Raw genomic sequence first — 55,541 nt, 5'->3', positions numbered from 1 at the left:
CGTCCAGCGCCGTGAAGCCGCCCGCTTCGAACGACCTGATGGCGCGCGTGTTGGTCACGTCCGGTTCCAGCACGACGCGCGTGCAGTGCGGATCGGCCTCGAACAACGCGTCGGTGAGGCGGGGGAGCAGGGAGCGCACGAGGCCGCGGTCGGTCATCGAGAGATCGCCGACCGCGACGTTCAGGCCGATGTCGTGCGGCCGCGCCTGGTAGCCGGACGCCACCGGGTGCCGGGCCGCGCGGTAGACCTCGGCGAAGATGACGGGGCGGCCGTGCCAGCTGATCAGCAACGGCCGCACGTCGTCGCCCGCGAGCTGCGCCCGCAGGGTCTGCTCCCACAGCGCCAGCGGGAAGGCCTGGCGCCGGAACGCCGCCACGTGCGGCGCCGAGTTCCAGCGGTGGACCAGGTGCAGGTCGTAGCCGTCCGGACGGGCCGGGCGCGCACCCCAGGGCATCCGCAGCACGGGCACCGGGGGAGGCCCGGCGGTGACCTGGGGCCGGTAGGAGTCCAGGTGCGTCACCGGGTTCACGGGGCCTCCTGCACGGTCGAACTTAGGGTTGCCTAACTCCACGCGGTGCAGGGCCGGGTGTCAAGCCCTGTGTGACGGGTATTTCACAGGCTGTGACAACCGGCGTCAATGAGCTGTCCCGATACGTTCTCGTGAATGCGATGGACCGGCGTGAAGCGAGACCGGTGGCGATCGCGGACGGCGAGAGCGTGATCGACGCGGTCGTACGCCCCGAAGTGCCCTCGGTCGTCCCGATCGGAAACGGCGAGGGCGTGCAGGCCACGCCCGCCGGTGAGGCGGTTCCGCGGGTTGTTGAAGATCAACAAATGATGCCCCCCATGTGGGTGTCGGACCCACCCGGTAATCTCACCCGCAACCAAGCCCGCACGCCTGTTCACCAGGAGGATCTGTGTCGCCAGGGTGGCTCGCCGCCGGTGCAGCCGTTTTGCTCGCGCTCGTGGTGCTGTTCGTGGGGATCAAGGCGGCGCGGTTCTTCGACGAGGCGACCAAAGCGATGCGGAAGGCGCAGGAGAACACGGACCCGTTGTTCACCGAGGCCAACACGACGCTGACGCACGTCAACACGCAGCTCGAACGCGTCGACGGCATCACCGCCAACGCGCGCGCCGTCACGGGCAACGTCTCGGCGCTCACCAGCCTGTTCACCGCCACGCTCGGCGGTCCGCTGGTCAAGGCCGCCGCGCTGTCCTACGGCGTGAGCAAGGCCGTCAAGGCGCGCCGCACGGCTGCCGAGCAGCCCAACAAGCACGCCAAGCGCCGTCCCAGGCGAGGTGCGAAGTGAGCCGCCTCTTCTGGTTCGGGCTGGGCGCCGCGGCCGGTCTCTTCGTCGCGAAGAAGGCCGCCGAGGTGACAAAGCAGGCGACCCCTGCCGGCATCGGCGCCAACGTGGGCGAAGGCCTGCGGGAACTCGCCGGCGCCCTCGGTTCCTTCGGGGCCGAGGTGCGCGCGGGAATGGCCGAACGGGAACAGGAGTTGCAGGACACCGTGGAACGTCAGACGGGATTCACGCCGGGGCGTCGAGCGCCCAGGGCGAACGGGAAGCACTAGTCACCGTTCGCCAGACAGCCGTGCCCTGACCTTCCCCAGCAACGAGCAAGGAACTTCCCGTGCAGACCCACGAGATCATCAAGCGCTTCCGCGAGCACTTCGAGAACGCCGGCCACAAGTACGTCCCCAGCGCCTCGCTGCTGCTCGACGACCCGAACCTGCTGTTCGTCAACGCCGGCATGGTGCCGTTCAAGCCGTACTTCCTCGGCGAGGCCCCGCCGCCCGCCCCGCGGATGACGAGCATCCAGAAGTGCGTGCGCACGCCCGACATCGACGAGGTCGGCAAGACCACGCGCCACCTGACGTTCTTCCAGATGGCCGGCAACTTCTCGCTCGGCGACTACTTCAAGGAAGACGCCATCCGGCTCGCCTGGGAGCTGATCACCAAGTCCCAGGACGAGGGCGGCTACGGCTTCGACCCGGAGCGCATCTGGGTCACCGTCTACGAGACCGACGACGAGGCCATCGAGCTGTGGCAGAAGGTCGCCGGCATGCCGCTGGAGCGCATCCAGCGCCGCGGCATCGAGGACAACTTCTGGTCCATGGGCGTCCCGGGCCCGTGCGGCCCGTGCTCGGAGATCTACTACGACCGCGGCCCCGCCTACGGCAAGGAGGGCGGCCCGGTCGTCGACGAGGACAGGTACCTGGAGATCTGGAACCTCGTCTTCATGCAGAACATCCGCGGCGAGGGTGGTGCCAAGAAGGACTACCCGGTCATCGGTGAGCTGCCGTCGAAGAACATCGACACCGGCATGGGCGTCGAGCGCGTCGCCTACCTGCTGCAGGGTGTCGACAACGTCTACGAGACCGACCTGGTCCGCGCCGTCATCAACAAGGCCGAGGAGCTCTCCGGCCGCAAGTACGGCGCCAACGAGACCGACGACGTCCGCTTCCGCGTCATCGCCGACCACGCCCGCAGCGGTGTGCTGCTGGTCGGCGACGGCGTCACGCCCGGCAACGAGGCCCGCGGCTACGTGCTGCGCCGCCTGCTGCGCCGCATCATCCGCAGCAGCCGCCTGCTCGGCGTGACCGAGCCGGTGCTGCAGACGTTCGCCGAGGTCGTCCGCGACTCGATGGGTGAGGCCTACCCCGAGCTGGTCACCGGGTTCGCCCGGATCCAGCAGGTGCTCAAGGCCGAGGAGGACACGTTCCTGCGCACGCTCGACGCCGGTTCGCGGATCTTCGAGGGTGCCGCCGCCGAGGTGAAGTCCGACGGCCGCGCCACGCTGCCCGGTGACAAGGCCTTCCAGCTGCACGACACCTACGGCTTCCCGATCGACCTGACGCTGGAGATGGCCTCCGAGGCCGGCCTGTCCGTGGACGAGGACGGGTTCCGCAAGCTGATGGCCGAGCAGCGCGCCCGCGCCAAGGCCGACGCCGCCGGCAAGAAGACCGGTCACGGCGACCAGTCGGTCTACCGCGAGCTGCTGGAGCAGGGCCCGACCGAGTTCACCGGCTACACCGAGCTGAGCTCCGAGGCCACGCTGCGCGGCATCGTGCTGAACGGCCAGCGGGTCAAGAGCGCCAAGGAAGGCGACATCGTCGAGGTCGTCCTCGACCGCACGCCGCTCTACGCCGAGTCCGGCGGCCAGGAGTCCGACGCCGGCACCATCGTCACGGCCAACGCCGAGCTGGAAGTGCTCGACGTGCAGAAGGTCGCCCGCAAGCTGTGGGTGCACCAGGTCCGCGTCACCTCCGGCGAGATCAGCGAGGGCGAGCACGTCGAGGCCCGCGTCGACCCGGAGTGGCGCACCGGTGCCCGCCAGGGCCACTCGGGCACGCACGTCGTGCACGCCGCCCTGCGCCACGTGCTCGGCCCGTCGGCCCTGCAGAGCGGTTCGTACAACAAGCCCGGCTACCTGCGGCTCGACTTCGCCTGGACCGGTGGCCTGTCCGCCGAGGCCCGCAGCGAGATCGAGGAGGTCTCGAACCTCGCCGTGCGCCGCGACCTGCCGGTCAGCGTCGTCTACACCGACATGGCCGGTGCCCAGGAGCTGGGCGCCGTCGCCCTGTTCGGCGAGACCTACGACGAGACCGTCCGCGTCATCGAGATCGGTGGCGAGTGGTCCCGCGAGCTCTGCGGTGGCACGCACGTCGAGCACTCTTCGCAGATCGGCGCCATCACGCTGCTCGGCGAGTCGTCCGTGGGTTCCGGTGTGCGCCGCCTGGAGGCCTACGTCGGCATCGAGGCCATGCGGTTCCTGGCCAAGGAACGCGCCATCGTGCAGAACCTCTCGGACATGCTCAAGGTCGGTTCCGAGGGCCTGCCGGAGCGGATCGAGTCGCTGGTCGAGCGCCTGAAGGTCGCCGAGAAGGAGCTGGAGAAGGTCCGCGCCGCCGAGTTGCTCGGCAACGCCGGCGCCCTGGCCGACAAGGCCCTGGACATCCGCGGCCTGTCGCTGGTGGCCCTGGGTCTCGAGGGCGTGTCGGGCAACGACCTGCGCACCCTCGGTGGCGAGGTCCGCAACCGCCTGGGCGCCAAGCCCGGTGTGGTGGCCCTGTTCTCGATCGACGGCGACAAGGTCAGCTTCGTGGTGGCCACCACGGCCGCCGCCCGCGACCTGGGCCTCGCCGCCGGCAAGCTCGTCCCGGTGTTCGGCCCGGCCATCGCCGCCCGCGGTGGCGGCAAGCCGGACCTGGCCCAGGGTGGCGGCACCAACCCGGCCGGTGTCACCGAGGCCATCACGGCCCTGACCAACGAACTGGACAAGGTGCTTGAGCAGCGCTGATGTTCCTGGTGTCGACGATCCGGGCCTCGGTCGGAGGCTCGGCGTCGACGTCGGATCGGTTCGCGTGGGGGTTTCCCTGAGCGATCCGAGTCCGTTCCTCGCCACCCCGCTCGTCACCCTGAAACGCGACGAGAAGGGCGGCGCGGACCTCACGGAACTCGTACGCCTCGTCGCCGAACATGACGTGGTCGAGGTCGTGGTCGGTCTGCCGAAGACGCTGGCAGGAAGGCACGGCCCCGCAGCCGAGGCGGCGACGGCGTACGCTGCCGCCTTGGCCGGGCGCATCGCCCCGGTGCCGGTGCGGCTCTCCGACGAACGCCTGACGACGGTCGTGGTGAGCCGGGTGCTGGCACAGCGCGGTGTGAAGGGCAAGAAACAGCGAGCCGTGGTCGACCAGGCCGCTGCTGTCGAGATCCTGCAATCTTGGCTGGACGCACGGGCACGTTCGGTGTCCGCCCGAAAGGACGAGGCGTGAGCGGCGACGATCTCGGGTTGTTCACCGACCCCGACGTGGACGAGCGAAGGCCGGTCAGAAAGCGCGACCGCGAGCGGGACAACGCGCGCGCCAAGGCCAAGAAGCGCAAGAAGACGGTCCTGTGGCTGGTCGTCGCGATGGTGCTCGCCGTCGGCATGGGTGGTGCGTACTACGGCTACCGGGAACTGCGCGGCATCGGGTCGTTCGAGGACTTCGCGGGCACCGGTGAGGCCGACACGATCGTCGAGGTCGGTGACGGCGACGTGGTCAGCAAGATCGCGTCGACGCTGTACGAGAACGGCGTCACCGCCTCCGCGCGCGCTTTCATCGAGGCCAGCAAGACCGACGCCCGCGTGACGTCGATCCAGCCCGGCTTCTACCTGATGAAGACGAAGATGTCGGGCCAGAGCGCCGTGGCCAAGATGATCGACCCGAAGACCCGCGTGCCGGCCGTGCAGATCATCGGCGGCCTCAAGCTCACCGACATCCAGGCCAACGGCCAGACCGTCGCGGGCATCTACTCCAAGCTCGCCGCCGCGAGCTGCACGGAGAAGGACGGCCAGAAGGTCTGCCTGACCGCCGACGAGATCAAGGCCGCCGCCGAGCAGACCGACCCGGTCGCCCTGGGCGTGCCGGACTGGGCGCTCGCCGACGTGAAGGCCGCCGAACCGCAGTTCCGCCTCGAAGGCCTGATCATGCGCGGCGTGTACCAGGTCAAGCCGGGAGTGAGCGCGGTCGAGCTGCTGCGCAGCGTCATCGTCTCCTCGGCCCAGAAGCTCCAGGGCGCCGGCATCCCCGGCGGCACCATGAACACCGGCTTCCGGCCGTACGAGGTGCTCATCATCGCCTCGCTGATCGAGAAGGAAGCGATCGAGGCGGACTTCAGCAAGGTCTCGCAGGTCATCTACAACCGGATGGCCGAGAACATGGAGCTGCAGTTCGACTCGACCATCAACTACCGCAACAACCAGCCGCACATCCGCACGTCCGACGCGGACCGCAACGCGGACCAGCCGTACAACACCTACAACCGCAAGGGCCTGACGCCGACCCCCATCGGCTCGCCCTCGCAGCAGGCCGTCGCGGCCGCGATCAAGCCCGACGGCGGCGACGCGGGCAACAAGATCATGTACTTCGTGAAGTGCAACAAGAACGGCACTTCGTGCTTCTCGAACACCTACCCGGAGCACCAGGCCAAGGACGAGAAGGCACGGCAGGAGGGCGTCTACTAGTGGTGCTGCGGAAGGCGGCGGTGATCGGCAAGCCGATCGAGCACTCGCTCTCACCCGTCCTGCACAACGCCGCGTACGCCGCACTGGGCCTCGACTGGGACTACACCCGCCTGGAGTGCGCCGAGGCGGACGTGCCCGACCTGGTGTCCGGGCTGGGCCCGGAGTGGGTCGGCCTGTCCTGCACCATGCCCACGAAACGGGCCGCGCTGGCGTTCGCGTCCGTCGTGACCCCGCGCGCCTCGGCCGTGGGCGCGGCGAACACGCTGGTGCGCAACGGTTCCGAGTGGCACGCCGACTGCACCGACGTCGACGGCGTCGTGGGTGCCTTGCGGGAGAAGGGTTTCTCCGAGGGCACGAACGGCGTGGTGCTCGGTGCGGGCGGCACGGCCACCGCCGCGCTGGCCGGCCTCGCGGACCTGGGCGTCAAGACGGTTTCCCTGGTGGTGCGCGATCCTTCGCGCGCGGGCGAGGCCCTGGAGACCGCGTCCCGCGTCGGCGTCGAGGTCGAGGTGCTCGAACTGTCCTCAGTGGACCTCCCGCTGCTGTGCGGCGCGGCGGACGTCGTGGTGTCCACCGTGCCCGCCGAGGCCACCGTCCCGCTGGCCGCCGCGCTGGCCCGCGCGCCGTACGTGCTGGACGTGATCTACCACCCGTGGCCGACCCCGGTCGCCGCGGCCGTGCAGGAGTCCGGCGCGAGGCTCGCGACGGGCCTGGACATGTTGCTGCACCAGGCTTTCGGGCAGGTGGAGCAGTTCACCGGCAAGCCCGCGCCGCAGGACGTGATGCGGCGTGCGCTGGCCGCCGCACTGGCCGCCCGGTCGTAACTTTCGGCCTGATCCCGCGCCGTTCGATACCGGCACGCGCCAGTCCTGTGGTTGTCTGCGCGTGACTCGTTTGACCGCGGACGATGTGCCACTCGCCCGCGGTCATCGCATGCCGGTGTTCTGCGGGAGAACCGGCGGGTGGGGCGCACGGGTGTGCCGGCCGAGGGCTCCGCTCGGGCGCGTGGGCCTACCGGCTTCGGCACCACGGCCGCCGGTGCGCCCCTCCACTTTCCTACGATGCCCGCATGGAGTTCCCCGGGCTCGGCACCCTGACCGAAGACGACTACGACGGTCTGGTCAGCGCACCCGTCCACGTCCCCGTGCTGGGCGGCTCCCTGCGCTTCCACGTAGACGGTTACCAGGACGACCCGGCGCCGCACGAGTTCCACGCCGCCGTCAGGGCTTTCCTGGCCCTCGACCACCGGGCCCTGGAGGCGGCCTCGGCCGCGGTCTTCGACTACTACCGGCACATGGGCGAGGTCTTCGGTGACGGGCTGGACGACTTCCCGCGCATCGCCGGGCCGGACCAGGTCTGGGACCACGTCACGCTCGTCGGCCACGAGGTGACGGTGAGCCGGGGCGGCGAGGGTGAGCCGGTGTTCGTGTCGGTCGAGGCCGAGTGCGCGTGGGAGGTCGAGCACGGCCTGCAGGTGGTGTTCCGCGAAGGCGTCGGGATCACCAAGGTCGGCCCGTACGACGGCCACCTCACCAACGACGAAGACGTGCTGTACGAACGCTTCTAGGGGCAGTTCTCGTCGGTGAACTCCACGCCCTCGACCCTCGCGCGGGCCGCCAGGGCGGTGCACTCGATCTGGAGGATCGCCCACTTGGACGTCGGCTGCACGCCCGGCGGCAACGCGATCCGGCCGAGCACGATCTGCGCCTTCTCGTCCGTCACCGGCACTTCGCTCAGCAGGCCGAGCTTCTTCTCCTCCTCGTCGGGGCCCGCCAGCAGCAGGTTCATCGAGGTCGTGATGTCGACCTTGCCCGTGTAGGAACGGGTCCGGCGCACCAGGCCGTCCCCTTCCGGCTTCACCAGGTAGATCGTCAACGTGTGCGACGAGACCGTCGGCCCGTCGCCGCCGGTCAGCACGGGGGTCGGGCGGATGCCGCACGACGTGAGCGTCACGAGGGCAAGCGCAATCGGAAGACCGCTCCGCCACCGGGGGCGTTGGCCGCCTCGATGGAGCCGCCGTGCAGGCGTGCGTTCTCCCATGCGATCGCCAATCCCAGCCCGCTGCCCTCGGAACGGGAGCGGGCCGTGTCTGCCTTGTAGAAGCGGTCGAAGATGTGGGGGAGGGCGTCGGCGGGGATGCCGGGGCCGTGGTCGGCCACCTCGACGACACCGGGCCGCACGGTCACCCGCACCGGCACGCCGCCGTGCTTCAGCGCGTTGCCGACGAGGTTCGCCACGATGACGTCGAGCCGGCGGCGGTCCACCCGCACCACCACGCCCTCGGGCAGCGACGCCTCGACCGAGCCGGTCCAGCCGCGCGCGGCCAGGGTGTCGCGGACGGCGGTGCCGAGGTCCCAGTCGTCCAGTTCGAGGAGGTTGCGGCCCTCGTCGAAGCGGGAGATCTCCATCAGGTCGTTGACCAGGCGGGTGAGCTTGCGGGTCTCGGCGGAGACCAGGCGGGCCGCCACGGCGGTGTCCGGCGGCAGCGTGCCGGCGTCCTCGTCCAGCACCCCGGTCACGGCGTTCATGGCCGTCAGCGGGGTGCGGAGTTCGTGCGACACGTCCGCCACGAACCGGCGGGAGGCGGCCTGCGAGGCCTCCAGCTGCTCCGCGGCGGCGTTGAACGTGCGGGCGAGGTCCGCGAGCTCGTCCGACCCCCGCACGTCCACACGGGTGTCCAGGCGGCCGGAACCGAGGGCGCGGGCGGCGGCGCCGAGCCTGCGGACCGGCCGCAGCACGCCCCGCGCGGTGAACAGCGCGAGACCCAGCGCCAGGGGCACCACGAGGCTCACGCCGACCCACGCGGCGGTCGAGAAGCTGTTGATGGCGGTCTGCGTGGCGGTCAGCTCGGTGACCGCCCACACCTCGACGCCGGTGGGCGTGCCGTCGGCGCGCAGCAACGGGATGCCGACCACGACGTACGGGTTGATCATGTCGGTGCGCCGCTGCCAGAGGATCGTCCTGCTGGACTCGAGCATCTCGCGCATCTCGGCGGGGACGAACGACGGATCGGGCCCGTTGCCCGACCGCATCCCCTCGAACGTCACGACCGACGACCCGCGCAGGAACGCCGCGAAGTCGTCCAGGTCCCGCTGCGACGGAGGCACGGTCAGCCGCTGCGCGTACTCGCGGACGTTCTGCACCAGCGGGTTCATGAAGCTGTCCTGCGCGTCCTCCAGCAGCAACGTGCGGGCCGTCGCGTAGGAGGCGCCCGCCGCGCCGACCGCGCCCAGGACCGTCAGCAGCAGGAACGCCGCCATCAGCCGCGGGCGCAGGCCGCGCAGCAACGACCTCATCGCACGCTCATCGCGGGCCGAAGCGGTAACCGAAGCCGCGCACGGTGTGCACGTACCCCGGTTCGCCGGGCACGTCCTCGATCTTCGCGCGCAACCGCTGCACGCACGCGTCGACCAGCCGCGAGTCGCCCAGGTAGTCGTGCTCCCACACCGCTTCGAGGATCTGCTGGCGGGTCAGCACGCGGCCGGGGGTGCGGGACAGTTCGAGCAGCAGCTTCAGCTCGGTCGGGGTCAGCGCGACCTTCACGTCGTTCTTGAGCACCTGAAGTCCTGCCCGATCGATCAGCAGCGACCCGTGCCGTTCGACCGACGACGGCTCGGAGACCGTCCGCCGCAGCACCGCCCGGATGCGGGCCTCCAGCACGCGCGGTTCGACGGGCTTGACCACGTAGTCGTCCGCACCCGCCTCCAGGCCCGCCACCACGTCGAAGTCGTCGCCGCGAGCGGTCAGCATGATGATCGGCACCTCGGCGTGCGACCGCATCCGGCGGCACGTCTCGAAGCCGTCGATGCCCGGCAGCATGATGTCGAGGACCACGATGTCGGGGCGGGACTCGCGCAGTCGCTCGACGCCTTCCTCACCTGTCGGCGCCGCGCGGACCTCGTGCCCCTGCCGGCGCAACGCCAGTCCGAGTCCTTCACGCACCGAGGGGTCGTCCTCCACCAGCAAGACCATCGCCACGAGATCCATTATCGGCGGGAGAACGCGGGGTCGCCCGTTCTGTAGCGGAACCATGACATGGTGTGGACGTTCTCATGGACCGGCTCGCGGAATCTCGAACGCATGGCCGGAAGCTTGGTGGGATTCCTCTTCACATACTTCGCGCTGGTGTGGACGTCGTTCGGGCAGAAGGCGGAGAACGCCGCGTTGCCCGAGTTGTCGTTGCAACGCTCGTGGGCGTCCGACGTGGACATGGCGATCGTCGTCGCCGCCGTGCTCGTCATCGTGTTCGCGCGCAAGAAGTCGCTCATGCCGTTGCTGCTGCTCGGCGGTTCGGTGCTGGGGGCGCAGGTGCTGAAGCTGCACGTGCTGGTGCGGCCGCCGATGGACGACGAGGCGGTGCTGGTGCACAACAGCTTCCCGAGTGGACACACGACGGCCGCGGTGGCGTCGGTGATCGCGGTGACGATGGCCGTGCCGCGCCGGTTCGCGCTGTTCGTGGCGGTGCCCGGGGCGATCGGCGCGGGAGCGGTGGCGGCGGAGACGGTGTCGCTCGGCTGGCACCGGTTCAGCGACACGCTCGGCGCGGCGCTGCTGGTCTCGACCTTCGCGTTCCTGCTGCTGCGCAGGTGGACCGCGGGACTGGTCGTGCCGCCCGCGCTGGCGGCCGGCGGGGTGTGGCTGATGGTGAGCTACCCGCAGGCCACGCCGTCGACTCTCGCCGGCGTCGTGACCGCGGGTGTGGTGCTGCACTTCGGGTGGGCCGTGAGTGGTCCCGTCCGTCGGGGCGGGCAGGACCACTCACGACCGGGATCACCCGTCGTGGTCGGTGGCGATCAGTTCGGCGATGGCGTCGAGAGCAGCGTCCGCTCCGTCCCCCTCGGCGCTGAGCACCACCTCGTCACCGTGCATCGCGCCCAGGGTCATGAGTCCCAGGACACTCGCCGCTTCCACGGCTTCGCCGCCGTCCTTGCGGATGGTGACCGTCACCGGTTGGTCGGCGGCGGCCTTCGCCAGCAGTGCGGCAGGCCGGGCGTGCAGTCCGACCTTGCTGGCCACGGTGACCCGTCGCTCGGCCATGATGGTTCCTCCCGGTAGAGCTGGTTGAGCTGAGCTGACTACTGCCTGTCGTGCCTGGCGGGCTTCTCGGTCACGGCCGTGTCGGCCGCACCCGAGGCACCCACGACGCTCTCGTCGGCCTCCGGCGACTCGTCGTCCTCGCGGCCCGGCGTCTTCAGGTTCCACTTGGTGATGACCCAGCGGAACACGAAGTAGTAGATCGCCGCGTACACGAGACCGATCGGGATGATGAGCAGCGGCCGCGTAGCGATGTTGAAGTTGAGCAGGTAGTCGATCACACCGGCCGAGAAGCCGAAACCGTCGTGCACGCCCAGGGCGTTCGTGATGGCGAGCGACGTACCGGTCAGGATCGCGTGGATGACGTACAGCGGCCACGCGACGAACATGAACGCGAACTCGAGCGGCTCGGTGACACCCGTGATGAACGAGGTGAGGGCCGCGGAGCCCATGATGCCGGCGATGATCTTCTTCTGCGACGGCTTGGCGGTGTGGATGATCGCCAGGGCGGCCGCGGGGAGCGCGAACATGAAGATCGGGAAGAAGCCGGACATGAACGTGCCCGCGGTCGGGTCACCGGCGAAGAAGCGCGGGATGTCACCGGTCTTGGTGGCACCGTCGACCTGGTACTCGCCGAAGACCTGCCACATGAACGTGTTCGGGATGTGGTGCAGACCCAGCGGGATCAGGAGGCGGTTGATCACGCCGTAGATGCCGGCACCGACGATCGTGCTGCCCGCGACGGCCTCGCCGACGGCGGTCAGGCCCTTGTCGAACCACGGGTAGATGAGACCCATGACCACGGCGACCGGGATCATGACACCCGCGACGATGATCGGCACGAAGCGGCGGCCACCGAAGAACGCGAGGTACGGGGGCAGCTTGATGCGGTGGTACTTCTGCCACAGCACGGCGGAGATCAGGCCCACCACGATGCCGGTCAGCACCGAGTAGTTGATCTGCTCCTGCTTGGTCGGGTCCTCGGCGAGCGGCAGGACCATGGGCGACATGGCCTTGAAGACGGCCTGCGTCACCACGAAACCGACCACGGCCGACAGCGCGGTCGAACCGTCGCCCCTGCGGGCGAAGCCGATCGCCACACCCACCGCGAACAGCAGCGGCAGGTTGCTGAACAGGGCGTCACCCGCGCCACCGATGACGGCGGCGACCTTGTTCCAGCCCAGACCGTCCTTGCCGAGCAGGTCGGGCTGGCCGAGACGCAGGAGAAGTGCGGCGGCGGGCAGTGAGGCGATCGGCAGCATGAGGCTGCGGCCGAACCGCTGCATACCGGCCAGGCCCTTGAACCCGCGACCGCCTGTCGCCTCTGGGGCGCTGGCGCTCATGTGGTACCTCCCTTGGCGGAGTGAGGAGCGGAACCCGGGACGGTCCGGTCCAGTTGCATGGTCACCTGGTAGAGATCGCCCCGGTACCAGGAAGTCACGTCTTCGCAGGGCTGCCCGTTGGCACTGGCGACCCTCCTGAACACGAGGAGCGGGCTGCCCTTGCGGACGTCGAGCGCCTTCGCGGTCTCCGCGTCGGCGGTCTCGGCCCACACGGTCTGCCGCGCGTGGTCGAGCTGGATTCCGTACCGGGTCGCGATGATCTCGTAGAGCGATCCGGTCAGGTCGCAACGGTCGAGCTCGGGAAGCATGTGCGGGCTGTACCAGCCGGCCTCGAGCGCCAACGGTGCCCCGTCGGCCTTGCGCAGCCGCACGACGCGGTACGCGTACTCGTCCGGCTCCAGCCCCAGCGACGCCTTGGAGCCCGGCGCCGCCTGGCCGGCGCTGATCACCTCGGTGCTCGGCTCGACCCCGCGAGCCTTCATGTCCGAGGTGAACGAGGCCAGGAAGAGCTGCAGGTCGTAGCGCCTCTTGGCGGTGAACGTCCCGCGACCCTTGGCCCGCGTGAGCAGGCCGTCGGCGACCAGCTGGCCGACCGCGGCCCGCACGGTGATGCGAGAGACCCCGTACCGCTCGGCCAGGTCGCGCTCCGACGGGATCGGGGAGCCGGGAGCGAGCTCCTGTTCGGCCAGCCGCCGCAGGATCTCGCGCAGCTGCGCGTGCTTGGGCTTGGGCCCCTCCACGATCTCGTTCACTCGCTCACCTCCTCGCTAGTGGTACTTTCCGGTCTAGACCAGTTGGTGCGGGAGAATGCTCCGCGCACCGAGCGGGTGTCAACCGCTGTTACGGGAACGAGAGGTACGAACGTGGCTGACGAGAAGGCGCAGAAGATCCTCGCCGCGCTGGGCGGGCGCGACAACGTCATCGAGATCGAGCCCTGCATCACCCGTCTGCGGTGCGAACTCGAGGACGGGGCGATCGTGGACGAGAAGGCCCTGAAGGCGTTGGGAGCACACGGAGTCATGCGTTCCGGCAACGTCGTCCAGGTCGTCGTCGGCCCCGAGGCGGACACCATCGCGTCGGACATCGAGGACCTCCTGTGAGCGTCCGCGTCGGCAGCCCCGTGGCCGGCCGGGTGGTCGCGCTCTCCGAGGTCCCGGACCAGGTGTTCGCCGAGGCGATGGTGGGCCCCGGCGTCGCCGTCGAGCCCGCCCGCGTGAAGGCCGACGTCGTCTCCCCGCTCGACGGCACGATCGTCACGCTGCACCCGCACGCGTTCGTGGTCGCCGGTGCGGACGGCGCTGCCGTCCTGGTCCACCTGGGCATCGACACCGTGAAGCGCAAGGGCGAGGGCTTCGAGGTGCACGTCGTCAAGGGTGAGCAGGTCCAGGCCGGTCAGAAGATCGTGACGTGGGACCCGGCCGAGGTCGAGGCGGCCGGGTACGCGCCGATCTGCCCGGTCATCGCGCTGGACGCGACGGCGGAGGCGCTCGGCGACCTCGCCCTGGGCGTCGACGTGACGGCGAACGACGCGCTGTTCGACTGGTCTCGCTGAGCATTTCCCGCGGCTGCCTCCACCGGCTTCACGGCCGGCGAAGGCAGCCGTTTGCTTTCCCGTCCGGGGTGGACTGCGAACAGGACGTGCGGTACGGTTCGAAATGTGACGGCCTGGGGAGGCCAATGCACACTGGGGGAAATAAACGCGTTCATCGATCCGATTCTTCGGTGCCGCTTTGTTTTCGGCCGCATCGCGGCCATGCAGTCCCGCAGGGGGCGGGTTCTGCGCATCACGCGTGAGTTCGGTCGCCGCACGTCCTCGAACTCATCGCGTTGTGCGCTCGATTGCTCGTGGGTCCTTTCCGGCCGCTCAGGTGTCTTCGCAATTCATGGACAATCCGAGAGCAACGGAGGATGCAACCGTGACTTCGCAACGGCAGGCGTTTCTGGCCGACCTCGAGGCGGAGCTGACCGCTCCCGCCGTGAACCGCCAGGCAGACGGCGGCACTGCGGCTACCGGCGGGCTGGGTCGCAGGATCCGCCACCTCGCCGCCACCGTGCTGGCGAGCGCTTCTTTCTTCGCGTTGTCGGCCGGTGCGGCCAGCGCGTCCCAGAACGGTTCCGCGGTAGTCGCCGCCGACTGCTTCCAGCCTGATTTCAAGGACTACACGCACACCAAGCGCTGCGGTGGGCTGGACATCCAGAGGTTCACCTACCTGTACCGCTATTCACCCAACCAGGTCGTCGTCTGCTACGTCTTCGACCACCACTCGTTCACGTGCAACACCTGGTACTACATCGGCCGCAAGGAAGCCTGCGGCTGAGCGTGAGAAAGGACGCGGGTGTCGCCGTGTGTGCGGCACCCGCGTTCAACTGCGGAACGAGATCAGGCTTTCGACGGGGGACGTGAATGCGTGACGAGAACGCGCCGTGGGTGCGGCAGGTCCTGCCGCCGCTCACCGGGCTGAGCCACACCGGGCGGCGGGTGAGCGGCAGGACGAGCGTCGTGGTCCTGGCGAAGGACGAGGAACGCTGCGTTGCGCGCTGCCTGGACAGCGTCCTGGCCGGCGGGTTCGACGAGGTGCTGGTGGTCGACACCGGGTCGGTGGACGGCACGCCGGATGTCGTGCAGGCCTACGCGGACCTGGGCGTCCGGCTCGTGCGGGTGCCGTGGCCCGGCTCGTTCGCGCAGGTGCGCAACCTCGCGGTCGAGGCCGTCGGCACGGGCTGGGTCGTCTTCCTCGACGCCGACGAGTGGATGACCGAGCGGACCGCTCGCGAACTGCGCGACTGCCTCGACTCGGTGGCCGACCTCGAGGGGTTGCCGGGGCTCGTGTTCGCGCCGCGCGTCTTCGACGTCGACCGCGAGGTGTTCGAGGACACGATCCCGCGCGTGCTCAGGGCGGAGGGCCACGTCCGGTTCAGGGGAGCGGTGCACGAGTACCCCGTGGTGCGCGGTGACCGCGACGAACCGGTCGGGGTCGTCGGGCTCGACCTCGTCTTCCACCACGACGGCTACCGCCGGGACGTGGTCGAGGCCAAGGGGAAGAGGCAGCGCAACCTCGCGTTGCTCAGAGCCGCGCGCGCCGCCGATCCGGCCAACCCCCGATGGCTGTACTTCCTGGTCCGCGACGGTCTGCCCGTGCTCAGCCGGGACGAGGTCGCCGGCCTGTGCGACGCGCTGCGCGCTCTCGTGGGCCGTGACACCGGGACGGGGGACCTCCTCGACGCGACCGACTACCTCAGGCTCGCGCTCGTCTTCTCGTGCCAGGGGTTCGCGGCCGCCCGGGACTGGGGCGCCGTCCTGCTGTTCTGCGACGGGCTGGGTCCGGTGGACGCGCTGTACTTCCGTTCGATGGCCGAGGTGGCCGGTGGCGTGGTGACCAGGGAGGACCTGGTGCACGCCGTGCGGACGCGGCAGGACAGCGCGCTGGTGTCCGACAGCGCCGTCGATCCCTCCGGACGGCACGTGGACGCGTTGATCTGCGCGTTGCTGGGGAGGGTGCGCAGTGAGGAGGAAGCGGAGCGGTACCGCGAGCTCTGCGATCCCTGGGACGACGTCTTCTTCGAGAGGTCGGTGCTGCGCGTGCGATGAGCCGTGTTCCCCGGTGTCGTGAACGGACCGTTCACGACAGCGCGGAATTTGGCCCGAGCCGTGCCGGGCAGGACCGTGGTGCCATGACCACGGTCCTGCCCGCGTTCACGCCGGGCGCGCTCCTCAGAGGCGCGCTCGTGGCTTCGCTGTGGACGGTCGCCTCCGTCCTCGGCGCACCACCCGCGTCGTTCGTGCTGGCCTGGTTCGGCGTCGTGCTCGCGGCGGTCGACCTGCGGCACCACCGCCTGCCGGACGCCCTCACCCTCCCGCTGGCCGCCGCCCTGCTGCTCCTGCAGTCCCACCGGCTGGGAGGAGCGCTGCTGACGGCGGCGGTTTTCGGTGGCGCGCATCTCGCCGTCAGGCGTCTGAAGCCGGCCTGCATGGGCGGCGGCGACGTGAAGCTGACCTTCGGCCTCGGCGCCGCGCTCTCGCTGCCGCAGCTCCTACCTGCGGCGATCCTGTCGAGCGCGGTCACCCTCGCCCTCGCCGCGCTCAAGCGCACCCGCGCCGTGCCCCACGGTCCGGGCTTGCTGGCCGCCACCTGGGCGTTGACGACGCTGTGAAAGGATTGTGAACGTGCTGCGCTGGATCACCGCTGGAGAATCACACGGCCCCGCCCTCGTCGCCGTCCTGGAGGGCATGCCCGCCGGGGTGGAGGTGACCACCGAGGACCTCGTCGCCCAGCTGGGGCGCCGCAGGCTCGGGTTCGGTCGCTCGCCCCGCATGGGTTTCGAGCAGGACGAGGTCGAGATCCTCGGCGGCGTCCGCCACGGCAGGACGCAGGGCGGTCCGGTCGCGGTGACGATCGGCAACTCCGAGTGGCCCAAGTGGCAGACGGTCATGTCGCCGGACCCGGTCGACCCGAGCCTGCTCAAGCCGACCGGCCGCAACGAGGCCCTCACCCGCCCGCGGCCCGGTCACGCGGACCTGCCGGGCATGCAGAAGTTCGGCTTCGACGAGGCCCGCCCGGTGCTGGAGCGCGCTTCAGCCAGGGAGACCGCCGCCCGCACCGCGCTCGGCACGGTCGCGCGCCAGTTCCTGCAGCAGTTGCTCGGCGTGCAGATCGTCAGCCACGTCGTGTCCATCGGCAAGGCCGAGACGCCCGAGGACGCGGCCCTGCCGACGCCGGACGACCTGGCCGCCATCGACTCCTCCCCGGTGCGGTGCTTCGACCAGCGCGGTACGGACGCCATGGTCGCCGAGGTCGAGGCCGTCAAGGAGGCCGGGGACACGGTCGGCGGCGTCATCGAGGTGCTCGCCTACGGCCTGCCGCCGGGTCTCGGCTCGCACGTGCACTGGGACCGCCGCCTCGACGCCCGCCTCGCCGCCGCGCTCATGGGCGTGCAGGCGATGAAGGGCGTGGAGATCGGCGACGGGTTCACGTCGGCGAAGCGCTGGGGTTCGCAGGCGCACGACGAGATCGACCGCGGCAGCGGCCCGGTCGGCGTCACCCGTCGCTCGAACCGCGCCGGTGGCCTCGAGGGTGGCATCACCAACGGCGAGATCCTCCGCGCCCGCGTGGCCATGAAGCCCATCTCGACCGTCCCGCGTGCACTGTCCACTGTGGATGTCCGGACCGGCGAGCCCGCCGTCGCGATCCACCAGCGCTCGGACGTCTGCGCCGTGCCGCGCGCCGGTGTCGTGCTGGAGTCCGTGGTGGCGCTGGTGCTCGCCGAGGCGGCGCTGGAGAAGTTCGGCGGCGACTCGCTCGACGAGACGCGCCGCAACGCCCACGCGTACCTCAAGGCCCTGGAAGCCCGCTGGGAGGGCATGTGAGCCCGCGCTTCGTCGTGGTCGGCCCGCCCGGCGCGGGCAAGACCACGGTCAGCGAGCTGCTCGCCGCCCGCCTGGACGTCCCGTTCCGCGACGTGGACGCCGACATCGTCGAGCTGGCCGGCAAACCGATCTCGGACATCTTCCTCGACGACGGCGAGCCCGCCTTCCGCGCCATGGAAGAGGAAGCGGTCGCCAAGGCACTCGTCGAGCACGAGGGCGTGCTGGCCCTGGGCGGGGGAGCGGTGCTGTCCGCGACGACCCGCGAACGCCTGGGCGAGCACACCGTGGTGTTCCTGAACGTGGGCATGGCCGAGGGCGTGCGCCGCACCGGGCTCGCGTCCAACCGCCCGCTGCTGACCGGCGTGAACCCGCGCGCCACGTTCAAGGCGCTGCTCGATGCGCGCCTGCCGCTGTACCGCGAGGTCGCGACGATCGAGGTGCTGACCGACGCCCTCGACCCGCAGCAGGTGACCGACGCGGTGATCAAGGGAGCTGAAGCATGACCGAGCCCGTGCGCATCCGGGTCGCCGCGGAGAAGCCCTACGACGTGGTGATCGGCCGCGGCCTGCTCGGCGACATCGTCGAGTTCCTCAGCGGCGCCGCGAAGATCGCGATCATCCACCAGCCCACGCTCGCCGAGACGGCGAAGGTGCTGGTCGACGAGCTCAAGGCCGTGGGTGCCGACGCGCACCGCGTCGAGGTCCCCGACGCCGAGGACGGCAAGGACCTCGCCGTCGCGGGCTTCTGCTGGGACGTCCTGGGCAAGATCGGCCTCGCCCGCACCGACGTCGTCGTGGGCCTGGGCGGCGGCGCCGTCACCGACCTCGCGGGCTTCGTCGCGTCCACCTGGATGCGCGGCGTGCGGCTGGTCAACATCCCGACGACGCTGCTCGGCATGGTCGACGCGGCCGTCGGCGGCAAGACCGGCATCAACACCGACGCGGGCAAGAACCTCGTCGGCACGTTCTACGAGCCGGACGCCATCTTCGTCGACCTCGCCACGCTGGAGACGTTGCCGCGCAACGAACTCGTCGCCGGCATGGCCGAGATCGTCAAGGGCGGCTTCATCGCCGACCCGGTCATCCTCGACCTGATCGAGGCCGACCCCGCCGCCGCCCTCGACCCGGCCGGCGAGGTGCTCGCCGACCTGGTCCGCCGCAAGATCCAGATCAAGGCCGACGTCGTCACGAACGACCTGCGCGAGTCGTCCCTGCGCGAGATCCTCAACTACGGCCACACCCTCGGCCACGCCATCGAACGCCGCGAGCGCTACCGCTGGCGTCATGGCGCCGCCATCAGCGTGGGCCTGGTCTTCGCCGCCGAACTGGCCCGCCTCGCGGGCCGCCTCGACGACGAGACCGCCGACCGCCACAAGCGCGTCCTCGAACTCCTCGGCCTGCCGACCACCTACGACCCGGACGCCCTGCCGCAGCTCATGGAGGGCATGAAGGTCGACAAGAAGAACAAGGCGGGCGTGCTCCGCTTCGTCGTCCTCGACGGCCTCGCGAAGCCCGGCCGCCTCGAAGGCCCGGACCCGGCCCTGATCGCCGCCGCGTACGGCGCCGTCGCCGCCGAGCCCAAGTCGTCGGGCGGGACGGTGCTGCTGTGAAGGTCCTGGTCCTCAACGGCCCCAACCTGAACCGCCTGGGCACCCGCGAGCCGCTCATCTACGGCAGCACCACCCACGCCGACCTGGTGGACATGTGCGTCGCCGAGGGCAAGGACCTCGGCCTCGACGTCGAGGTCCGCCAGACCAACCACGAGGGCGAGATGGTCGGCTGGCTGCACGAGGCAGCCGACGCGGGCACCCCGGTGGTCCTCAACGGCGCGGCCTGGACGCACTACTCGATCGCCCTGCGCGACGCGTGCTCCCAGCTCACCGCACCCCTGGTCGAGGTGCACATCTCGAACATCCACCAGCGCGAGGAGTTCCGGCACCACAGCGTGGTCTCGGCGGTCGCGGTCGGCGTGATCGCGGGCCTGGGCGTCGAGGGCTACCTCCTCGCCCTGCGCTGGCTGGCCCTCAAGCAGGAGTAGCGCGCACCGGGTGGCGCATCCAGAGGTTCGTCTCCTCGTAGACGCCCTGGTCGCGCTCCCGGTCGATCCGCAGCAGGTCCAGTCCACCGGCGACGACGTACCGCCCGCTCCGCGGGAACGCCGTCGAGGTCCACCGCTCCCACTCGGCGACGGTCCCGGTCACCACCATCGACCGGGGCGCGGGCGCGAGGATCGTGGCCCCGAGCCGCTGGTGGGTGCGGATCCACGGGTCGAGGTGCAGGCCGTCCTCCCGCGCCCACCGCTGGAAGTCCTCCATGGACGTCCGCGGGTAGGTCGCCTTCGAGGTCGGCCGCACCGGCACGATCACCCGCGAGAGCCCGTCCTCCGCCGCCCGCTCGCGCAACCCGGTGAGCACCCGCCCGGCCAGCCCGCCTCCGGTCCGGTCGGTCCGCACGGTCGCCGCGACCACGCACAACGTGTCCGGCGCGAGTCCGGCCTCGTGCTCCCGGACCGCCGCGGCCAACGCCCCGTCGTACCCGCCGTCAGGCAACCCCGGCACCGAACCGTCCCAGCGCAACGCCACGGCCGTCGCGCGCGCCAGCACCGAGTCGTCGTCATCGAGCAGAAGCACGTCGTAGCGCGGGAAGTACTCGGCCACGGCGGCGCGGCAGTCGCGCGGTACCTGGCCGCGCAGCACGAACGGCGGCCACCCGTCCCGCAACGCGGCCTGCGCGGGCCCCTGCAGATCGGGCCGCGAGCCGTTCGAGACGATCTCCACCAACCCGATCGTAGGAGGCCGCCGCATGCTGCACCACGTCGAACTCTGGGTCCCGGACCTCGCCCGCGCCGAAGCCACGTTCGGGTGGATCCTCACCGAGCTCGGCTGGACCGAGCACCAGCGCTGGGACGCCGGCGTCAGCTGGAAACAGGCCGAGACCTACGTCGTCGTCGAGCAGTCCCCGGCCATGACCGGTCCGCACGACCGCATGAAGGCAGGCTTCAACCACCTCGCCCTGCACGCGGGCACCCGGGCGGACGTCGACCGCCTGGTGGCGAAATCCGAGGCCAACGGCTGGAAGCTCATGTTCGCGGACAGGCATCCTCACGCGGGAGGACCGGACCACTACGCCGCGTTCATGGAGAACGAGGACGGGTTCGAAATCGAGCTCGTAGGGGCCTGACCGTGTAAAGATTCGAAACGTGCCGAGACTGCTGATCGCCGCGTTCGCCCTGCTCCTGGCCGGGTGCGCGGCCGCTCCGGAGCCCGCGCCCGTCAGCAGCGACACGACGACCCAGCCCGGCCGGCCGCTGTCGGACGCGCAACTGCAGGGGCAGTGGTGGACGTGGGCCGCGTCGAGCACGGAGAAGCGCAACCCCGTCGTCGACGACAGCGGCCAGTGGTGCGCGGAGGACCAGCCGAAGGACGTGTGGTTCTTCGCGGGCACGTTCGGCGGCCCGGTGAACCGCCGCTGCCAGGTACCGGCGGGCAGGCCGCTCGCGGGCCCGGCGGTCAACACCTACACGAACTGCGACACGTTCTTCACCACGGCCAAGGGGTCGGTGACGCTCGACGGCCAGCTGGTCGAGCTGCGCCGGATCGACCCGGCCCCGATCACCTTCGACGCCGTGCGGGACAACGTGCTGGGCGCCCCGACCGGCAAGGTCGACGCCACGGCGTGCGGGCTGTGGGCGTGGATCCCGCCGCTCAGCCCCGGCGAGCACGAACTGCGGGTGCAGGGCGAGTTCGGCACCTTCAAGACGTCCGCGCGCTACGTCCTCACGGTCAGCGGCTCGGACTAGGCGTACTCGGCCATCAGGTTGGTCGCAGCCGGCTGGTGGGTGGGTGCCGCGCGAACCTGCTGCCCGGCGAAGCTCACCGGGTGGCGCGTGGCCACGCTGCTGCGGACGGGCCGCGGCAGGACCTGCCACGACGCACTAGCCGCGCGCTGATTCCTTCTTCGCGGGGAACCCGCCCAGCAGCATCCCCAGGCCGGCGGGCGCGAGCACCAGCAACGCCGTGAACGCCGCGCCGCCCGTCAGCGCCACCCACAGCGCCTCCTGCCCGGTCTGGTCGACCAGCAGCGCCGACCCGATCACGCCCAGAGCCCCCGCGAACGGACCGGCGATCAACGCCGCGACGAACCACTGCATGCCGCGCTCGTCCAGTTCGCGCAGCGCGTCGACCGCGCCCCACAGCACGGCGGCGACGATGAGCAGCCCCAGCGCGATCGGCCGGACCGACGAGGCCTCCGGGCTGCGCACGCCCACGGCCGCGACGCCGGTCTGCACGGCTCCGTGCAGGAGCCCCATCCACAACGCACGGACGAACCAAGGACGCATGCGGACAGCTTAGGTCTGGTCGTACCCTGCGAGGCATGTCGTCGTACGCCGCACGCCGAACCGCCCTGCGCCGGGAGCTCCAGGCCGCGAACCTGGACGCGCTGCTCGTCACGAACCTGCTGAACGTCCGGTACCTCACCGGGTTCACCGGATCGAACGCCGCCGTGCTGGTCGGCGCGGACGGCGACGACGTGTTCTGCACCGACGGCCGCTACCTCACGCAGTCGGAGAAGCAGGTGCCGGACCTGGAACGCCTGATCGACCGCCCCTGCGACACCACGCTCGCGGCCAGGGCGAAGGGCAGGCTCGGGTTCGAGAGCCACCACGTCACCGTCGACGGCTTGGACGAGCTCCAAGCCGCGGCGGCCAAGGCCGAGCTGCACAAGGCGGGTGGCCTGGTCGAGAAGCTGCGGCTGGTCAAGGACGAGGTCGAGATCGAGGCGCTGAGGATGGCGTGCGCGGCGGCGGACCGCGCGCTCGCGGCGTTGATCGGGCACGGCGGCCTGCGCGCGGGCCGCACCGAACGCGAGGTCGCGCGCGAGCTGGAGAGCCGCATGCTCGACCACGGCGCGGCGGGCCCGTCGTTCTCCTCCATCGTGGCGTTCGGCCCGAACTCGGCCGTCCCGCACCACTCGCCGACGGACCGGACGTTGCACGCGGGCGACTTCATCAAGCTCGACTTCGGCGCGCTGGTCGACGGCTACCACTCCGACATGACCCGCACGCTCGTGCTCGGCAAGCCCGCCGACTGGCAGCGCGACCTGTACGACCTGGTCGCGCGCTCGCAGGCGGCCGGGCGGGCCGCGCTCGCGCCGGGCGTGCGGGTGAGCGACGTCGACCACGCGTCGCGCGAGGTGATCGAGAAGGCCGGGCACGGGAACGAGTTCCTGCACGGCCTCGGCCACGGGGTCGGCCTGGAGATCCACGAGGCACCGGCGTTGTCGAAGGTGGGTGCCGGTACACTTTCGGCCGGTATGGCGGTCACCGTCGAGCCCGGCGTCTACTTGTCGGGGCGGGGCGGGGTCCGCATCGAGGACACCCTCGTGGTCCGCGCAAGCGGTCCGGAGCTCCTCACCCTGACCACGAAAGAACTCGTGGTCGTCTGACACCCCCGTCCTACACAGGAGAAATCCCACCGTGGCCACCACGAACGACCTGAAGAACGGCCTGGTGCTGAACCTCGACGGCCAGCTCTGGACCGTCACCGCGTTCCAGCACGTCAAGCCCGGCAAGGGTGGCGCCTTCGTGCGCACGACCCTCAAGCACGTGCTGACCGGGAAGGTCGTCGACAAGACCTTCAACGCGGGCACCAAGGTCGAGACCGCCACCGTGGACAAGCGCGGCATGTCGTTCCTCTACAAGGACGGCTCCGACTTCATCTTCATGGACGGCGACACCTACGACCAGATCCCGGTTCCGGCGGACACCGTTGGCGACGCCGCCAACTACATGCTGGAGAACCAGGAGGCCGTCGTGGCCGTCCACGAGGGCGTGCCGCTGTTCATCGAGCTCCCGACCTCGGTCGAGCTCGTCATCCAGCACACCGACCCTGGCCTGCAGGGCGACCGCTCCACCGGCGGCACCAAGCCCGCCACGCTCGAGACCGGCGCCGAGATCCAGGTCCCGCTGTTCGTCACGACCGGCGAGAAGATCAAGGTCGACACCCGCGACGGCCGCTACCTCGGCCGCATCAGCGACAAGTCCTGATGGGTGCTCGGAGCAAGGCCCGCAAGCGCGCGGTCGACTTCCTCTACGAAGCCGACCTGCTGGGCACCGACCCGGTGACGCTGCTGGCCGAACGAGTCGGGTCCCCGGACGTGCCGCCGGTGAACGACTACACCGTCTCCCTGGTCGAGGGCGTCACCGCGCACCGCGCGCGGATCGACGACCTGATCTCGGAACACGCCGAGGGCTGGACGCTGCAGCGCATGCCGGCGGTCGACCGCGCGGTCCTGCGCATCGGCCTGTACGAGCTGCTTTGGGCGGCCGACGTGCCGGACGCCGTGGCGATCGACGAGGCCGTGGAACTCGCGAAGGGCCTGTCCACGGACGACTCGCCGCGGTTCGTCAACGGCGTGCTCGGCCGGATCGCGGTCATCGCGGACCAGCTGCGCGCCGTCCTGTAGTTCTCCGATCCGCCCGACGGCCGCCTGCCCCTTCCCGGGGCGGGCGGCCGTCGCGCGTTCAGCTCCGCGCCCAGCCGCGCCGTTCCCCCTCGTCGATGAGCTGCAGCGCCGCCTCCCACAGCCGCGCCGAGCCGTCCCCGATCACGGCCTTGCGCGCCCGCACGTCGGCCGCCGTCACGCCGGGCGTCCGCCACGTCCCCCCGCGCGCCATCCAGTTGAGCAGCAACGGTTGCAGCCGGTCCACGGCCTTCGCGAACCGCGCCTCGGGCGTCTTCCGCGCCTCGAACTCGTCCCACAACGCCCGCAGCGCCGCACCCGCGTCGTCCGGCAGGATCCCGAACAGCCGGTCCGCCGCGGCCTCCTCGCGTTCCTGCTGGCTCTCGGCCAGTGCCGTGTCGTAGATGGGCGTGTCCCCGGCGTAGATCTCGATCAGGTCGTGCACCACGACGAGCTTGATCGTGTGCCCGACGTCGATCGGTTCGTCGGCGTACTCGGCGAGCGTCATGACCATCAGCGCGAGGTGCCACGAGTGCTCGGCGTCGTTCTCGCGCCGGTCGGCGGCCGCGAGGGGGGAGGCGCGCAACACGGTCTTGAGGCGGTCCACCTCGATCAGGAACGTGAGGTGCTCGCGCAGCCGGGAGTCCACAACGGACGGCAACGGGTTCTGGTCACTGAGAAGTCCTGCGTCGGCAGTGGTCACCCTGACAGGATGCCAAAGGTGTTCACCGAACAGTTCGAGCAGGAACGGCCGCGCCCGCGGTCGATCGCCCACCGCGTGCTCAGCTCGTTCGCGTCTGCCTGAACATGCTCCGCGACCGCCGCGAGCACGCCTGCAACATGCCCGACCCGGTGATCGAGAAGAGCGAGGAACCCGAGCAGCGGGCCGTCACGAGCGACCAGGTCGGGCTCGCGATGTGACAAGACCCCGGCCACCACCCGGCAGCCGGCGAGCAGGGCGAGAAAACGTGTCCAGGAACGCCCTCGGCCCGATGCCGATCCGGCCACGCAACGCGAGGTCGTCGGCGCGTTCCTCAAGGCTTCCCGCGAAGGTGACCTGGAGGGGGCTGGTCGCCGTGCTGCACCCGGACGTGCTGCTGCGCGCGGGCGCCCTCGAGGTCATCGGCGGGCGGAACGTCGCCGGTCGTGCCAGCCTGTTCCGCGGGTACGCGGCCAGGGCGGAGATCGAGTTCGTCCTCGTGGGCGGCGAGATCGGCTTCGTCACCCGGATCGGGGGAGAGCCGTTCTCGATCATGGCGTTCACGGTGCGCGACGGGCTGATCGCCGCGATCCACGTGATCCAGGACCGGCAGCAGCTGGCGTCGGTTGTTCCGTGAGCAATACCACTGCCGTCGCTGGTCACATCGACCGCCCGCGAGGTGTCTGGTCAGATGGGCGCTCGACGGTGAAGGGGACCGACGTGATCGGGGAGTGGGACCAGGAGAACAGGCTCGCGTACCGCATGCTGGGCCGGTTCGCCGAGGCGGCGGACGCGGTGCGGCAAGCACGGCGCAAGATCGAGAAGACCGGAGAGCCGAGCTGGCTGCACACCGTCGTCGCGCGGGTGAGTCTCACGATGCTGCGGGCGCGGGCGAAGAACGGCTTCGAGATGCCGGATCCGGTGGTGAGCACGGGACCGAACCACGAACCCGGCCTCGGCGTGCTGACCGCGCTCGACGCGCTGACCCCCGATGAACGCGTCGCGTACGTGCTGCACGACATGTTCGAGGAACCGTTCGAGCAGGTGGCGCCGCTGATCGGCCGCACGCCGCTCGGTGCGTTGCAGGTCGAGGCGCGGGCGCGCAAGAGAGTCGAGAACCGGCCCGTGTCCGACGTGGGCCTGGCGGAGCAACGCGAGGTCGTCGACGCGTTCCTGGCCGGCAAGGACGTGCTGGACCCGGACGTCACGCTGCGCTCGGAGGAGATCTGGCTGCGCGGTGCGGGCATGGTCGGGCCGAAGGCGGCGGTGCTGCAGACGGCGCCGTGCGTGGAACGCGCGGTGGTCGGCGGCGAGGCGGGTCTCGTGTCCACCGTGGAGGGCCAGCCGGTCGCGCTCGTGGCGTTCACCGTGCGCGAGCGGAAGATCGCGGCGATCCACGCGATCACGGACCGGGAGCACGTCCGCCGACTGTTCTCGCCCGAATGACCCGGTGAACGCACGAGGCTCCCACGAACGTCCTCAGGGCGACTGGCAGGACGTCGGGGGAGCCTCGCGTGGCGGTTCGAGGAAGCTCAGTCTTCCTTCGCGGGACGCGCCTCGGGAGGAAGCACACCCCAGTCGATGAGCTGCTCGGTGAGCTCGCCCGGCGTCATGTCGTAGATGATCGCGAGCGAACGCAGGTCCTCGGTGCGGATGGAGAGGACCTTGCCGTTGTAGTCACCGCGCTGCGACTGGATGGTCGCTGCGTAGCGGGCCAGCGGGCCGACCTTCTCGACCGGCAGCTGCTGGAGCCGTTCGAGGTTGATCACGATCTTGGTGGCCGGCTCGGCACCGGACGGCACGCGGCCCTCCGGCAGGAGCTCGGCGACGGGAACCCCGTAGAAGTCGGCCAGCTCGGCCAGCTTCTGCACGGTCACCGCGCGGTCACCGCGCTCGTAGGAGCCGACGACCACGGCCTTCCAGCGACCGCCGGACTTCTGCTCGACGCCGTGCAGGGACAGACCCTGCTGCTGGCGGATAGCGCGGAGCTTGGCCCCCAGCGCCTTGGCGTAGTCGCCCATGTGGCGGTTCTCCGTTCATTCGCCCCGTCAGCAGTACACGCTGGCTGCGGGGAGGCTTAGATCGATACGCAGAGTAATGATTACTCGCCGTGGTCGGCAGGTCAAGCTGATCTCAAGGAGAGACGCGCGCCACGCCTGGCCTACCACTCGGATGGTTGACCGTCCGTAGGTGATACGGTGCAGGTCAGCCTAGCTATTACTAGGTGTCCGACGTCCTTTAAGGACCCGTCCAGTGAGGCGGGGAAGGAGGTCCAGCCGTGGCGTCACGTCAACGTGGCGCGACGGATCCGGCCGGGGATCGCGAGATTCTCTCGGCCGGTGACGTCGCGCGCACTGTCGCCCGAATGGCCCATCAGATCATCGAGAAGACCGCTCTCGATGCACCCAGCGCACCCGACGTCGTCTTGATGGGTATTCCCAGCCGGGGAGCCCCCCTCGCACGGCGCCTTGCCGCTAAGATCGCCGAATTTTCCGGCCGGACGGTGCACGAGGGCACGCTCGACATCACCCTCTACCGCGACGACCTCCGCCGAGGCCCCACCAGGCCGTTGGAGGCGACGAAGCTGCCCGAGGGCGGCATCGACGACAAGCTGGTCGTGCTCGTGGACGACGTGCTGTTCTCCGGTCGCACGATCCGCGCCGCCCTCGACGCCCTGCGCGACCACGGCCGGCCCCGAGCCGTCCAGCTCGCCGTGCTCGTCGACCGCGGTCACCGCGAGCTGCCGATCCGCGCGGACTACGTGGGCAAGAACCTGCCGACGTCGAAGAACGAGGACGTCGTCGTGAACCTCGAGGAGTTCGACGGCCGCGACGGAGTGGTGCTGAAGTGAAGCACCTGCTCTCCACCGACGGCCTCGGCCGCGACCAGGCGGTCGCGATCCTCGACACGGCGGACCGGCTGAAGCAGGCGCTGCTCGGCCGCGAGGTCCGCAAGCTGCCGACGTTGCGCGGCCGCACCGTGATCACGATGTTCTACGAGAACAGCACCCGCACCCGCGTGAGCTTCGAGATCGCCGGCAAGTGGATGTCCGCCGACGTGATCAACGTCAGCAGCTCCGGTTCCAGCGTCAGCAAGGGCGAGTCGTTGCGCGACACCGCCCTGACGTTGCAGGCCGCGGGCGCCGACTGCGTCATCGTGCGGCACCCGGCGTCCGGTGCCGCCCACCGGCTCGCGGGCTGGCTCAAGCACACCAGCACGTCCGTGGTGAACGCGGGCGACGGCATGCACGAGCACCCCACCCAGGCGTTGCTCGACGCCGCCACGCTGCGCGACCGCCTCGGCAGCCTCGACGGCCGCCGCGTCGCGATCGTCGGTGACGTCCTGCACAGCCGGGTCGCCCGGTCGAACGTGCACCTGCTGACCACGCTCGGTGCCGAGGTCACGCTCGTCGCCCCGCCCACGCTGCTGCCCACGGGCGTGGAGAACTGGCCGGTCACGGTCTCGCACGAGATCGACTCCGAACTCGCCTCGCAGGACGCGGTGATGCTGCTGCGCGTGCAGGCCGAGCGGATGACCGGCGGGTTCTTCCCGAGCTCGCGCGAGTACTCGATCGCGTACGGCCTCAACGAGCGCCGCCTGAAGCTGCTGCCCGAGCACGCCGTCGTGCTGCACCCCGGCCCGATGCTGCGCGGCATGGAGATCGCCTCCGTCGTCGCCGACAGCCCGCAGGCCGCCATCACCGGGCAGGTCCGCAACGGTGTCCACGTGCGCATGGCCGTGCTGTACCACCTGCTTGCCCACGAGGAGGAAACCGCGTGAAACCCTTGCTGCTCAAGGGCGTACGTCCCTATGGCGAGGGCGAACCGATCGATCTGCTGATCCGCGACGGCGTGATCGCAGAAGGTACGGACGACAACGCCGAAGTGGTCGAAGGCAACGGCGCGGTGCTGCTGCCGGGCTTCGTCGACCTGCACACCCACCTGCGTGAACCGGGCCGCGAGGACACCGAGACCATCGAGACGGGGTCGCGCGCGGCCGCTCTCGGCGGGTACACGGCCGTGTTCGCGATGGCCAACACCGACCCGGTCGCCGACAACGCCGTCATCGTCGAGCACGTGGCCCGCCGCGGCCAGGAGGTCGGCCTGGTCGACGTCCACCCGGTCGGCGCCGTCACGGTCGGCCTGAAGGGCGAGAAGCTCGCCGAGCTCGGCACGATGGCCAAGTCCAAGGCGAACGTCCGCGTCTTCTCCGACGACGGCCACTGCGTGCACGACCCGTTGATCATGCGCCGCGCCCTGGAGTACTCGAAGGCGCTCGGTGCCGTCATCGCCCAGCACGCCGAGGAGCCGAGGCTCACGGTCGGTGCTCAGGCGCACGAGGGCGAGAACGCCTCGCGTCTCGGCCTGCAGGGCTGGCCCGCCGCCGCCGAGGAGTCGATCGTCGCCCGCGACTGCATCCTCGCGCAGCAGGTCGACGCGAAGCTGCACGTCTGCCACGTCAGCACCACCGGCACGGCGGACGTCCTGAAGTGGGCCAAGGCCCGCGGCACCAAGGTGAGCGCCGAGGTCACCCCGCACCACCTGATCCTGACCGACGACCGGCTCGAGACCTACGACCCGGTCAACAAGGTCAACCCGCCGCTGCGCACGCAGACCGACGTGGACGCGCTGCGCCAGGCCCTGGCCGACGGCACGATCGACTGCGTCGCGACCGACCACGCCCCGCACGCCGTGCAGGACAAGGACTGCGAGTGGTCGGCGGCCCGTCCGGGCATGCTCGGCCTGCAGACCGCGCTGGGCATCGTCGTCGAGACCATGGTCAGGACGGGGCTGCTGGACTGGCGCGGCGTCGCGCGGGTCATGAGCGAGAAGCCCGCCGAGATCGCCGGGCTGACCGACCAGGGCCGTCCGATCGCGGTCGGCGAGCCCGCGAACCTCGTGCTGGTCGACCCGGACGCCTCCTGGACCGTGACCGGCGCCGAGCTCGCGAGCATCGCGGGCAACACCCCGTTCGAGGGCATGGAGCTGCCTGCCGCGGTGACGGCCACCATCTTGCGTGGCCGGGTGACCGCCCTGGCGGGAAGGATTGCGGAATGACCCGGATCCTCCTGTCCCTGGCGGTCTTCGTCTTCTTCGCGCTGTGCGTCTACGGCATGTGGCACGGCTGGAAGCGGCGTCAGCGCAAGCAGGCCGACCTGCCGGCGTTCCCCTCGACGCCGCAGCAGCTCGGTGCCGCGCGCCTCGAGACCACCGGCGTCTACATCGGAACGACGAACGCGGGCAACTGGCAGGACCGCATCCAGGTCGGCGACATCGGCCACCGCGCCGAGGCGACGCTCAGCCTGGTGCCGGAGGGCATCGCGATCGAACGGACCGGCGCCTCGCCGCTGTTCATCCCGGCCGAGTCCATCCGGGACGCCCGGACGGACCGGGGCCTCGCCGGCAAGGTCATGTTCAGCGAAGAGGGCTTGTTGGTGGTGCAGTGGGAAAACGATGGCCACCTGTTCGACACTGGCTTTCGCGGTGACGACAAAGACGTTTACGACGAATGGGTAGCTGCTCTAGTGGGAGGCAAGGCGTGACGAACGCGGCATTGGTGCTGGAAGACGGACGTGTCTTCCGCGGTGAGGCGTACGGAGCGACCGGCGTCTCGCTCGGCGAGGTCGTGTTCTCCACGGCCATGACCGGGTACCAGGAAACCCTGACCGACCCCTCCTACCACCGCCAGATCGTGGTGCAGACCGCGCCGCAGATCGGCAACACCGGCTGGAACGACGAGGACGACGAGTCGTCGAAGATCTGGGTGGCGGGCTACGTCGTCCGCGACCCCGCGCGCACGCCGTCGAACTGGCGCTCCAAGCGGGGCCTCGACGAGGAGCTCGCGAACCAGGGCGTCGTCGGCATCGCGGGCCTCGACACCCGCACGCTGACCCGCCACATCCGCGAGCAGGGCGCGATGCGCGCCGGCGTGTTCTCCGGCTCCGACCTGACCGACGACGCGTCGATGGTCGAGCAGGTCAAGGCGTCCGCGCAGATGGTCGGCGCGAACCTCGCGGTCGACGTGACGACCTCCAAGCCGTACGTCGTCGAGGCCGTCGGCGAGAAGAAGTACACCGTCGCGGCGCTGGACCTGGGCATCAAGTCCAACACCCCGCGGATGATGGCGGCGCGCGGCATCGAGGTGCACGTCCTGCCGCTGACCAGCACCTTCGAGGACATCCTGAAGGTCAGCCCCGACGGTCTGTTCCTGTCGAACGGCCCTGGTGACCCGGCCACGCAGGACCACGCCATCGAGCTGACCCGCGAGGCCCTCGGCCGCAAGCTGCCGCTGTTCGGCATCTGCTTCGGCAACCAGATCCTGGGCCGCGCGGTCGGCCGCGGGACGTACAAGATGCGCTACGGCCACCGCGGCATCAACATCCCGGTCATCGACGTGACCACCGGCAAGGTCGCCATCACCTCGCAGAACCACGGGTTCGCGCTGGAAGGGACGCCGGGGGAGGAGTTCTCCTCGGAGTTCGGCCGCGCCGTGCTGTCGCACTACTGCCCCAACGACGGCACCGTCGAGGGCGTCCGGCTGCTCGACGCGCCGGCGTTCTCCGTGCAGTACCACCCCGAGGCCGCGGCCGGTCCGCACGACGCCGCGCCCCTGTTCGACGACTTCGTGACCATGATGAATGAGGCCCGCTGATGCCGAAGAGGACTGATCTCAAGCACATCCTGGTCATCGGCTCCGGCCCGATCGTCATCGGCCAGGCCTGCGAGTTCGACTACTCCGGCACCCAGGCGTGCCGGGTGCTGCGGGAGGAGGGCATCAGGGTCAGCCTGGTGAACTCCAACCCGGCGACCATCATGACCGACCCCGAGTTCGCCGACGCCACCTACATCGAGCCGATCACGGCCGAGTTCGTGGAGAAGGTCATCGCGCAGGAACGCCCGGACGCGATCCTGGCGACCCTCGGTGGCCAGACGGCGCTGAACACGGCCATCGCGCTGCACGAGCGCGGGGTGCTGGAGAAGTACGACGTCGAGCTGATCGGCGCGAACATCGACGCCATCCAGCGCGGTGAGGACCGGCAGATCTTCAAGGACCTGGTCCGCCGCATCGGCTCGGACGTCCCGCGTTCGGCCGTCTGCAAGACGATGGACGAGGTCCGCGCGACCGTCGCCGAGCTCGGCCTGCCGGTCGTCATCCGGCCGTCGTTCACCATGGGCGGCCTGGGTTCCGGCATGGCGTACACGCACGAGGAGCTGGAGCGCCTGGCCGCGATCGGTCTCGAGGAGTCCCCGGTCACCGAGGTGCTCATCGAGGAGAGCGTGCTCGGGTGGAAGGAGTACGAGCTCGAGCTGATGCGCGACCGCAACGACAACGTCGTCGTCATCTGCTCGATCGAGAACATCGACCCGATGGGCGTGCACACCGGTGACTCGGTGACCGTGGCGCCGGCGATGACGCTGACCGACCGCGAGTACCAGCACATGCGCGACGTCGGCATCCAGGTCATCCGCGAGGTCGGCGTCGACACCGGTGGCTGCAACATCCAGTTCGCGATCCACCCGGACAACGGCCGCATGGTCGTCATCGAGATGAACCCGCGCGTGTCGCGGTCGTCGGCGCTGGCGTCCAAGGCGACGGGCTTCCCGATCGCCAAGATCGCCGCGAAGCTCGCGATCGGCTACACCCTCGACGAGATCACCAACGACATCACGGGGGAGACCCCGGCGTCGTTCGAGCCCACGCTCGACTACGTCGTCGTGAAGGCGCCGCGGTTCGCGTTCGAGAAGTTCCCCGGTGCGGACCCCACGCTGACGACGACCATGAAGTCGGTCGGCGAGGCCATGTCCATCGGCCGCAACTTCGTCGAGGCGCTGGGCAAGGCACTGCGTTCGCTGGAAACGAAATCGGTCGGTTTCTGGACTCAGCCCGACCCGGAGGGCACTACCCTGGAGTCCGTCCTGGCCCAGCTCGAACGGGGTCACGACGGGCGTCTGTACACGGTCGAGCGCGCCCTTCGGCTCGGAGCGTCCATTGAGGACGTCTACAACGCGTCGAAGATCGACCCGTGGTTCATCGAGCAGATCGCCTGGCTCGGCACGCTGCGCACGGAGCTGCTGGAAGCCCCCGTGCTCGACGAACCGTTGCTGCGCAAGGCGAAGCGCGCCGGTCTCTCCGACCGGCAGATCTCCGTCCTCCGCCCGGAGCTGGCCGGCGAGGACGGCGTGCGCGCCCTGCGGCACCGCCTCGGCGTGCGTCCGGTCTACAAGACGGTCGACACGTGCGCGGCGGAGTTCAAGTCGGAGACGCCGTACCACTACTCCGCCTACGAGCTCGACCCCGCGGCCGAGACCGAGGTGGCGGAGCAGCGCGAGAAGCCCAAGGTGCTGATCCTCGGCTCCGGGCCGAACCGCATCGGCCAGGGCATCGAGTTCGACTACTCGTGCGTGCACGCGGCCATGGCGTTGCGGGCGGCCGGGTACGAGACCGTGATGGTGAACTGCAACCCGGAGACGGTGTCGACGGACTACGACACCTCCGACCGCCTGTATTTCGAGCCGCTGACGTTCGAGGACGTGCTGGAGGTCGTGCACTCCGAGCAGCGTTCGGGCACGGTCGCGGGGGTGATCGTGCAGCTGGGCGGCCAGACGCCGCTCGGTCTCGCGAAGCGCCTGTCGGACGCCGGTGTGCCGGTCGTGGGCACCACGCCCGAGGCGATCCACCTCGCCGAGGACCGCGGCCAGTTCGGCAAGGTGCTGACCGAGGCCGGTCTGCCCGCGCCGAAGTTCGGCACGGCCACGTCGTTCGGCGAGGCGAAGGAGATCGCGGACGAGATCGGCTACCCGGTCCTCGTGCGCCCCTCCTACGTGCTCGGCGGGCGCGGCATGGAGATCGTGTACGACGAGGAGTCGCTGTCGGGCTACATCGCCCGCGCAACCGAGGTGACGCCCGAGCACCCGGTGCTGGTCGACCGGTTCCTCGACGACGCCATCGAGATCGACGTGGACGCGTTGTGCGACGGCACCGAGGTGTTCATCGGCGGCGTCATGGAGCACATCGAGGAAGCCGGTGTGCACTCCGGCGACTCGTCGTGCGCGCTGCCGCCGATCACGCTGGGCGCCTCGGACATCGAGAACGTCCGCCGCTCCACGGAGGCCATCGCGCGCGGCATCGGCGTGAAGGGGCTCCTGAACGTCCAGTACGCGCTCAAGGACGACGTGCTGTACGTCCTGGAGGCGAACCCGCGTGCGTCGCGCACGGTGCCGTTCGTGTCCAAGGCGACCGCGGTGTCGATGGCGAAGGCCGCGTCGCGCGTCATGCTCGGCGCGACGATCGCGGAGCTGCGCGTCGAAGGCATCCTGCCGGCCACCGGTGACGGTGCCCGGCTGCCCGAGCACGCCCCGGTCGCGGTCAAGGAGGCGGTCATGCAGTTCCACCGCTTCCGCACGCCCGAGGGCCACGGCGTCGACTCGTTGCTCGGCCCGGAGATGAAGTCGACCGGCGAGGTCATGGGCATCGACTCGTCGTTCGGCAAGGCGTTCGCGAAGTCGCAGACGGCGTCGTACGGCTCGTTGCCGACCAAGGGCAAGGTGTTCGTGTCGTTCGCGAACCGCGACAAGCGCGCGATGATCTTCCCGGTGAAGCGCCTCGCCGACCTCGGGTTCCAGATCCTCGCGACCGCCGGCACCGCCGAGGTGTTGAAGCGCAACGGGATTCCGTGCACCGAGGTGCGCAAGCACTTCGAGGGCGAGGGCAACGTCGTCGACATGATCCTCAACGGCGAGATCGACATGATCTTCAACACGCCGTACGGCAACAGCGGCCCGCGCGTGGACGGCTACGAGATCCGCACCGCCGCCGTCGCCAAGGACATCCCGTGCGTCACCACCATCCAGGGCGCCGCCGCGGCCGTGCACGGCATCGAGGCGCTCATCCGGGGTGACATCGGGGTCCAGCCGCTGCAGGCCCTGCAGGCCGCGCTGCGGGGTGACGCGTGACGTTCGGCGAGAAGCTCGAGAAGGCCGTCGGTGCGCACGGACCTCTGTGCGTCGGGATCGACCCGCACCCGAGCCTGCTGGAGGCGTGGGGCCTCTCCCCGACCGCGGAGGGCCTCGAACGGTTCGCCCTGACGGCCGTGGAGGCCTTCGGCGGCACGGTGGCGATGGTGAAGCCGCAGGCGGCGTTCTTCGAGGCCTACGGGTCCCGAGGCGTCGCCGTCCTGGAGCGGGTGATCGCGGAGCTGCGCGACTCGGGCACGCTCGTGCTCGTGGACGCCAAGCGCGGCGACATCGGCTCGACCATGGCCGCCTACGCGCAGGCGTACCTGAGCGACGGCTCGCCGCTCGCCGGGGACGCCGTGACGCTGTCGCCGTTCCTCGGCTTCGGCTCGCTGCAGCCCGCGCTCGACACGGCGCGGGCGACCGGCCGGGGCGTGTTCGTGCTCGCGCTGACCTCGAACCCGGAGGGTGCCGAGGTCCAGCGCGCCGTTGCTCCGGACGGGCGAACCGTGGCCCGGACGATCATCGATTTCGCAACCGCTCGGAATTCAGGCATTTCCCCGAGCGGTGATGTCGGGCTCGTCGTGGGTGCCACGATCGGGGAAACGGATGTAGACCTCTCCGGGTTCAACGGGCCGATCCTGGCCCCCGGTTTCGGTGCCCAGGGCGGCTCTGTGGCAGATCTAAAACGGCTCTTCGGGCCCGACATGCGGGGCGTTCTGCCGACTTCTTCACGAGATGTTCTGAAGCACGGTCCGGACGTGTCTGCGCTGGTCAGCGCCGTGCGGAGGGTCCAGGAGAGCCTCTAGGGGACGGGCGCGCCACGACTTTTGGGGTGTGGCGCGCTCACCTGGGGAAACTTGTGTTGGTAGGGTCCACGCCACCGGCTGCCCCGCTGGTCACCGGGCTCATAGCACACGTAACGTGGGCGACGAGTTGCCGGAGGCAGTGATCAGGCCGCCGGAGGGTGTTGGTACTACTACCACCCGCCGCATCACTCACCACCGCTGAAGATTTACCTGACTGGGTCACGTTGTACTCAGGCAATTGCGGTCGGTACGGTCGCGGCACCGATCCGAAAAGAATCCACACCACGGAGGAAATCGTGGCTCTTCCCCAGCTTACCGAGGAGCAGCGAGCCGCAGCGCTGGAGAAGGCTGCTGCCGCTCGTCGCGCTCGGGCTGAGCTCAAGGAGCGCCTCAAGCGCGGCGGCACGACCCTGACGGACGTGCTCAAGGCCGCCGAGAGCGACGAGGTCCTGGGCAAGATGAAGGTGTCCGCGCTGCTCGAGGCCCTCCCGGGCGTCGGCAAGGTTCGCGCGCAGCAGATCATGGAGCGCCTCGAGATCGCTCCCAGCCGTCGCCTGCGCGGTCTCGGTGACCGTCAGCGCAAGGCCCTGCTCTCCGAGTTCAGCGGAGAGTGATTGGCACCGAGGCGGGGACGGGTTCCGCCCGTTCCCGCCTCACCGTCTTGTCCGGGCCGTCCGGCGTTGGCAAGTCCAGCGTCCTGGCGGAGCTGCGTCAGCAGCAGCCCGATGTCTACTTTTCCGTCTCGGCGACCACCAGGAAGCCGAGGCCGGGCGAGGTCGACGGAGTGCACTACCACTTCGTGGACCACGAGAAGTTCCAGCAGATGGTCGAGGCGGGCGAGTTTCTCGAGCACGCCGACTTCGCCGGCAACCGCTACGGAACCCCTCGCAGGCCCGTCGAAGAAGCTCTGGCAGCGGGCCGTCCCGCGCTCCTGGAGATCGAGCTGCAGGGTGCGCGCCAGGTCCGTGTGGCCATGCCGGAAGCCCAGCTGGTCATGCTGATGCCCCCGTCCTGGGAGCACCTGGTCGACCGGTTGACGGGCAGGGGCACCGAACACCCGGACGTCGTCGAGCGTCGCCTGGAGATCGCCCGCGAGGAGCTGGCGGCCGAAAAGGAGTTCGACGAGGTCGTCGTGAACGCCGACGTGCAGTCGGCTGCGGCCGACTTGCTATCCTTGATGGTCGGACCACGAATTTCAGGAGATTGACAAGTGATCACCCACACCGAGCTCGGTCACTTGACCGGTTCTCCGGAGGGCATCACCAACCCGCCGATCGACGACCTGCTGGAGCAGGTGAGCTCGAAGTACGCGTTGGTGATCTACGCCGCGAAGCGTGCCCGCCAGATCAACGACTACTACGCGCAGCTCGGCGAGGGCCTGCTGGAGTACGTCGGCCCGCTCGTCGAGCCGGGCCCGCGTGAGAAGCCCCTCTCCATCGCTCTTCGCGAGATCCACGCGGGTCTCCTCGAGCACACCGAGGGCGAGTGACCTCCGCGTCCAGTGACGCTGATGCCCCCATCAAGCCCAGGATCATCCTGGGTGTTGGTGGGGGCATCGCCGCGTACAAGGCCTGTGAGGTCCTGCGGCGGTTGACCGAGTCCGGCCACTCGGTGCGGGTCGTCCCGACCGAGGGCGCGCTCAAGTTCGTGGGAGCGGCCACGTTCGAGGCGCTGTCCGGCCAGGTCGTGTCCGCGGACCCGTTCGACGACGTGCACGAGGTGCCGCACGTCAAGCTCGGCCAGAACGCCGACCTCGTCGTCGTGGCCCCCGCGACCGCGAACCTCATCGCCAAGGCCGCCCACGGGCTCGCCGACGACCTGCTCACCAACACGTTGCTGACCGCGCGCTGCCCGGTGCTGCTCGTTCCCGCGATGCACACGGAGATGTGGGAGCACCCGGCCACCCAGCACAACGTGCAGCTGCTGCGCAGCCGCGGCGTGATCGTGGCCGAGCCCGCCTCGGGGCGCCTCACCGGCAAGGACACCGGCAAGGGCCGCCTGCCCGACCCGGCGGAGATCGTCGAACTGGCCAGGCTCCTGCTGGTGCGGGGCGACGCGCTGGAACGCACGCTCGAAGGCGTGCACGTCGCGATTTCCGCCGGTGGCACGCGAGAACCACTCGATCCGGTGCGGTTCATCGGCAACCGCTCGTCGGGAAAGCAGGGCTACGCGCTCGCCCGAGTGGCCGCCCAGCGCGGTGCGAGGGTGACTTTGGTCGCGGGAAACACAGCGGATCTGGCCACACCTGCGGGCGTGGACCTGGTCCGGGTGGGCTCCGCGGTGGAGCTGCGCGACGCCATGCACAAGGTGGCGGCGGACGCGGACGTGGTCGTGATGGCCGCCGCGGTGGCCGACTTCCGGCCGTTGTCGCTGACCGGGCACAAGATCAAGAAGACCGACGGCGATCCCGACCCGATCGCGCTGACGAAGAACCCCGACATCCTCGTGGAACTCGTTTCCGCACGTAGGACGGGCCAGCTCATCGTGGGTTTCGCCGCGGAGACCGGCGACGAGAGCACGTCGGTGCTCGACTACGGCCGGGCGAAGTTGCGCCGCAAGGGCTGCGACCTCCTGGTGCTCAACGCCGTCGGCGACGGCAAGGCGTTCGAGCAGGACGACAACGCCGGCTGGCTGCTGTCCCCGGACGGCGCCGAGACACCTATACCCCACGGGCCGAAAACTCAAGTGGCGTCCGCTGTCTGGGACGCGGTTACCGCTCGCTTGACTCGGTCTCGGTAGAGTTTTTCCTCAGTCCAACCCCGCAACTAAGGAGTGTCCGTGAGCCAGCACAGCAGCAGGCTGTTCACCAGTGAGTCGGTGACCGAGGGACACCCGGACAAGATCTGCGACGCGATCAGCGACTCGATCCTGGACGCCCTGCTGGCCAAGGATCCGCGCTCCCGCGTCGCCGTGGAGACGCTCGTCACCACCGGCCAGGTCCACGTCGCGGGTGAGGTCACCACCGAGGCCTACGCCGACATCCCCACGATCGTCCGCGAGAAGATCCTCGAGATCGGCTACGACTCGTCCGCCAAGGGCTTCGACGGCCACTCCTGCGGCGTCAACGTCGCCATCGGCGCGCAGTCCCCGGACATCGCCCAGGGCGTCGACACCGCCTTCGAGAACCGCGTCGAAGGTGCCGACGACGAGATCGACAAGCAGGGCGCCGGCGACCAGGGCCTCATGTTCGGCTACGCGTGCACCGACACGCCCGAACTGATGCCGCTGCCGATCGCCCTGGCCCACCGCCTGTCCCGCCGCCTCACCAGGGTCCGCAAGGACGGCACCGTCCCGTACCTGCGCCCGGACGGCAAGACGCAGGTCACCATCGAGTACGCGGGCGACCAGCCCGTCCGCCTCGACACGGTCGTCATCTCCACCCAGCACGCCGACGGCATCGACCTCGAGAAGCTCCTCGGCGTCGACCTCCGCGAGCACGTGGTGGCCCCCGAGATCGCCGAGCTGGGCCTCGACACCACCGACGTCCGCCTGCTCACCAACCCGACCGGCCGCTTCGTCATCGGCGGCCCGATGGGCGACGCGGGCCTCACCGGCCGCAAGATCATCGTCGACACCTACGGCGGCATGGCCCGCCACGGCGGCGGCGCGTTCTCCGGCAAGGACCCGTCGAAGGTCGACCGCTCCGCCGCGTACGCGATGCGCTGGGTCGCCAAGAACACCGTGGCCGCCGGCCTCGCGACGCGCGTCGAGGTCCAGGTCGCCTACGCCATCGGCAAGGCGGCGCCCGTCGGCCTGTTCGTCGAGACCTTCGGCACCGAGACCGTGGACCCGCAGAAGATCCAGCAGGCCATCACCGAGGTCTTCGACCTCCGGCCCGCCGCGATCATCCGCGACCTCGACCTGCTTCGCCCGATCTACGCCCCGACCGCGGCGTACGGCCACTTCGGCCGCACCGACGTCGACCTCCCCTGGGAGTCGACCGACCGCGCGGAGGCCCTGCGCAACGCCGCCGGCGCCTGACCGGTCCGCTCTGCTACGGCCCGCTTCCCCAGGGAGGCGGGCCGTTTCGCGTCCGCGGGAGGGTGCGTCTCGCCGGCAGCGCCAGGAGGGAGCGCTGGCGCGTACCGGCGAGACGCGGGCACGCCTGCCCTGAGGTGCTTCAGGGGGCAAGGCAGGCGGACGTGGCCCACGAACGAGCGGAGTCCGCACGGGAGCCCTTGATACACAACTCGGCCGAAACTCTTGTGATCTGTGAACAACACCCCGGCCTTCCTGGGCCTTTGTTCATACGTGGGTCGGTTCCGCGACATGTACCCGGACTACAAACTCAAGTTATGACGCTCTCTCGTCGTGGGTTCATGGCCGCGGTCGCTGCTGCTGGTGCGGGTACGTTGTTGCCGCCGTCGGTGTACGCCGCGCTGGCCCGTGAGCCCCGTGCGGGTGGGTTGCGCGCCATCAAGCACGTCGTGATGTTGATGCAGGAGAACCGTTCGTTCGACCACTACTACGGGTCGTTGCGTGGCGTGCGTGGGTTTTCGGATCGCAACGCGCTGAGGGGTGTGTTCAACCAGTCCGGTGTCATGCCGTTCCCGGTCCGTGAGGCGGCGTCCGGCCGTGACATCCAGTACATCGGCGACCTCGACCACAGCTGGAACGGCGGGCACTCCGCGTTGCGGGGCGGGTGGAACGACAACTGGGTGCCCGCCAAGACCGGTGCGACGATGGCGTTCTACACGCGCCAGGACATCCCGTTCCACTACGAGCTCGCGGACACCTTCACGTTGTGCGACGCCTACCACTGCTCGGTGCCGTCCTCGACGTCGCCGAACCGCAACTACTGGGTTTCCGGCTACACGGGCTATAAGCCCGCTGGTGGCCGTGCGACCGGCAACGCGGCGTACAGCGAAGACACGCACACGGGCTACACGTGGAAGACCTACCCGGAGCGGCTCGAGGCCGCCGGGAAGTCGTGGCGCGTTTATCAGGAGTGGGACAACTTCCAGGACAACAACCTGGAGTTCTACGCGCGGTTCAAGGAGATCGCGCGCAAGGTGCTGCCCGCCGGGTTCAAGTCGCTCGACAAGCTGTACGGGACCGGCGACGCCGCGGTGATCGGGTCGCTGGACCTGTCGAGGCTCTCGGCGGCGGAGAAGTCTTTGTACGACAGGGGATTGAGGCGGGTCGCGCCGGGCGGGCTGGGGGAGGCGTTCCGGGCGGACGTCGCCGCCGGGCGGTTGCCCGCCGTGTCCTACCTCGTGCCGTCGTCCGTGGACTCCGAGCACCCCGGGGCGTCGTCGCCCGCCGCGTCCGCGTCGATCACCTACCAGGTGCTGGACGCGTTGGCCTCCAACCAGGACGTGTGGGAGTCCACGGTTCTGTTCATCACCTACGACGAGAACGACGGGTTCTTCGACCACGTACCGCCGCCGCGGCCGCCGTTGGCCGTCACGGACGAATACGTGGGTGACCGGCCGTTGGGGCTTGGTGCGCGTGTGCCGATGACGGTCGTGTCGCCGTGGTCTGTCGGTGGTTACGTCAACTCGCAGGTGTTCGACCACACGTCGATGACGCGGTTCCTGGAGAAGTGGACCGGCGTGCGTTCGGAGGAGATCTCCGCATGGCGTCGCACGGTGGCCGGCGACCTGACGTCGGCGTTCGACTTCGAGCGGCGCCGGACCTGGCCCGAGGTCGGGGAACCCGCTGCCGTGCCGCCCGCCACGCCCCGGTGGCGGCCCGCGCCCCCGTCCGAGCAGAAGATGCCGGAGCAGGAGGCCGGACGGAGGCGTGCGCGCGCTCTGCCGTACCAGCCTGACGCGTCGTTGCGTGGCACGACGCTGGAGATGTCGAACTCGGGTTCGTCGTCCGTGCACCTCGCGCTCTATCCGTACTCGGGGCAGTTCGCGTTGCCGCAGCACTTCGACGTTGCCGCGGAGGCGACAGTCGAGGTTGCCGGTGAACACGACCTCGTGTTGTTGGGGCCCAACGGTTTCCGCCGTGAGTTCGGCGGCAGTTCTTCGGACCGTGCGCGCGTGTCGTCGTCGGTGCGCGGGTACAGCCGTGTGCTGACGTTGACGTTCGAGAACAGCGGTTCGACGCGGCTGACGTTCGTGCTGGGACGGCGTCGTTACGTCGTGAGGCCCGGCCATCGCACCGTGATCCCGTGGCTGACCGTGATGAACTCCGGCTGGTACGACCTGACGGTGACCGTGGAGGAGGAGCCGAAGTTCCGCAGGCGGCTCTGCGGTCACATCGAGAACGGCCGGGAGTCGATCTCCGGCTAACGTGGTCCCGTGAAGATCACGGGGGACGAGATCCAGCGGCGGATGATCGAGCACGAGTTACTGGACCCCGGCGGTCTGCAGATCGTCGGGGCGACGATCACGGGGCAGCTCGACCTGTCCGACGTCGTCGCGAAGAAACCGTTGGTGCTGCGGGACTGCGAGACGGAACACCCGGTGCTGCTCAGCCGGGCGCAGTTCAGCCTGCTGGACCTGCGCGGGCTGGTCGCGCCGTCGATCGAGGCCTGCGGCCTCGCCGTCGAGCACCACCTCCGGCTCAGCGGCGCCCGGCTCACCGCCCCGGAGTCGATCGACGCGCTGCACCTGCGCATCGGCGGCAGCGTCTACCTCGACGAGGGCTTCCACGCGGCGGGCACCGTGACGCTGAGCGGCTCCCGCGTCGCCGGTGTGCTGATGTGCGGCGGCGGCCGGTTCGAGGCGGGCCTCGTCCTGGTGGACCTGCAGATCGGCGACGGGATCTTCCTGAACGAGGGCTGCGACGTCTCCGGCGGCGGCCGGCACGCGGCGGTGCGCCTGCGCGGCACCCGTGTCGACGGGCAGCTCATCACGCGGGAAGGCCGGTTCAGCTCCGCCGTCGCCCTCGACCTGCGGCACGTGCGCGTCGGCAAGGACCTGCTGATGCCGTTCGCCGGCATCGACGGCCAGGTGCAACTCGAAGGCCTCGTCTACGAGGGCCTGCCGCGAGACGCCACTGTGGACGAATGGCTGACGTTGCTGTCCACCCGCACCCTGCGCTACTCGGCCCAGCCGTGGTCCCAGCTCGCCGCGGCCCACCAGGCCGCCGGCCACGAACGCGACGTGCGCCGCATCCGCGTTGCCCAGCAACGTGATCTGCGCCGCCGCGGCCAGCTCTCGCGCTGGGGCCGGGGCTGGCACCTGGTCCGCGGCGTGACCGTCGGCCACGGCTACCGCCCGGGCCTCGCCCTCGTGTGGCTGGCCGGGGTGCTCGCGGTGTCGGTGGGCGTCGTGCTCACCAGCGGCGCCGTCCGGTGCTCGGTGGTGGAACAGGTCGGCTACGCCCTCAACGTGGCCACACCGCTGGTCAAGGTGGACGCCGCCCGCTGCACCGTCGACGTGGCCTCAAGCGCAGGACAGCTCGTGCTCGCCTCGACGTGGCTGCTGCAGGTCCTGGCGTGGGCGTTCGCGACCCTGTTCGTGGCGGGCTTCACCGGTTTGGTGAGGCGCAACGCGTGACTGTCGGGGGTGTCTGATACACCAGGAGGCATGAGCGCGAAGACCGGAGCGAGAAAAGGGGAGCGCGTCCCCGCGGAGTCGCTGCCGGTCGCCCGGATCGTGGTGGACGTGCCCCTGGCCCACCTCGACCGGCCGTTCGACTACGCGGTTCCGTCCGAACTGGACGACACCGCCGTACCCGGCTGCCGCGTGCGCGTGCGGTTCGCGGGCCAACTGGTCGACGGCTACCTGCTGGAGCGCGTGGAGAGCTCCGAGTACGGCAAGAAACTCACCTTCCTCGAGAAGGTCGTGTCCCCAGAACCGGTGCTGGCACCGGAGATCGCCGCCCTGGCCCGCGCCGTCGCCGACAGGTACGCGGGCGGCATGATCGACGTCCTGCGGCTGGCGATCCCACCCCGGCACGCCCGCGCGGAGGCGGCAGCTCCGGGCGAGGCACCGCCGCAGCCGCAGCCGCCGGCCTGGGTACGGGAGCAGCCGCCTGCGCATGGCACCGCCTCGGTACCCGCCGCCGAGCCCGCTCCTCTCGCCCCAGCCAACGCCGCCGCTCCCGCCGACAACGCCGCCCCAGCCAACGCTGCCGCCCCTGAAGCCACCCTCGCCACCGGTGCCGCCCCCGCTGGTGCCGCCCCTGCCGCCGAGTCCACCCCTGCCGCCGAGTCCACCCCTGCCGCCGAGTCCACCCCTGCCGCCGAGTCCACCCCTGCCGCCCCAGCCGACGCTGCCTCCACCGACACCACCCTCGCCAGCGGTGCCGCCCCCGCCGGTGCCGCGCTTGCAGCCCCTGCCGAGTCCGGTTCTGCCGGTGCCGCGCCTGCCGCCCCCGCCGAGTCCGACTCTGCCTCCACCGACGCCGTCCCCACCGCCGTACCCGCGCCCTCCGCCGTACCCGCGCCCTCCGCCGCACTCGCCGACTCACTCGCCGATCTCACGCCCGAAGCACCCACCCCTGCCGTTCCGCCGCAGCCGCCGCGGTCCGCGCTGCCGCCCGTCCCCGCGGACGCCTGGTCGCGCTACCCCCGCGGCCCCAAGTACCTGGAGGCCCTGCACGAGGGCCGTCCCGCCCACGCCGTCTGGCAGGCCCTGCCGGCGGAGGACTGGCCCGCCCGCCTCGCCGAGGCCGCTGCCGCGGTGGCGTCGTCCGGGCGCGGGGTGGCGATCGTCGTGCCCGACCACCGCGACCTCGCGCGGGTCGCCGAGGCCTGCGGGAAGCTCATCGAGGGCGTGGTGACGCTGTCGGCCGACCTCGGGCCGTCGGAGCGGTACAAGCGCTGGCTCGCGGTGCGGCGCGGGATCGCGCGGGTGGTGGTCGGGACGCGCGCCACGGCGTTCGCGCCGGTGCGGGACCCCGGCCTGCTCGTGGTGTGGGACGACGGCGACGACCTGCACGTGGAGCAGCGGTCGCCCTATCCGAACGTGCGGGACGTGCTGGTGCAGCGCGCGCACATGACGGGTGCGGCGTTGCTCATCGGCGGGTTCGCTCGGACGGCCGAGGCGCAGCTGCTCGTCGAGACGGGCTGGGCGCACGAGATCGTGGCGTCGCGCGAGACGTTGAGGTCCGTGGCGCCGCGCGTGGTGTCGGTGGGCGACAACGACTGGCAGGACGTCAAGGACCCGGCGGCCCGGACGGCACGGTTGCCGTCCATCGCGTTCGACGCCGCGCGGTTCGCGCTGGCCGACTCGCCGGTGCTGATCCAGGTGCCCCGGCGCGGGTACGTGCCGTCGCTCGCCTGCGGGCAGTGCCGGGGGCCCGCGCGGTGCCGGCGGTGCGCGGGACCGCTGGCGTTGCCCGGGGGCACGCAGGACGGGCTGCCGAAGCCCGCCTACTGCCGGTGGTGCGCGGCGACCGAGGCAGGGTTCCGCTGTCCCACCTGCGGGTCGCGCAAGCTGCGCGGGCAAATCATCGGCGCCCGGCGGACGGCAGAGGAGCTCGGGCGGGCGTTCCCCGGGCACCCGGTGCGGACCAGCGGTGCGGACGAGGTGCTGACCAAGGTGCCCGGCAAGCCCTCGCTGGTGGTCTCCACGCCGGGGGCCGAGCCCGTCGCCGAGGGCGGGTACGGCGCCGTGCTGCTGCTCGACGGGTGGGCGTTGCTCGGCAGGGCGGATCTGAGGGCGTCCGAGGAGGCGTTGCGGCGGTGGATGACGGCCGCGGGGCTGGTGCGGCCGGGCAACGGGCGGGTGGTGGTGATCGCCGACTCGTCGCTCACGCCGGTGCAGGCCCTCGTCCGCTGGGACCCGGTGTGGCACGCCGCGACCGAACTGGCCGCGCGCACCGAACTCGGGTTCCCGCCGGCGGTCCGGATGGCGACGGTCGACGGCACCCCGGACGCCGTCAACGCCATGCTCGACGAACTGCGGCTGCCCTCGACCGGCGAGATCCTCGGGCCGGTGCCGCTGGGCGAGGACGAGTCCAAGGAACGCGCCCTGGTGCGGGTGTCCCGCGCGGAAGGCCGTCAGCTCGCCGCCGTGCTGGCCGAGGCCCAGGCGGTGCGGACGGCCCGCAAGGAACAGGACCTCGTGCGCATCAAGCTCGACCCGCTCGAGGTGCTGTAGCGCTCAGTTCGCGTAGTGGGAACGCAGGCCGGCGATGTGCTCGCGGATGTCCTCGTCGGTCAGCTTCTCGTACTCGAGGTACTCGCTCATGTAGGTCATGAGGTCGTTGCGCTCGGCGTGCTGCTCGTTCGCGATCACGTGCGCCGTCGTGCCCGCGATGCCCGCCGGGAACAGCAGGAACCCGTCGAGGCCCGCCATGGTGTCGAAGGAGGCGTTCTTGGCCTCCCACAACGCCCATACGTCGTCCTCGCGGCCGCACTCGGCGAGCAGCAGGGCGGCCAGCACCAGCGCCTCGCGCACGCCCCAGCCCTCCTGGTGCGCGGCGGTCTCCTCGGCGAGCAGGTGGCGCAGCAGGTCGGCGTCGCCGTCGCGGCGTTCGCGCAGCAGGAGGTGCAACGCCTCCTCGCGGTCGGCCTCGTCGAGCGGGGTGTTCGTGAAATCGTTTCGCAACTGGTCAAGATCGATCGACACGCCCGCACCTTAGGCCTTCCTCAAGGGGTGTTGCCATCCGGTCACAACGGAGTAGAAGTTTCCGCATGTTGCGAACGGTCGCCGCCTTGACGCTCTCCGTAGCCCTGGTCGCCCCCGCCCCGGCGGGAGCGGCGGAGTCCTCGCCAGCGCCACGCGTACCCGAGCAGGTCGGCTGGGGAGGCGCGGTGTCCAGCGTCGACCCGGACGCCTCCCAGATCGGCATCGACGTGCTCCGCCGCGGTGGCAACGCCGTGGACGCCGCCGTCGCCACCGCCGCCGCGCTCGGCGTCACCGACCCGTTCAGCGCGGGCATCGGCGGTGGCGGTTTCTTCGTCTACTACGACGCCCGCTCCGGCAAGGTGTCCACCTTGGACGGCCGGGAGACCGCGCCGAGGTCCGCGACCGACCAGCTGTTCGTCGAGAACGGCAAGCCCCTGCCGTTCGCCGAGGCGATGACGAGCGGCAAGTCCGTCGGCGTCCCCGGCACGCCCAAGACGTGGCAGCAGGCGCTGCGCAAGTGGGGCACGCTGAACCTGCGCGAGGCGATGGGGCCCGCGGAGTCGTTGGCACGGCGTGGTTTCGTCGTCGACCAGACGTTCAACTCGCAGATCGCGAACAACGCCGCCCGCTTCGCCGACTTCACCTCGACGCGTGACCTCTACCTGCCCGGCGGCCAGCCGCCCGCGGTCGGCAGCACGTTCCGCAACCCGCAGCTCGCCGACACCTACCGCGAACTCGCCCGCACCGAACTCGCCTCGCTCTACGGCGGCGCCGTCGGCCGCGACCTGGTGAAGACCGTGCAGAAGCCCCCGGTCGTGCCCGGCTCCACCCGCAACGTCCGGCCCGGCGACATGCAGCTCTCCGACCTCGCCCGCTACCAGGTCGAACGCCGCGAGCCCACGCACAGCCGCTACCGCGGCCTCGACGTCTACGGCATGGCGGCCCCGTCCTCCGGCGGCACGACCGTCGGCGAGGCGCTCAACATCCTGGAGTCGACCGACCTGGCGAAGGTCTCCGACGTCGAGTACCTGCACCGCTTCATCGAGTCGACGAAGCTCTCCTTCGCCGACCGCCTGCGCTGGGTCGGCGACCCGAAGTTCAGCCGCGTGCCGACCGAGGGCCTGCTGTCGCAGAAGTTCGCCGACAGCCGCGCGTGCCTGATCAAGCCCGACGCCGTGCTGCCCGCCCCGCAGCCCGCCGCCGACCCGTACAACCCGAAGGCCTGTGAGGCCACCGCCGGCACCTCCGCCCTGCGCGAAGACGCCGAACGCACCACCCACCTCACGACCGCCGACCGCTGGGGCAACGTCGTCGCCTACACGCTCACCATCGAGGCGGAGGGCGGCAGCGGCATCGTCGTCCCGGGCCGCGGCTTCCTGCTCAACAACGAGCTCACCGACTTCGAGTTCGTCGCCCCGAGCACCGGCGTCCCGCACCCGAACCTCCCCGGCCCCGGCAAGCGCCCGCGCTCGTCCATGGCCCCGACGATCGTCGTCGAGAACGGCAAGGTCCTGCTCGCCGTCGGCTCACCGGGTGGCGCCACCATCATCACCACGGTCACCCAGATCCTGACCGCCCGCCTGGACCGCAAGATGTCCCTGGTCGACGCCGTCAAGGCCCCGCGCGCCTCCCAGCGCAACGCGGCCACCACCCCGGCCGAGGCGGAGTTCATCACCGCCTCCACCACCGCGGGCCTGCAGGCCATCGGCCACCGGTTCAGCCAGAACGCCGAGATCGGCGCCGCCACGGCGGTGGAACGGGCCGAGGACGGCCGCTGGCGCGCCGTCGCCGAACCGACCCGCCGCGGCGGAGGCGCCGCCCGCGTCGTGAAGGTCGGCTAACCACCACCGTTCCACCACGATCGGTGAGGGCCCGTACGGCAACCGCCGCGCGGGCCCTCGCCGCATTCGGCCCTACTTGACGCCGCCGTCGTAGACGACCGCGCCCGCCGCGTCGCGGGCGACCACGCGCAGGGTGGCTGGGTTGAGCGTCGTGCCCGCGGCGAAGGGCAGCGTCACGATGAAGTGGCCGTCAGCGACCTCGGTGGTCACCGGCGCACCACCGCTGTCCGACACCTCCGCCGTCTTGGCCGTGTACTGGGTCCGCCCGACCATCACGAACTGGTTCTCCGCCTGGTAGCCGGCCAGGAAGTACGCGGTGGACTTCGTGCTCTGGTACGCCGTCCGGATCGTCGACAGGGCACCTGTGTACTCGCCCAGGGAACAGGTCGCCCACTCGCCGTGGCCGCGGTGGGCGACCAGCATGCCCAGCGACTGGGCCGGATCCGTCATCAGCAACGGTTCCCAGTCCGTCAGGTCCTCCGGCTTAGCGCTGTTGGCGAACGCGTTGTCGGCGCACCGGGCGAGGAGGTTCACCCGGCTGCGCGGGTTGGCGTCACCGCTCTCGTAGTTGTCGGACTCGCCGTCGGCCGACCACGCGGAGAACTTCGGGATCTGGACGGTGGTGTCGTCGAAGACCAGCTCGGACGCTCCCATCGAGCCCTGCGAGTAGACGATGAAGAACTCCGGGGTGACCACGCTGTCGCTGGAAGCGCGGCTGTGCGAGGGCCCCACCTCGCGCGCCTTGGCCGTGCGCGCGCCCTTCGGCGGCACACCGGCGATGACCTGGCCGGTGCGGTAGGTCATCCGGCCCGTTCCCAGGGCGACCGGCACGAACTCCGTCGACGCCACCGTCGCCCTGGTCTTCGTGAGCTCGCAGAACCGGCCGTCGGCGCCGATGAGCACCTTGCGCAGGCCGAAGACGACCATCTTAGTGGAGGACCAGGCAGGGTCGCGCAGGGCGTCGCGGCAGCGGGTGACGTCGCGCTCGGACGGAGCGACGACCGCCTCATGGCCTGGATCGACCTCGTAGGACGTGGGCCGGGTGAGGACGACGCCGCCCAGCACGAGCAGCACCACACCGGCGGCGACGGCCAGTGGCGTGAGGCGGCGGTCGCGCACCTGGCCGACGTCCGGGCGCATCCGTTCCTTGACGTCCTCGGGCAACGCGCGCCGAGGTGGCAGGTCGATCTTCATCACTCCACCTCCAGGGTGTCGTCGGAGAGCAGTTTGCGCAGGCGGCTGCGGGCCCGGGACAGCCGAGAGCGGACGCTCACCTCGGCCACCCCCAGCGCCTCGGCGGCCTCCGCCGCGCTCAGCTCGCCGAGCAGGACCAGTTCGACGGCCTCCCGCTCGGCGCGGGGGAGGCGTTCCACGGCCCGCAGCACCTCGCTCAGGCGCGACTCGTGGTCCAGCGACGACACGATCGCGTCGGCGTGGTCGTCCTGCACGTCGTCGCGGGGCACGCGCAGCAGCAGCCGCGTGAACCTCGCCTTGCGGCGGAACTCCGAGCGGGCGAGGTTGCCGGCGACGGTGAACAGCCACGGCAACGCGCTGTCCCGCACCAGCGTCACCTGGGCACGCCGGCGCCACGCCGTCATGAACGTCGCCGACGTCAGGTCCTCCGCCGTCGCCCACGACGCGGTCAGCCGGTAGGCGTGGTTCCACACCGCCTCGGCGTACCGGTCGTACAGCTCGCCGAAGGCGTGCTCGTCGCCTCGTGCCCACAGTTCGGCGTCCGACGGGGCGTCCCCAGGCACCGCGGCCGCCCCCTCCCAGCTCGGTCGCATCAGCCTCATGACCTGGAGGTGTCCACCTTCCGGCCGAGTGTTGCACGCGATCTTCCTACCTCGGGCTGACCTGGGTTCGATACCCCGAGCCGATGTGGGCTGACCTGCGCGAACGGCACAGTTGTGGCATGACGACGACCACTGTCACCAGCGCCCCGGCCACCCACTTCGACCTCGCCGCGCTCTTCCGCCCCGTTCTGACGGCCCTGCGCTTCACCGGCCACTTCGTCGTGGCGCTCGTGGGCGTGATCTTCCTCGGCAGCGCGTCCGAGCACTGACCGCGCTCCTCGTAGACTGACTCCCAGTCCACACGAGGAGCACTGCGTGACCGTCCAACCCATCCGCCTGTTCGGCGACCCCGTGCTGCGCACCGCGGCCACCGAGGTCACCGACTTCGACAAGGAACTGCGCACCCTGGTCAAGGACCTGTGGGACACGATGCAGAACGCGGGCGGCGCGGGCCTCGCCGCGCCTCAGCTCGGTGTCGGACTGCGGGTGTTCACCTACCACTGCGACGGCTTCGCGGGTCACCTCGTGAACCCCACCTGGGACGTCGTCGGCGAGGAGATGCAGGACGGCTCCGAGGGCTGCCTGTCCATCCCCGGCATGTCGTGGGACTGCAAGCGCCACCTGCACGTGGTGGCCAAGGGCTGGAACATGCACGGCGAGCCCGTCGAGGTCGAAGGCACCGAGACGCTGGCGCGCTGCATCCAGCACGAGTCGGACCACCTCGACGGAGTGCTCTTCCTCGACCGGCTCGACGCCGAGACGCGCAAGCAGGCCATGCGCGAGATCCGGCAGTCCTCCTGGTTCGACGGTACGGTGCCCACCTTGAAGCAGAGCCCGCACCCACTCTTCGGCAGGTCCAGCTGACCATGCGACTCGTGTTCGCCGGTACGCCCGAGGTCGCACTTCCCTCGCTGCGCGCCTTCATCGACTCCTCCCGCCACGACGTCGTCGCCGTGGTCACCCGTCCCGACGCACCCTCCGGCCGCGGCCGGAAGCTGGAGCGCTCCCCGGTCGCCGCCCTGGCCGACGAGCACGGCATCGAGGTCCTCACCCCGGCCAAGGCGGGCGATCCCGAGTTCCTCGACCGCCTGCGCGCGCTGGAACCCGACCTCTGCCCGGTCGTCGCCTACGGCAACCTCCTTCCCCAGCGCACGCTGGACGTGCCGAAGTTCGGCTGGGTCAACCTCCACTTCTCCGTGCTGCCCGCGTGGCGCGGCGCCGCGCCGGTGCAGGCCTCCGTGCGCAACGGCGACGACATCACCGGCGCCTCGACGTTCCGCATCGTCAAGGAACTCGACGCGGGCCCGGTGTTCGGCGTCGTCACCGAGAAGGTGCGCGACCGCGACACCTCCGGCGACCTGCTCACCCGGTTGTCGATCTCGGGCGCCGACCTGCTGCTGTCCACTGTGGACGGCATCGAGGACGGCACCCTGGTCGCCGTCGACCAGCCCGCCGACGGCGTCACCTACGCCGCGAAGATCTCCGTCGAGGACGCGCGCCTCGACTTCACCACGCCCGCCGCGGCCGTCGACCGCCTGGCGCGCGCCGTGACGCCGGAACCCGGCGCGTGGGCCGAGTTCCGCGGCGAGCGGCTCAAGCTCGGCCCCGTGACGCCGGTCGCCGACGTGACGCTGCCCGCCGGCGAGGTGCTCGTCGAACGCAAGCGCGTGCTCGTGGGCACCGCGACCACCGCCGTGGCCCTCGGCGAGGTCCAGGCGCAGGGCAAGAAGCGCATGGCCGCCACCGACTGGGCGCGCGGCGTCCGGATCGAAGCAGGGGAGCGCATCGCGTGACGTTCCCCCGGCCCGGCTCAGCACACCTCACCCGCCAGCCGCAGGACGGGCATCGCGCACTCGAGACCCGTGCGGCCGCACGGGAGTCCGAGAGCGTGGTCCTCGCCGCGAGGCAGCTCAAGACAGTGGAGCACACCGCATGACCGACCACGCCCGAGGCGCCTCCAAGCCTTCCCGCCCGCGCAGGCCGCACCCGCCGAAGCGGCGCACCGGCCCCTCCCGGCCACCCGTGGAGGACCCGGCCCGCCTCGCCGCGCTGGAAACCCTGCGCGCCGTGCGGCAGCGTGACGCGTACGCGAACCTGGTGCTGCCGCAGATGCTCCGCGACCGTCGCATCACCGGCCGTGACGCGGCACTGGCCACCGAACTCACCTACGGCTCGGCACGAGCACAGGGCCTGCTCGACGCCGTCATCGAGGCGTGCTCCGACCGCCCTCTGTCCGAAGTGGACGGCTCGGCGCTCGACGCGTTGCGGCTGGGCACGTACCAGCTGCTGCGCACCCGCATCCCGTCCCACGCCGCCGTCGCCTCGACCGTCGACCTCGTGCGCGGTGAGCTCGGGTCCGGTGTCGCGGGCTTCGTCAACGCGGTGCTGCGCCGCGTGGCCGAGCAGGACGAGGCCGCCTGGATCGACGAACTCGCACCTGACCCGGACACCGACCCGATCGGCAACGTGGCCTTCGGGCACGCCCACCCGCGCTGGATCGCGCAGGCGTTCGCCGAAGCCCTCGGCAGCCGTGAGGAACCGTTGAAGCTCGCCCTGGAGGCGGACGACGCCCGGCCGGCCGTGCACCTGGTCGCCCGCCCCGGCGAGGTGAGCGCCGACGAGCTCGCCGCGATCGTCGGCGGCGACGTGGCGCCCTACTCGCCTTACGGCGTGCACCTGGAAGCCGGCGCGGGCGACCCCGGTGATCTGGAACCGGTCCGGGAACGCCTGGCAGGCGTCCAGGACGAGGGCAGCCAGCTGTGCGCCCTGGCCCTGACGCGCGCGCCGATCGAGGGCACGGACGACCGCTGGCTGGACCTCTGTGCCGGCCCCGGTGGCAAGGCCGCCCTGCTGGCCGCGCTGGTCGGCCTGGAAGGCGGCGAGCTGATCGCCGTCGAGAAGGCACCCCACCGCGCGGAGCTCGTCCGCAAGATCACCACCGGCCTGCCGGTGACCGTGGAGGTCGCCGACGGCCGCGAGACCGACTTCGTCGAAGGGGCGTTCGACCGAGTTCTGGTCGACGCGCCCTGCACCGGTCTCGGTGCCCTGCGCAGGCGCCCGGAGGCGCGGTGGAGGCGCCAGCCCGCCGACGTCGGCACGCTCACGAAGTTGCAACGTGAGTTGCTCACCGAGGCGTTGCGGCTGGTACGCCCTGGAGGCGTAGTGGCTTATGTCGTGTGCTCACCTCATCTCTCGGAGACCGTCGGGGTGGTGACGGACGTCGCGAAGCGGACCGGGGCCGAGGTGCTGGACACGAGGGAGTTCTTCCCCGGAGTTCCGGACCTCGGGGAAGGGCCGCACGTCCAGCTCTGGCCCCATCTGCACGGCACCGACGCGATGTTCTGCGCGGTGCTGCGACGCCCGAACTGAGCGCTCGGGAAGGACGCTAGCGACGGGGTCCGACAGAGCCGGACGGGTCGAGAGCGGAAGTACGGGCACGACGAGCCCGGTGGCAACACGGTGGGTGACGTGCGGATCGGCGTCACCCACTTGCGTGACGCCCGCGGTGAGGTCTCAAACGGACGGTGCGGCGGAGGCCGGCATCAGGGAGTCACGTCGTGGAGAGGCGGGTGCCCTGATGGTGTCGGGCTCGGTCTCGATCGTGTCGTCGCGAAGCAGCGGTTCCGGCGACACCCGCAGGCCGTTCGCCGGGAACCGCCGAGCCTAAGATCGTCGGCATGACACGTGGTCTGCTCGGTCTCGTCGCGTCGGGCTGCGGCGGCGTGGAGAAGTGGTTCCGCACGGACCTCGCCGAACCGGCCGTGCAACGGGGCTGGCAGCTGGCCATCACGTTCACCCCGGCGGTCGCGCCGTGGTTCGAGGAGGCGGGGGAACTCGACCAGCTCCAGGCGCTGACCGACCTCCCGATCCGCTGGGAGCCGAGGATGCCGGGCCAGCCCAAGCCCTACCGCACGCCGGACGCGTTCATCTTCGCCCCGGCCAGCGCGAACTCGGTGGCCAAGCTGGCCCTGGGCATCGGCGACAACCAGGCGCTGACCGCGTTGAACGAGGCGATCGGCGTCGAGGGCTGCAAGGTCGTCGTCCAGCCCCACGCCAACGCCGACAAGCGCCGTCACCCGATGTGGGAGACGCACGTCACGACACTCACCGGAGCGGGTGTCGTCGTGGTCTCAGACGTGCCTCCCGGCACGCTGCTCGACCTGCTGGACACCTAGACTTCACACTTGTGGTCCACACGCCGATGATCGCTCCCAGCATCCTGTCCGCCGACTTCGCGCGCCTCGCCGACGAGCTCGCCGCGGTGCCCACGTCGGACTGGATCCACGTCGACGTGATGGACAACCACTTCGTGCCGAACCTGACGCTCGGCCTGCCGGTGGTGAAGTCGCTGCTCAAGGTCACCGACATCCCGATCGACTGCCACCTGATGATCGAGGACCCCGACCGCTGGGCCATCGGCTACGCGGAGGCGGGCGCGTACAACGTGACCGTGCACGTCGAGGCGGCGAACGACCCGATCGCGCTCGCCAAGAACCTGCAGGCCGCGGGCAGCAAGGCGGGCCTGAGCATCAAGCCGGGCACGCCGCTGGAGCCGTACGTCGAGGTGCTGAAGCACTACGACACGTTGCTGGTCATGTCGGTCGAGCCCGGTTTCGGTGGCCAGAGCTTCATGGCGGACGTGCTGGACAAGGTCCGCCAGGCCCGCCACCTCGTCGACACCGGCCACCTGAAGCTGCTGGTCGAGATCGACGGCGGCATCAACGCCGACACGATCGAACAGGCCGCGGAGGCGGGCGTCGACTGCTTCGTCGCGGGCTCCGCGGTCTACGACTCGGCCGACCCCGGCAAGGCCATCGAGGCGTTGCGGGCCCAGGCAGCCGGTGGCCGGGGAACCAGGACACCGTGACGCCCGAGGACGCGATGGCGCTCGCCATCGCCGAGAGCGAACGGGTACGGGGCTCCACCAGCCCCAACCCGCCGGTCGGCTGCGTGATCCTCGACGAGGACGGCGAGGCCGTCGGATTCGGCGCCACCCAGCCCGTCGGCGGCCCGCACGCCGAGGTCATGGCGCTCAAAGAAGCGGGCACGAAGGCACGGGGCGGCACCGCCGTGGTCACCCTTGAGCCGTGCGCGCACTACGGCCGTACGCCGCCGTGCACCGAAGCGTTGCGAGAAGCGGGCATCAAGCACGTCATCCACGCCATCAGCGACCCGAACCCGAGGGCCGCGGGCGGTGCGAAGGTCCTGGAAGACGCCGGAATCACGGTCGAAAGCGGCCTCGGAGCGGACGACGTCGCCAAGGGGCCCCTCAGGGCGTGGCTGCACTACGCGCGCACGGGCCGCCCGCACGTCACGTGGAAGTACGCGGCGTCGCTCGACGGCCGGATCGCGGCCAGCGACGGCACCAGTCAGTGGATCAGCTCGGAGACCTCCCGCAAGGAGGTCCACGACCTGCGCGCGAAGCTCGACGCGATCATGGTCGGCACCACCACGGTCAGGACGGACGACCCCGCGCTGACCGCCAGGGACGCCGGCGGAATGCCGTTGGCCCGCCAGCCGTTGCCGGTGGTCGTGGGCATGAGCGACCTGCCGGGTGGAGCGAAGCTCCAGCAGACCGCGCTACACCTGCGCACGCACGACCCGGACACCGTGCTGACGGCGTTGGCCGAACGGGGAGTGGTCGACGTGCTGCTGGAGGGCGGTCCGACCCTGGCGGGCGCGTTCCTGCGCGCGGGCAGGATCGACCGCGTGCTCGCCTACGTCGCGCCGGCGCTGCTCGGGGACGGTCCCG

The 55,541-nt window shown here is 70.5% G+C and carries 61 protein-coding genes and 1 pseudogene (2 of these 62 only partly in view); 48 read left to right on the top strand and 14 right to left on the bottom strand.

Features of this window, described 5'->3' with window-relative positions:
* Window positions 1-529: the 5' portion of a GNAT family N-acetyltransferase gene (locus QSK25_RS27175; RefSeq protein ID WP_285642359.1), read on the bottom strand. Its footprint begins 50 nt before the window's first position; the window shows 529 of its 579 coding nt (coding positions 1-529); the start codon lies at window positions 527-529; the stop codon falls past the left edge of the window.
* 388 nt (window positions 530-917) lie between these two features.
* Here QSK25_RS27175 and QSK25_RS27170 point away from each other — a divergent pair, with 388 nt between their 5' ends.
* The 7 genes from QSK25_RS27170 (at window position 918) to QSK25_RS27140 (ending at window position 7,579) form a co-directional block, all read left to right on the top strand.
* Window positions 918-1,310 carry a DUF948 domain-containing protein gene (locus QSK25_RS27170; protein ID WP_285642357.1) on the top strand — a complete coding sequence of 131 codons (393 nt, stop codon included), beginning with the start codon at window positions 918-920 and terminating at the stop codon, window positions 1,308-1,310.
* Window positions 1,307-1,576, top strand: a complete 270-nt coding sequence (locus QSK25_RS27165) for a hypothetical protein (RefSeq protein ID WP_285642355.1) — start codon at window positions 1,307-1,309, stop codon at window positions 1,574-1,576. Before QSK25_RS27170 ends, QSK25_RS27165 begins: the two co-directional genes overlap by 4 nt.
* Window positions 1,577-1,635: 59 nt before the next feature.
* Window positions 1,636-4,305: an alanine--tRNA ligase gene (alaS, locus tag QSK25_RS27160; protein WP_285642354.1), complete on the top strand. Its 2,670-nt coding sequence runs from the start codon at window positions 1,636-1,638 to the stop codon at window positions 4,303-4,305.
* Entirely contained in the window at window positions 4,292-4,780 is a 489-nt protein-coding gene (ruvX, locus tag QSK25_RS27155; protein ID WP_285642353.1) for a Holliday junction resolvase RuvX, read from the top strand. The genes alaS and ruvX overlap by 14 nt, the downstream gene beginning before the upstream one ends.
* Window positions 4,777-6,012, top strand: coding sequence for an endolytic transglycosylase MltG (gene mltG, locus QSK25_RS27150; protein WP_285642352.1), 1,236 nt, complete (start codon window positions 4,777-4,779; stop codon window positions 6,010-6,012). Before ruvX ends, mltG begins: the two co-directional genes overlap by 4 nt.
* Window positions 6,012-6,836 carry a shikimate dehydrogenase gene (locus QSK25_RS27145; RefSeq protein WP_285642351.1) on the top strand — a complete coding sequence of 275 codons (825 nt, stop codon included), beginning with the start codon at window positions 6,012-6,014 and terminating at the stop codon, window positions 6,834-6,836. The genes mltG and QSK25_RS27145 overlap by 1 nt, the downstream gene beginning before the upstream one ends.
* Before the next feature lie 245 nt (window positions 6,837-7,081).
* Window positions 7,082-7,579 carry a DUF6985 domain-containing protein gene (locus tag QSK25_RS27140; protein ID WP_285642350.1) on the top strand — a complete coding sequence of 166 codons (498 nt, stop codon included), beginning with the start codon at window positions 7,082-7,084 and terminating at the stop codon, window positions 7,577-7,579.
* On the opposite strand, the gene QSK25_RS27135 is transcribed toward QSK25_RS27140, so the two are convergent.
* From QSK25_RS27135 to QSK25_RS27125, 3 genes are read right to left on the bottom strand one after another with little or no spacing between them, the layout of a single operon-like run.
* The gene (locus QSK25_RS27135) at window positions 7,576-7,965 is read right to left on the bottom strand and encodes a hypothetical protein (RefSeq protein WP_285642348.1); all 390 of its coding nucleotides are present in this window, start codon (window positions 7,963-7,965) and stop codon (window positions 7,576-7,578) included. The two genes, QSK25_RS27140 and QSK25_RS27135, sit on opposite strands and share 4 nt — an antisense overlap.
* Complete coding sequence (locus QSK25_RS27130; protein ID WP_285642347.1) at window positions 7,962-9,308, bottom strand: ATP-binding protein; 1,347 nt, start codon at window positions 9,306-9,308, stop codon at window positions 7,962-7,964. The genes QSK25_RS27135 and QSK25_RS27130 overlap by 4 nt, the downstream gene beginning before the upstream one ends.
* 7 nt (window positions 9,309-9,315) lie before the next feature.
* Complete coding sequence (locus tag QSK25_RS27125) at window positions 9,316-9,990, bottom strand: response regulator (protein WP_285642346.1); 675 nt, start codon at window positions 9,988-9,990, stop codon at window positions 9,316-9,318.
* Window positions 9,991-10,047: 57 nt separating this feature from the next.
* Here QSK25_RS27125 and QSK25_RS45455 point away from each other — a divergent pair.
* Window positions 10,048-10,584, top strand: a pseudogene (locus QSK25_RS45455) (phosphatase PAP2 family protein); the annotation flags it as partial.
* A 198-nt stretch (window positions 10,585-10,782) separates the two neighbouring features.
* On the opposite strand, the gene QSK25_RS27115 reads toward QSK25_RS45455, so the two are convergent.
* From QSK25_RS27115 to QSK25_RS27105, 3 genes are read right to left on the bottom strand one after another with little or no spacing between them, the layout of a single operon-like run.
* Window positions 10,783-11,049, bottom strand: coding sequence for an HPr family phosphocarrier protein (locus QSK25_RS27115; protein ID WP_285642411.1), 267 nt, complete (start codon window positions 11,047-11,049; stop codon window positions 10,783-10,785).
* Window positions 11,050-11,087: 38 nt separating this feature from the next.
* Window positions 11,088-12,389, bottom strand: coding sequence for a PTS transporter subunit EIIC (locus tag QSK25_RS27110; RefSeq protein WP_285642345.1), 1,302 nt, complete (start codon window positions 12,387-12,389; stop codon window positions 11,088-11,090).
* Entirely contained in the window at window positions 12,386-13,141 is a 756-nt protein-coding gene (locus QSK25_RS27105; protein WP_285642344.1) for a GntR family transcriptional regulator, read from the bottom strand. The genes QSK25_RS27110 and QSK25_RS27105 overlap by 4 nt, the downstream gene beginning before the upstream one ends.
* 111 nt (window positions 13,142-13,252) lie before the next feature.
* Between QSK25_RS27105 and QSK25_RS27100 the strand changes: the two genes are divergently transcribed.
* The 9 genes from QSK25_RS27100 (at window position 13,253) to aroQ (ending at window position 19,791) form a co-directional block, all read left to right on the top strand.
* The gene (locus QSK25_RS27100; RefSeq protein WP_285642343.1) at window positions 13,253-13,489 is read left to right on the top strand and encodes a PTS sugar transporter subunit IIB; all 237 of its coding nucleotides are present in this window, start codon (window positions 13,253-13,255) and stop codon (window positions 13,487-13,489) included.
* Window positions 13,486-13,941, top strand: coding sequence for a PTS sugar transporter subunit IIA (locus QSK25_RS27095; RefSeq protein ID WP_285642342.1), 456 nt, complete (start codon window positions 13,486-13,488; stop codon window positions 13,939-13,941). The genes QSK25_RS27100 and QSK25_RS27095 overlap by 4 nt, the downstream gene beginning before the upstream one ends.
* Before the next feature lie 364 nt (window positions 13,942-14,305).
* Window positions 14,306-14,707, top strand: a complete 402-nt coding sequence (locus QSK25_RS27090; protein ID WP_285642340.1) for a hypothetical protein — start codon at window positions 14,306-14,308, stop codon at window positions 14,705-14,707.
* 86 nt (window positions 14,708-14,793) lie between these two features.
* Window positions 14,794-15,978, top strand: a complete 1,185-nt coding sequence (locus QSK25_RS27085) for a glycosyltransferase (RefSeq protein ID WP_285642338.1) — start codon at window positions 14,794-14,796, stop codon at window positions 15,976-15,978.
* Window positions 15,979-16,061: 83 nt separating this feature from the next.
* Complete coding sequence (locus QSK25_RS27080; RefSeq protein WP_285642336.1) at window positions 16,062-16,541, top strand: prepilin peptidase; 480 nt, start codon at window positions 16,062-16,064, stop codon at window positions 16,539-16,541.
* A gap of 13 nt (window positions 16,542-16,554) precedes the next feature.
* Entirely contained in the window at window positions 16,555-17,754 is a 1,200-nt protein-coding gene (gene aroC, locus QSK25_RS27075) for a chorismate synthase (protein ID WP_285642335.1), read from the top strand.
* Window positions 17,751-18,257: a shikimate kinase gene (locus tag QSK25_RS27070; RefSeq protein ID WP_285642334.1), complete on the top strand. Its 507-nt coding sequence runs from the start codon at window positions 17,751-17,753 to the stop codon at window positions 18,255-18,257. The genes aroC and QSK25_RS27070 overlap by 4 nt, the downstream gene beginning before the upstream one ends.
* A complete protein-coding gene (gene aroB / locus QSK25_RS27065) occupies window positions 18,254-19,363 on the top strand; it encodes a 3-dehydroquinate synthase (protein WP_285642333.1) in 1,110 nt (369 codons plus the stop codon). The genes QSK25_RS27070 and aroB overlap by 4 nt, the downstream gene beginning before the upstream one ends.
* Window positions 19,360-19,791, top strand: coding sequence for a type II 3-dehydroquinate dehydratase (aroQ, locus tag QSK25_RS27060; RefSeq protein ID WP_285642332.1), 432 nt, complete (start codon window positions 19,360-19,362; stop codon window positions 19,789-19,791). Before aroB ends, aroQ begins: the two co-directional genes overlap by 4 nt.
* Here the strand turns inward: aroQ and QSK25_RS27055 are convergent.
* On the bottom strand, window positions 19,778-20,530 hold the full coding sequence (locus QSK25_RS27055; RefSeq protein ID WP_285642331.1) for a Long-chain-fatty-acid--CoA ligase: 753 nt from the start codon (window positions 20,528-20,530) through the stop codon (window positions 19,778-19,780). The genes aroQ and QSK25_RS27055 overlap by 14 nt on opposite strands.
* A gap of 25 nt (window positions 20,531-20,555) precedes the next feature.
* Between QSK25_RS27055 and QSK25_RS27050 the strand changes: the two genes are divergently transcribed.
* Both QSK25_RS27050 and QSK25_RS27045 read left to right on the top strand, forming a co-directional pair.
* The gene (locus QSK25_RS27050) at window positions 20,556-20,933 is read left to right on the top strand and encodes a VOC family protein (protein ID WP_285642330.1); all 378 of its coding nucleotides are present in this window, start codon (window positions 20,556-20,558) and stop codon (window positions 20,931-20,933) included.
* Window positions 20,934-20,952: 19 nt separating this feature from the next.
* Window positions 20,953-21,552 carry a hypothetical protein gene (locus tag QSK25_RS27045; protein WP_285642328.1) on the top strand — a complete coding sequence of 200 codons (600 nt, stop codon included), beginning with the start codon at window positions 20,953-20,955 and terminating at the stop codon, window positions 21,550-21,552.
* A 135-nt stretch (window positions 21,553-21,687) separates the two neighbouring features.
* On the opposite strand, the gene QSK25_RS27040 is transcribed toward QSK25_RS27045, so the two are convergent.
* Window positions 21,688-22,092 carry a B-4DMT family transporter gene (locus QSK25_RS27040; protein WP_285642327.1) on the bottom strand — a complete coding sequence of 135 codons (405 nt, stop codon included), beginning with the start codon at window positions 22,090-22,092 and terminating at the stop codon, window positions 21,688-21,690.
* A gap of 35 nt (window positions 22,093-22,127) precedes the next feature.
* On the opposite strand from QSK25_RS27040, the gene QSK25_RS27035 reads away from it, so the two are divergent.
* The 3 genes from QSK25_RS27035 to nusB are packed head-to-tail and all read left to right on the top strand — an operon-like array spanning window position 22,128 to window position 24,218.
* The gene (locus QSK25_RS27035) at window positions 22,128-23,198 is read left to right on the top strand and encodes a M24 family metallopeptidase (protein WP_285642326.1); all 1,071 of its coding nucleotides are present in this window, start codon (window positions 22,128-22,130) and stop codon (window positions 23,196-23,198) included.
* Between the two features lie 31 nt (window positions 23,199-23,229).
* A complete protein-coding gene (gene efp, locus QSK25_RS27030; protein WP_285642325.1) occupies window positions 23,230-23,799 on the top strand; it encodes an elongation factor P in 570 nt (189 codons plus the stop codon).
* Window positions 23,799-24,218: a transcription antitermination factor NusB gene (gene nusB, locus QSK25_RS27025; RefSeq protein WP_285642324.1), complete on the top strand. Its 420-nt coding sequence runs from the start codon at window positions 23,799-23,801 to the stop codon at window positions 24,216-24,218. Before efp ends, nusB begins: the two co-directional genes overlap by 1 nt.
* A 58-nt stretch (window positions 24,219-24,276) precedes the next feature.
* Here nusB and QSK25_RS27020 read toward each other — a convergent pair whose 3' ends face one another.
* Complete coding sequence (locus QSK25_RS27020; RefSeq protein WP_285642322.1) at window positions 24,277-24,918, bottom strand: HD domain-containing protein; 642 nt, start codon at window positions 24,916-24,918, stop codon at window positions 24,277-24,279.
* Between the two features lie 349 nt (window positions 24,919-25,267).
* Between QSK25_RS27020 and QSK25_RS27015 the strand changes: the two genes are divergently transcribed.
* Together QSK25_RS27015 and QSK25_RS27010 are read left to right on the top strand one after the other, a co-directional pair.
* The gene (locus tag QSK25_RS27015) at window positions 25,268-25,552 is read left to right on the top strand and encodes a sigma-70 family RNA polymerase sigma factor family protein (protein ID WP_285642321.1); all 285 of its coding nucleotides are present in this window, start codon (window positions 25,268-25,270) and stop codon (window positions 25,550-25,552) included.
* An 83-nt stretch (window positions 25,553-25,635) separates the two neighbouring features.
* Window positions 25,636-26,361, top strand: coding sequence for a sigma-70 family RNA polymerase sigma factor family protein (locus QSK25_RS27010; RefSeq protein ID WP_285642320.1), 726 nt, complete (start codon window positions 25,636-25,638; stop codon window positions 26,359-26,361).
* A gap of 86 nt (window positions 26,362-26,447) precedes the next feature.
* Here the strand turns inward: QSK25_RS27010 and bldD are convergent, their stop codons facing one another.
* Entirely contained in the window at window positions 26,448-26,936 is a 489-nt protein-coding gene (gene bldD / locus QSK25_RS27005) for a transcriptional regulator BldD (RefSeq protein WP_030471611.1), read from the bottom strand.
* A 257-nt stretch (window positions 26,937-27,193) separates the two neighbouring features.
* On the opposite strand from bldD, the gene pyrR reads away from it, so the two are divergent.
* The 15 genes from pyrR to QSK25_RS26930 all read left to right on the top strand — a co-directional run bounded on the left by pyrR (window position 27,194) and on the right by QSK25_RS26930 (window position 45,681).
* A complete protein-coding gene (gene pyrR / locus QSK25_RS27000) occupies window positions 27,194-27,766 on the top strand; it encodes a bifunctional pyr operon transcriptional regulator/uracil phosphoribosyltransferase PyrR (RefSeq protein ID WP_285642317.1) in 573 nt (190 codons plus the stop codon).
* Complete coding sequence (locus QSK25_RS26995) at window positions 27,763-28,695, top strand: aspartate carbamoyltransferase catalytic subunit (RefSeq protein WP_285642316.1); 933 nt, start codon at window positions 27,763-27,765, stop codon at window positions 28,693-28,695. Before pyrR ends, QSK25_RS26995 begins: the two co-directional genes overlap by 4 nt.
* Window positions 28,692-29,972 (top strand): dihydroorotase, encoded by a 1,281-nt coding sequence (locus QSK25_RS26990; RefSeq protein WP_285642314.1) that lies wholly within the window; start codon window positions 28,692-28,694, stop codon window positions 29,970-29,972. The genes QSK25_RS26995 and QSK25_RS26990 overlap by 4 nt, the downstream gene beginning before the upstream one ends.
* Window positions 29,969-30,457 (top strand): PH-like domain-containing protein, encoded by a 489-nt coding sequence (locus tag QSK25_RS26985; protein ID WP_285642311.1) that lies wholly within the window; start codon window positions 29,969-29,971, stop codon window positions 30,455-30,457. Before QSK25_RS26990 ends, QSK25_RS26985 begins: the two co-directional genes overlap by 4 nt.
* Complete coding sequence (gene carA / locus QSK25_RS26980) at window positions 30,424-31,566, top strand: glutamine-hydrolyzing carbamoyl-phosphate synthase small subunit (protein ID WP_285642310.1); 1,143 nt, start codon at window positions 30,424-30,426, stop codon at window positions 31,564-31,566. The genes QSK25_RS26985 and carA overlap by 34 nt, the downstream gene beginning before the upstream one ends.
* Window positions 31,566-34,868, top strand: coding sequence for a carbamoyl-phosphate synthase large subunit (gene carB / locus QSK25_RS26975; RefSeq protein WP_285642308.1), 3,303 nt, complete (start codon window positions 31,566-31,568; stop codon window positions 34,866-34,868). Before carA ends, carB begins: the two co-directional genes overlap by 1 nt.
* The gene (gene pyrF, locus QSK25_RS26970; RefSeq protein WP_285642307.1) at window positions 34,865-35,677 is read left to right on the top strand and encodes an orotidine-5'-phosphate decarboxylase; all 813 of its coding nucleotides are present in this window, start codon (window positions 34,865-34,867) and stop codon (window positions 35,675-35,677) included. The genes carB and pyrF overlap by 4 nt, the downstream gene beginning before the upstream one ends.
* Before the next feature lie 296 nt (window positions 35,678-35,973).
* The gene (gene mihF / locus QSK25_RS26965; RefSeq protein WP_030471603.1) at window positions 35,974-36,291 is read left to right on the top strand and encodes an integration host factor, actinobacterial type; all 318 of its coding nucleotides are present in this window, start codon (window positions 35,974-35,976) and stop codon (window positions 36,289-36,291) included.
* Window positions 36,288-36,884: a guanylate kinase gene (gene gmk / locus QSK25_RS26960; RefSeq protein WP_285642306.1), complete on the top strand. Its 597-nt coding sequence runs from the start codon at window positions 36,288-36,290 to the stop codon at window positions 36,882-36,884. The genes mihF and gmk overlap by 4 nt, the downstream gene beginning before the upstream one ends.
* Before the next feature lie 3 nt (window positions 36,885-36,887).
* Entirely contained in the window at window positions 36,888-37,166 is a 279-nt protein-coding gene (rpoZ, locus tag QSK25_RS26955; RefSeq protein ID WP_045313812.1) for a DNA-directed RNA polymerase subunit omega, read from the top strand.
* The gene (coaBC, locus tag QSK25_RS26950; RefSeq protein WP_285642302.1) at window positions 37,163-38,416 is read left to right on the top strand and encodes a bifunctional phosphopantothenoylcysteine decarboxylase/phosphopantothenate--cysteine ligase CoaBC; all 1,254 of its coding nucleotides are present in this window, start codon (window positions 37,163-37,165) and stop codon (window positions 38,414-38,416) included. Before rpoZ ends, coaBC begins: the two co-directional genes overlap by 4 nt.
* A gap of 39 nt (window positions 38,417-38,455) precedes the next feature.
* Window positions 38,456-39,658, top strand: coding sequence for a methionine adenosyltransferase (gene metK, locus QSK25_RS26945; RefSeq protein ID WP_285642301.1), 1,203 nt, complete (start codon window positions 38,456-38,458; stop codon window positions 39,656-39,658).
* Between the two features lie 314 nt (window positions 39,659-39,972).
* Window positions 39,973-41,919: a phosphocholine-specific phospholipase C gene (locus QSK25_RS26940; RefSeq protein WP_285642300.1), complete on the top strand. Its 1,947-nt coding sequence runs from the start codon at window positions 39,973-39,975 to the stop codon at window positions 41,917-41,919.
* Between the two features lie 9 nt (window positions 41,920-41,928).
* Window positions 41,929-43,131: a hypothetical protein gene (locus QSK25_RS26935; protein ID WP_285642299.1), complete on the top strand. Its 1,203-nt coding sequence runs from the start codon at window positions 41,929-41,931 to the stop codon at window positions 43,129-43,131.
* 30 nt (window positions 43,132-43,161) lie between these two features.
* On the top strand, window positions 43,162-45,681 hold the full coding sequence (locus QSK25_RS26930) for a primosomal protein N' (protein ID WP_285642297.1): 2,520 nt from the start codon (window positions 43,162-43,164) through the stop codon (window positions 45,679-45,681).
* A 3-nt stretch (window positions 45,682-45,684) separates the two neighbouring features.
* Here QSK25_RS26930 and QSK25_RS26925 read toward each other — a convergent pair whose 3' ends face one another.
* Window positions 45,685-46,152 (bottom strand): hypothetical protein, encoded by a 468-nt coding sequence (locus QSK25_RS26925; protein WP_285642296.1) that lies wholly within the window; start codon window positions 46,150-46,152, stop codon window positions 45,685-45,687.
* A 65-nt stretch (window positions 46,153-46,217) separates the two neighbouring features.
* On the opposite strand from QSK25_RS26925, the gene ggt reads away from it, so the two are divergent.
* Window positions 46,218-47,993 (top strand): gamma-glutamyltransferase, encoded by a 1,776-nt coding sequence (gene ggt, locus QSK25_RS26920; RefSeq protein WP_285642295.1) that lies wholly within the window; start codon window positions 46,218-46,220, stop codon window positions 47,991-47,993.
* A gap of 72 nt (window positions 47,994-48,065) precedes the next feature.
* Here the strand turns inward: ggt and QSK25_RS26915 are convergent, their stop codons facing one another.
* Together QSK25_RS26915 and QSK25_RS26910 are read right to left on the bottom strand one after the other, a co-directional pair.
* Window positions 48,066-49,187 carry a hypothetical protein gene (locus QSK25_RS26915; RefSeq protein WP_285642293.1) on the bottom strand — a complete coding sequence of 374 codons (1,122 nt, stop codon included), beginning with the start codon at window positions 49,185-49,187 and terminating at the stop codon, window positions 48,066-48,068.
* A complete protein-coding gene (locus tag QSK25_RS26910; RefSeq protein WP_285642288.1) occupies window positions 49,187-49,789 on the bottom strand; it encodes a sigma-70 family RNA polymerase sigma factor in 603 nt (200 codons plus the stop codon). Before QSK25_RS26910 ends, QSK25_RS26915 begins: the two co-directional genes overlap by 1 nt.
* Window positions 49,790-49,908: 119 nt before the next feature.
* Here QSK25_RS26910 and QSK25_RS26905 point away from each other — a divergent pair, with 119 nt between their 5' ends.
* From QSK25_RS26905 to ribD, 8 genes are all read left to right on the top strand, one after another.
* Complete coding sequence (locus QSK25_RS26905) at window positions 49,909-50,058, top strand: hypothetical protein (protein WP_285642286.1); 150 nt, start codon at window positions 49,909-49,911, stop codon at window positions 50,056-50,058.
* A 46-nt stretch (window positions 50,059-50,104) separates the two neighbouring features.
* Window positions 50,105-50,653: a peptide deformylase gene (def, locus tag QSK25_RS26900; RefSeq protein ID WP_285642284.1), complete on the top strand. Its 549-nt coding sequence runs from the start codon at window positions 50,105-50,107 to the stop codon at window positions 50,651-50,653.
* 2 nt (window positions 50,654-50,655) lie between these two features.
* On the top strand, window positions 50,656-51,582 hold the full coding sequence (gene fmt / locus QSK25_RS26895; protein ID WP_285642282.1) for a methionyl-tRNA formyltransferase: 927 nt from the start codon (window positions 50,656-50,658) through the stop codon (window positions 51,580-51,582).
* Window positions 51,579-51,725, top strand: coding sequence for a hypothetical protein (locus QSK25_RS26890; protein ID WP_285642281.1), 147 nt, complete (start codon window positions 51,579-51,581; stop codon window positions 51,723-51,725). Before fmt ends, QSK25_RS26890 begins: the two co-directional genes overlap by 4 nt.
* Entirely contained in the window at window positions 51,722-53,158 is a 1,437-nt protein-coding gene (locus QSK25_RS26885; protein ID WP_285642278.1) for an RsmB/NOP family class I SAM-dependent RNA methyltransferase, read from the top strand. Before QSK25_RS26890 ends, QSK25_RS26885 begins: the two co-directional genes overlap by 4 nt.
* 308 nt (window positions 53,159-53,466) lie before the next feature.
* Window positions 53,467-53,964, top strand: coding sequence for a flavoprotein (locus QSK25_RS26880; protein WP_285642276.1), 498 nt, complete (start codon window positions 53,467-53,469; stop codon window positions 53,962-53,964).
* 26 nt (window positions 53,965-53,990) lie between these two features.
* Complete coding sequence (gene rpe, locus QSK25_RS26875) at window positions 53,991-54,656, top strand: ribulose-phosphate 3-epimerase (protein WP_285642275.1); 666 nt, start codon at window positions 53,991-53,993, stop codon at window positions 54,654-54,656.
* A 14-nt stretch (window positions 54,657-54,670) separates the two neighbouring features.
* Window positions 54,671-55,541: the 5' portion of a bifunctional diaminohydroxyphosphoribosylaminopyrimidine deaminase/5-amino-6-(5-phosphoribosylamino)uracil reductase RibD gene (gene ribD, locus QSK25_RS26870; RefSeq protein ID WP_285642410.1), read on the top strand. Its footprint extends 113 nt past the window's final position; only the first 871 of its 984 coding nucleotides appear in the window; its start codon is at window positions 54,671-54,673; the stop codon falls past the right edge of the window.

This window comes from Lentzea sp. NBRC 102530 (genome assembly GCF_030269365.1).
Classification (GTDB): domain Bacteria; phylum Actinomycetota; class Actinomycetes; order Mycobacteriales; family Pseudonocardiaceae; genus Lentzea.
Note: the sequence above shows the minus strand (reverse complement) of the source record. Positions and strands in the feature narration are given on the sequence as shown.

Coding starts and splice junctions, on each gene's coding strand:
- QSK25_RS27140 (WP_285642350.1), top strand. CDS start 7,082: ATGGAGTTCCCCGGGCTCGGCACCCTGACCGAAGACGACTACGACGGT.
- QSK25_RS27130 (WP_285642347.1), bottom strand. CDS start 9,308: ATGAGGTCGTTGCTGCGCGGCCTGCGCCCGCGGCTGATGGCGGCGTTC.
- QSK25_RS27115 (WP_285642411.1), bottom strand. CDS start 11,049: ATGGCCGAGCGACGGGTCACCGTGGCCAGCAAGGTCGGACTGCACGCC.
- QSK25_RS27110 (WP_285642345.1), bottom strand. CDS start 12,389: ATGAGCGCCAGCGCCCCAGAGGCGACAGGCGGTCGCGGGTTCAAGGGC.
- QSK25_RS27085 (WP_285642338.1), top strand. CDS start 14,794: ATGCGTGACGAGAACGCGCCGTGGGTGCGGCAGGTCCTGCCGCCGCTC.
- QSK25_RS27080 (WP_285642336.1), top strand. CDS start 16,062: ATGACCACGGTCCTGCCCGCGTTCACGCCGGGCGCGCTCCTCAGAGGC.
- aroB (WP_285642333.1), top strand. CDS start 18,254: ATGACCGAGCCCGTGCGCATCCGGGTCGCCGCGGAGAAGCCCTACGAC.
- QSK25_RS27050 (WP_285642330.1), top strand. CDS start 20,556: ATGCTGCACCACGTCGAACTCTGGGTCCCGGACCTCGCCCGCGCCGAA.
- QSK25_RS27040 (WP_285642327.1), bottom strand. CDS start 22,092: ATGCGTCCTTGGTTCGTCCGTGCGTTGTGGATGGGGCTCCTGCACGGA.
- QSK25_RS27035 (WP_285642326.1), top strand. CDS start 22,128: ATGTCGTCGTACGCCGCACGCCGAACCGCCCTGCGCCGGGAGCTCCAG.
- nusB (WP_285642324.1), top strand. CDS start 23,799: ATGGGTGCTCGGAGCAAGGCCCGCAAGCGCGCGGTCGACTTCCTCTAC.
- bldD (WP_030471611.1), bottom strand. CDS start 26,936: ATGGGCGACTACGCCAAGGCGCTGGGGGCCAAGCTCCGCGCTATCCGC.
- QSK25_RS26985 (WP_285642311.1), top strand. CDS start 29,969: ATGACCCGGATCCTCCTGTCCCTGGCGGTCTTCGTCTTCTTCGCGCTG.
- carA (WP_285642310.1), top strand. CDS start 30,424: ATGGGTAGCTGCTCTAGTGGGAGGCAAGGCGTGACGAACGCGGCATTG.
- carB (WP_285642308.1), top strand. CDS start 31,566: ATGCCGAAGAGGACTGATCTCAAGCACATCCTGGTCATCGGCTCCGGC.
- QSK25_RS26940 (WP_285642300.1), top strand. CDS start 39,973: ATGACGCTCTCTCGTCGTGGGTTCATGGCCGCGGTCGCTGCTGCTGGT.
- QSK25_RS26930 (WP_285642297.1), top strand. CDS start 43,162: ATGAGCGCGAAGACCGGAGCGAGAAAAGGGGAGCGCGTCCCCGCGGAG.
- ggt (WP_285642295.1), top strand. CDS start 46,218: ATGTTGCGAACGGTCGCCGCCTTGACGCTCTCCGTAGCCCTGGTCGCC.
- QSK25_RS26915 (WP_285642293.1), bottom strand. CDS start 49,187: ATGAAGATCGACCTGCCACCTCGGCGCGCGTTGCCCGAGGACGTCAAG.
- QSK25_RS26910 (WP_285642288.1), bottom strand. CDS start 49,789: ATGAGGCTGATGCGACCGAGCTGGGAGGGGGCGGCCGCGGTGCCTGGG.
- QSK25_RS26905 (WP_285642286.1), top strand. CDS start 49,909: ATGACGACGACCACTGTCACCAGCGCCCCGGCCACCCACTTCGACCTC.
- fmt (WP_285642282.1), top strand. CDS start 50,656: ATGCGACTCGTGTTCGCCGGTACGCCCGAGGTCGCACTTCCCTCGCTG.
- QSK25_RS26885 (WP_285642278.1), top strand. CDS start 51,722: ATGACCGACCACGCCCGAGGCGCCTCCAAGCCTTCCCGCCCGCGCAGG.
- QSK25_RS26880 (WP_285642276.1), top strand. CDS start 53,467: ATGACACGTGGTCTGCTCGGTCTCGTCGCGTCGGGCTGCGGCGGCGTG.
- rpe (WP_285642275.1), top strand. CDS start 53,991: ATGATCGCTCCCAGCATCCTGTCCGCCGACTTCGCGCGCCTCGCCGAC.